This is a genomic window from Nocardioides sp. Root682 (genome assembly GCF_001427795.1).
Lineage (GTDB): Bacteria > Actinomycetota > Actinomycetes > Propionibacteriales > Nocardioidaceae > Nocardioides.
The window spans coordinates 1-56,918 of sequence record NZ_LMHJ01000004.1 but is presented as its reverse complement, the minus strand read 5'-3'; the positions used below and the strand labels follow the sequence as shown (position 1 = coordinate 56,918).

The 56,918-nt window shown below is 70.4% G+C and carries 53 protein-coding genes and 1 pseudogene (1 of these 54 running past the window's edge); 34 read left to right on the top strand and 20 right to left on the bottom strand.

Annotated elements, in window-relative coordinates:
• From ASD84_RS21075 to ASD84_RS21060, 4 genes are all read right to left on the bottom strand, one after another.
• Positions 1 to 15, bottom strand: the start of a protein-coding gene (locus ASD84_RS21075; protein WP_056715169.1) for a lysine N(6)-hydroxylase/L-ornithine N(5)-oxygenase family protein. The gene continues 1,329 nt to the left of window position 1, outside the view; only the first 15 of its 1,344 coding nucleotides appear in the window; its start codon is at positions 13 to 15; its stop codon lies off the left edge, out of view.
• Positions 12 to 1,496: a pyridoxal phosphate-dependent decarboxylase family protein gene (locus ASD84_RS21070; protein WP_082573908.1), complete on the bottom strand. Its 1,485-nt coding sequence runs from the start codon at positions 1,494 to 1,496 to the stop codon at positions 12 to 14. The genes ASD84_RS21075 and ASD84_RS21070 overlap by 4 nt, the downstream gene beginning before the upstream one ends.
• A gap of 112 nt (positions 1,497 to 1,608) precedes the next feature.
• Positions 1,609 to 3,069: an alkaline phosphatase PhoX gene (locus tag ASD84_RS21065; protein WP_056715163.1), complete on the bottom strand. Its 1,461-nt coding sequence runs from the start codon at positions 3,067 to 3,069 to the stop codon at positions 1,609 to 1,611.
• 94 nt (positions 3,070 to 3,163) lie between these two features.
• Positions 3,164 to 4,888: an Ig-like domain-containing protein gene (locus tag ASD84_RS21060; RefSeq protein ID WP_056715160.1), complete on the bottom strand. Its 1,725-nt coding sequence runs from the start codon at positions 4,886 to 4,888 to the stop codon at positions 3,164 to 3,166.
• 204 nt (positions 4,889 to 5,092) lie between these two features.
• Here ASD84_RS21060 and ASD84_RS21055 point away from each other — a divergent pair, with 204 nt between their 5' ends.
• The 4 genes and pseudogenes from ASD84_RS21055 (at position 5,093) to ASD84_RS21040 (ending at position 9,702) form a co-directional block, all read left to right on the top strand.
• The gene (locus ASD84_RS21055; RefSeq protein WP_082573906.1) at positions 5,093 to 5,479 is read left to right on the top strand and encodes a DUF485 domain-containing protein; all 387 of its coding nucleotides are present in this window, start codon (positions 5,093 to 5,095) and stop codon (positions 5,477 to 5,479) included.
• Positions 5,479 to 7,119, top strand: a complete 1,641-nt coding sequence (locus tag ASD84_RS21050) for a cation acetate symporter (protein WP_056715157.1) — start codon at positions 5,479 to 5,481, stop codon at positions 7,117 to 7,119. The genes ASD84_RS21055 and ASD84_RS21050 overlap by 1 nt, the downstream gene beginning before the upstream one ends.
• A 103-nt stretch (positions 7,120 to 7,222) precedes the next feature.
• A pseudogene (acs, locus tag ASD84_RS21045) lies at positions 7,223 to 9,131 on the top strand (acetate--CoA ligase).
• Between the two features lie 109 nt (positions 9,132 to 9,240).
• Positions 9,241 to 9,702 (top strand): pyridoxamine 5'-phosphate oxidase family protein, encoded by a 462-nt coding sequence (locus ASD84_RS21040; RefSeq protein ID WP_235531255.1) that lies wholly within the window; start codon positions 9,241 to 9,243, stop codon positions 9,700 to 9,702.
• Here ASD84_RS21040 and nhaA read toward each other — a convergent pair.
• Entirely contained in the window at positions 9,653 to 11,056 is a 1,404-nt protein-coding gene (nhaA, locus tag ASD84_RS21035) for a Na+/H+ antiporter NhaA (protein ID WP_056715154.1), read from the bottom strand. The genes ASD84_RS21040 and nhaA overlap by 50 nt on opposite strands.
• A gap of 99 nt (positions 11,057 to 11,155) precedes the next feature.
• Between nhaA and ASD84_RS21030 the strand changes: the two genes are divergently transcribed.
• The 6 genes from ASD84_RS21030 to ASD84_RS21005 are packed head-to-tail and all read left to right on the top strand — an operon-like array spanning position 11,156 to position 16,590.
• Positions 11,156 to 11,557: a phage holin family protein gene (locus ASD84_RS21030; protein ID WP_056715151.1), complete on the top strand. Its 402-nt coding sequence runs from the start codon at positions 11,156 to 11,158 to the stop codon at positions 11,555 to 11,557.
• 24 nt (positions 11,558 to 11,581) lie between these two features.
• Positions 11,582 to 12,448, top strand: a complete 867-nt coding sequence (locus ASD84_RS21025; RefSeq protein WP_056715148.1) for a fructosamine kinase family protein — start codon at positions 11,582 to 11,584, stop codon at positions 12,446 to 12,448.
• 12 nt (positions 12,449 to 12,460) lie between these two features.
• On the top strand, positions 12,461 to 13,789 hold the full coding sequence (locus ASD84_RS25600) for a hypothetical protein (protein ID WP_056715145.1): 1,329 nt from the start codon (positions 12,461 to 12,463) through the stop codon (positions 13,787 to 13,789).
• A 48-nt stretch (positions 13,790 to 13,837) separates the two neighbouring features.
• On the top strand, positions 13,838 to 14,548 hold the full coding sequence (locus ASD84_RS21015) for a response regulator transcription factor (protein WP_056715142.1): 711 nt from the start codon (positions 13,838 to 13,840) through the stop codon (positions 14,546 to 14,548).
• Positions 14,549 to 14,573: 25 nt separating this feature from the next.
• A complete protein-coding gene (locus tag ASD84_RS21010) occupies positions 14,574 to 15,992 on the top strand; it encodes a sensor histidine kinase (protein ID WP_235531256.1) in 1,419 nt (472 codons plus the stop codon).
• On the top strand, positions 15,985 to 16,590 hold the full coding sequence (locus ASD84_RS21005; protein ID WP_156392299.1) for a hypothetical protein: 606 nt from the start codon (positions 15,985 to 15,987) through the stop codon (positions 16,588 to 16,590). The genes ASD84_RS21010 and ASD84_RS21005 overlap by 8 nt, the downstream gene beginning before the upstream one ends.
• On the opposite strand, the gene ASD84_RS21000 is transcribed toward ASD84_RS21005, so the two are convergent.
• The 6 genes from ASD84_RS21000 to ASD84_RS25365 all read right to left on the bottom strand — a co-directional run bounded on the left by ASD84_RS21000 (position 16,587) and on the right by ASD84_RS25365 (position 24,081).
• Positions 16,587 to 17,471 (bottom strand): catalase family peroxidase, encoded by an 885-nt coding sequence (locus ASD84_RS21000; protein WP_056715134.1) that lies wholly within the window; start codon positions 17,469 to 17,471, stop codon positions 16,587 to 16,589. The genes ASD84_RS21005 and ASD84_RS21000 overlap by 4 nt on opposite strands.
• 16 nt (positions 17,472 to 17,487) lie before the next feature.
• Positions 17,488 to 18,768, bottom strand: a complete 1,281-nt coding sequence (locus tag ASD84_RS20995) for an anthranilate synthase component I family protein (RefSeq protein WP_056715131.1) — start codon at positions 18,766 to 18,768, stop codon at positions 17,488 to 17,490.
• 27 nt (positions 18,769 to 18,795) lie between these two features.
• Positions 18,796 to 19,371 (bottom strand): anthranilate synthase component II, encoded by a 576-nt coding sequence (locus ASD84_RS20990; RefSeq protein WP_056715128.1) that lies wholly within the window; start codon positions 19,369 to 19,371, stop codon positions 18,796 to 18,798.
• Positions 19,372 to 19,708: 337 nt separating this feature from the next.
• Entirely contained in the window at positions 19,709 to 21,634 is a 1,926-nt protein-coding gene (locus ASD84_RS20985) for an anthranilate synthase family protein (protein WP_056715124.1), read from the bottom strand.
• A 95-nt stretch (positions 21,635 to 21,729) separates the two neighbouring features.
• On the bottom strand, positions 21,730 to 22,221 hold the full coding sequence (locus tag ASD84_RS20980) for a hypothetical protein (protein WP_056715121.1): 492 nt from the start codon (positions 22,219 to 22,221) through the stop codon (positions 21,730 to 21,732).
• Between the two features lie 54 nt (positions 22,222 to 22,275).
• Entirely contained in the window at positions 22,276 to 24,081 is a 1,806-nt protein-coding gene (locus tag ASD84_RS25365; protein ID WP_162251574.1) for a CHAT domain-containing protein, read from the bottom strand.
• A 210-nt stretch (positions 24,082 to 24,291) separates the two neighbouring features.
• Between ASD84_RS25365 and ASD84_RS25360 the strand changes: the two genes are divergently transcribed.
• Both ASD84_RS25360 and ASD84_RS20965 read left to right on the top strand, forming a co-directional pair.
• Positions 24,292 to 24,708, top strand: a complete 417-nt coding sequence (locus tag ASD84_RS25360; RefSeq protein WP_162251573.1) for a hypothetical protein — start codon at positions 24,292 to 24,294, stop codon at positions 24,706 to 24,708.
• A gap of 208 nt (positions 24,709 to 24,916) precedes the next feature.
• Positions 24,917 to 26,341, top strand: coding sequence for a S8 family peptidase (locus ASD84_RS20965; protein WP_162251572.1), 1,425 nt, complete (start codon positions 24,917 to 24,919; stop codon positions 26,339 to 26,341).
• A gap of 152 nt (positions 26,342 to 26,493) precedes the next feature.
• On the opposite strand, the gene ASD84_RS20960 is transcribed toward ASD84_RS20965, so the two are convergent.
• Positions 26,494 to 26,970, bottom strand: coding sequence for a hypothetical protein (locus ASD84_RS20960; RefSeq protein ID WP_056715108.1), 477 nt, complete (start codon positions 26,968 to 26,970; stop codon positions 26,494 to 26,496).
• Entirely contained in the window at positions 26,970 to 27,563 is a 594-nt protein-coding gene (locus ASD84_RS20955; RefSeq protein WP_200954720.1) for an RNA polymerase sigma factor, read from the bottom strand. The genes ASD84_RS20960 and ASD84_RS20955 overlap by 1 nt, the downstream gene beginning before the upstream one ends.
• Before the next feature lie 190 nt (positions 27,564 to 27,753).
• On the opposite strand from ASD84_RS20955, the gene ASD84_RS20950 reads away from it, so the two are divergent.
• From ASD84_RS20950 to ASD84_RS20935, 4 genes are all read left to right on the top strand, one after another.
• Positions 27,754 to 28,083, top strand: coding sequence for a hypothetical protein (locus ASD84_RS20950; RefSeq protein ID WP_056715103.1), 330 nt, complete (start codon positions 27,754 to 27,756; stop codon positions 28,081 to 28,083).
• Positions 28,084 to 28,116: 33 nt separating this feature from the next.
• Positions 28,117 to 28,503: a hypothetical protein gene (locus tag ASD84_RS20945; protein ID WP_056715100.1), complete on the top strand. Its 387-nt coding sequence runs from the start codon at positions 28,117 to 28,119 to the stop codon at positions 28,501 to 28,503.
• Positions 28,503 to 28,781 carry a response regulator transcription factor gene (locus ASD84_RS20940; RefSeq protein WP_056715097.1) on the top strand — a complete coding sequence of 93 codons (279 nt, stop codon included), beginning with the start codon at positions 28,503 to 28,505 and terminating at the stop codon, positions 28,779 to 28,781. The genes ASD84_RS20945 and ASD84_RS20940 overlap by 1 nt, the downstream gene beginning before the upstream one ends.
• A 162-nt stretch (positions 28,782 to 28,943) precedes the next feature.
• The gene (locus tag ASD84_RS20935) at positions 28,944 to 30,185 is read left to right on the top strand and encodes an MFS transporter (RefSeq protein WP_056715094.1); all 1,242 of its coding nucleotides are present in this window, start codon (positions 28,944 to 28,946) and stop codon (positions 30,183 to 30,185) included.
• Here ASD84_RS20935 and ASD84_RS20930 read toward each other — a convergent pair.
• Both ASD84_RS20930 and ASD84_RS20925 read right to left on the bottom strand, forming a co-directional pair.
• A complete protein-coding gene (locus tag ASD84_RS20930) occupies positions 30,182 to 31,264 on the bottom strand; it encodes an SMP-30/gluconolactonase/LRE family protein (RefSeq protein WP_056715090.1) in 1,083 nt (360 codons plus the stop codon). The genes ASD84_RS20935 and ASD84_RS20930 overlap by 4 nt on opposite strands.
• Entirely contained in the window at positions 31,261 to 32,781 is a 1,521-nt protein-coding gene (locus ASD84_RS20925; protein WP_056715087.1) for a flavin monoamine oxidase family protein, read from the bottom strand. Before ASD84_RS20925 ends, ASD84_RS20930 begins: the two co-directional genes overlap by 4 nt.
• Before the next feature lie 76 nt (positions 32,782 to 32,857).
• Here ASD84_RS20925 and ASD84_RS20920 point away from each other — a divergent pair, with 76 nt between their 5' ends.
• The 5 genes from ASD84_RS20920 (at position 32,858) to ASD84_RS20900 (ending at position 36,971) form a co-directional block, all read left to right on the top strand.
• Positions 32,858 to 33,562, top strand: coding sequence for a TetR/AcrR family transcriptional regulator (locus tag ASD84_RS20920; RefSeq protein ID WP_162251571.1), 705 nt, complete (start codon positions 32,858 to 32,860; stop codon positions 33,560 to 33,562).
• The gene (locus tag ASD84_RS20915) at positions 33,559 to 34,239 is read left to right on the top strand and encodes a class II aldolase/adducin family protein (RefSeq protein WP_082574280.1); all 681 of its coding nucleotides are present in this window, start codon (positions 33,559 to 33,561) and stop codon (positions 34,237 to 34,239) included. Before ASD84_RS20920 ends, ASD84_RS20915 begins: the two co-directional genes overlap by 4 nt.
• Entirely contained in the window at positions 34,236 to 35,186 is a 951-nt protein-coding gene (locus tag ASD84_RS20910) for a carbohydrate kinase family protein (protein WP_235531257.1), read from the top strand. The genes ASD84_RS20915 and ASD84_RS20910 overlap by 4 nt, the downstream gene beginning before the upstream one ends.
• Before the next feature lie 154 nt (positions 35,187 to 35,340).
• A complete protein-coding gene (locus ASD84_RS26130) occupies positions 35,341 to 36,777 on the top strand; it encodes a fatty acid desaturase (RefSeq protein WP_056715082.1) in 1,437 nt (478 codons plus the stop codon).
• Positions 36,777 to 36,971: a ferredoxin gene (locus ASD84_RS20900; protein WP_056715079.1), complete on the top strand. Its 195-nt coding sequence runs from the start codon at positions 36,777 to 36,779 to the stop codon at positions 36,969 to 36,971. Before ASD84_RS26130 ends, ASD84_RS20900 begins: the two co-directional genes overlap by 1 nt.
• Before the next feature lie 115 nt (positions 36,972 to 37,086).
• On the opposite strand, the gene ASD84_RS20895 is transcribed toward ASD84_RS20900, so the two are convergent.
• The gene (locus ASD84_RS20895) at positions 37,087 to 38,313 is read right to left on the bottom strand and encodes a PucR family transcriptional regulator (RefSeq protein WP_056715076.1); all 1,227 of its coding nucleotides are present in this window, start codon (positions 38,311 to 38,313) and stop codon (positions 37,087 to 37,089) included.
• Positions 38,314 to 38,426: 113 nt separating this feature from the next.
• On the opposite strand from ASD84_RS20895, the gene ASD84_RS20890 reads away from it, so the two are divergent.
• From ASD84_RS20890 to ASD84_RS20840, 11 genes are all read left to right on the top strand, one after another.
• On the top strand, positions 38,427 to 40,190 hold the full coding sequence (locus ASD84_RS20890; protein ID WP_056716094.1) for an FAD-dependent oxidoreductase: 1,764 nt from the start codon (positions 38,427 to 38,429) through the stop codon (positions 40,188 to 40,190).
• Between the two features lie 86 nt (positions 40,191 to 40,276).
• The gene (locus ASD84_RS20885) at positions 40,277 to 41,035 is read left to right on the top strand and encodes an MlaE family ABC transporter permease (RefSeq protein WP_056716091.1); all 759 of its coding nucleotides are present in this window, start codon (positions 40,277 to 40,279) and stop codon (positions 41,033 to 41,035) included.
• 7 nt (positions 41,036 to 41,042) lie between these two features.
• Positions 41,043 to 41,873, top strand: a complete 831-nt coding sequence (locus ASD84_RS20880; RefSeq protein ID WP_156392310.1) for an ABC transporter permease — start codon at positions 41,043 to 41,045, stop codon at positions 41,871 to 41,873.
• A gap of 7 nt (positions 41,874 to 41,880) precedes the next feature.
• Positions 41,881 to 43,086 (top strand): MCE family protein, encoded by a 1,206-nt coding sequence (locus ASD84_RS20875; RefSeq protein WP_082574284.1) that lies wholly within the window; start codon positions 41,881 to 41,883, stop codon positions 43,084 to 43,086.
• The gene (locus tag ASD84_RS20870) at positions 43,083 to 44,138 is read left to right on the top strand and encodes an MCE family protein (RefSeq protein WP_056715068.1); all 1,056 of its coding nucleotides are present in this window, start codon (positions 43,083 to 43,085) and stop codon (positions 44,136 to 44,138) included. The genes ASD84_RS20875 and ASD84_RS20870 overlap by 4 nt, the downstream gene beginning before the upstream one ends.
• Positions 44,135 to 45,127, top strand: a complete 993-nt coding sequence (locus tag ASD84_RS20865) for an MCE family protein (RefSeq protein ID WP_056715065.1) — start codon at positions 44,135 to 44,137, stop codon at positions 45,125 to 45,127. The genes ASD84_RS20870 and ASD84_RS20865 overlap by 4 nt, the downstream gene beginning before the upstream one ends.
• A complete protein-coding gene (locus ASD84_RS20860) occupies positions 45,124 to 46,257 on the top strand; it encodes an MCE family protein (protein ID WP_056715062.1) in 1,134 nt (377 codons plus the stop codon). The genes ASD84_RS20865 and ASD84_RS20860 overlap by 4 nt, the downstream gene beginning before the upstream one ends.
• A complete protein-coding gene (locus ASD84_RS20855) occupies positions 46,254 to 47,468 on the top strand; it encodes an MCE family protein (protein ID WP_056715058.1) in 1,215 nt (404 codons plus the stop codon). The genes ASD84_RS20860 and ASD84_RS20855 overlap by 4 nt, the downstream gene beginning before the upstream one ends.
• Entirely contained in the window at positions 47,468 to 48,823 is a 1,356-nt protein-coding gene (locus ASD84_RS20850) for an MCE family protein (protein ID WP_056715055.1), read from the top strand. The genes ASD84_RS20855 and ASD84_RS20850 overlap by 1 nt, the downstream gene beginning before the upstream one ends.
• The gene (locus tag ASD84_RS20845) at positions 48,820 to 49,323 is read left to right on the top strand and encodes a hypothetical protein (protein ID WP_056715053.1); all 504 of its coding nucleotides are present in this window, start codon (positions 48,820 to 48,822) and stop codon (positions 49,321 to 49,323) included. The genes ASD84_RS20850 and ASD84_RS20845 overlap by 4 nt, the downstream gene beginning before the upstream one ends.
• Positions 49,320 to 49,793 carry a hypothetical protein gene (locus ASD84_RS20840; protein ID WP_056715051.1) on the top strand — a complete coding sequence of 158 codons (474 nt, stop codon included), beginning with the start codon at positions 49,320 to 49,322 and terminating at the stop codon, positions 49,791 to 49,793. Before ASD84_RS20845 ends, ASD84_RS20840 begins: the two co-directional genes overlap by 4 nt.
• A 3-nt stretch (positions 49,794 to 49,796) precedes the next feature.
• Here ASD84_RS20840 and ASD84_RS20835 read toward each other — a convergent pair whose 3' ends face one another.
• On the bottom strand, positions 49,797 to 50,021 hold the full coding sequence (locus tag ASD84_RS20835) for a hypothetical protein (RefSeq protein WP_056715048.1): 225 nt from the start codon (positions 50,019 to 50,021) through the stop codon (positions 49,797 to 49,799).
• Positions 50,022 to 50,092: 71 nt separating this feature from the next.
• Positions 50,093 to 52,327: a HelD family protein gene (locus tag ASD84_RS20830; RefSeq protein ID WP_056715046.1), complete on the bottom strand. Its 2,235-nt coding sequence runs from the start codon at positions 52,325 to 52,327 to the stop codon at positions 50,093 to 50,095.
• 125 nt (positions 52,328 to 52,452) lie between these two features.
• On the opposite strand from ASD84_RS20830, the gene ASD84_RS20825 reads away from it, so the two are divergent.
• Positions 52,453 to 53,079, top strand: coding sequence for a TetR/AcrR family transcriptional regulator (locus ASD84_RS20825; protein ID WP_156392302.1), 627 nt, complete (start codon positions 52,453 to 52,455; stop codon positions 53,077 to 53,079).
• 25 nt (positions 53,080 to 53,104) lie between these two features.
• Here ASD84_RS20825 and ASD84_RS20820 read toward each other — a convergent pair whose 3' ends face one another.
• Entirely contained in the window at positions 53,105 to 53,986 is an 882-nt protein-coding gene (locus ASD84_RS20820) for a TIGR03619 family F420-dependent LLM class oxidoreductase (RefSeq protein ID WP_056715041.1), read from the bottom strand.
• 46 nt (positions 53,987 to 54,032) lie between these two features.
• Between ASD84_RS20820 and ASD84_RS20815 the strand changes: the two genes are divergently transcribed.
• On the top strand, positions 54,033 to 55,988 hold the full coding sequence (locus tag ASD84_RS20815) for an FAD-dependent oxidoreductase (protein ID WP_200954721.1): 1,956 nt from the start codon (positions 54,033 to 54,035) through the stop codon (positions 55,986 to 55,988).
• A 1-nt stretch (position 55,989) separates the two neighbouring features.
• Here the strand turns inward: ASD84_RS20815 and ASD84_RS20810 are convergent, their stop codons facing one another.
• A complete protein-coding gene (locus tag ASD84_RS20810) occupies positions 55,990 to 56,751 on the bottom strand; it encodes an enoyl-CoA hydratase-related protein (RefSeq protein ID WP_056715038.1) in 762 nt (253 codons plus the stop codon).
• Between the last annotated feature and the right edge of the window lie 167 nt (positions 56,752 to 56,918).

The window sequence follows — 56,918 nt, the reverse complement described above, 5'->3', positions numbered from 1 at the left end:
GTGCGCCTGGTTCATCCCACGACCTCCGCGGCCTGGTCTCGAGACGGTCGCGGAGCGACCTCCTCGACCAACGAAGAGAGCCGCGCTCCCGTCGAACGCACCAGGTCGAGCACGCCGACGATGTCGTCGGCGGTCGCCATCGGGTTGAGCAGGGTGACCTTGAGGTACTGGATGCCGTCGACCCGGGTGGCCGCGACCATGGCAGCACCCGAGTCGTAGAGGGCCTCCCGGATCGCCCGGTTGAGGGCACCGAGGCCGTCCTCGCCCAGCGCCACGTCGCGCGGGACGTAGCGGAACACCAGCGTGCTGAGCTCGGGCGCGGCCGCGAACTGCAGGTCCGGCTCGTCCCGCAGCACGGCGTACACCGCCGCGGTCAGGTCGACCACCGCGTCGACGTACCCACCGAGCAGCTCGGGGCCCATCGTGCGCAGGGTCAGCCACAGCTTGAGGGCGTCGAAGCGGCGCGTGGTCTGCAGGCTCTTGTCGACCTGGTTCGGGTCGGTGGCCTCGCGGGGGTTGAGGTAGTCGGCGTGCACCGTCGCGGGCGACATGGTGTCCCGGTTGCGCACGATGATCGCGCTGGAGGACACCGGTTGGAAGAACGTCTTGTGGTAGTCGACGGTGACCGAGTCGGCGCGGTCGATGCCGTCCAGCATCGAACGGCGCCGGGGCGAGATCAGCAGGCCGCCGCCGTACGCCGCGTCGACGTGCAGCCAGGCGTCGTAGGCCAGGGCAAGGTCGGCGATCGCGGGCAGCGGGTCGATCGCGCCGAAGTCCGTCGTACCGGCGGTCGCGACGATGGCCATCGGCCGCAGCCCGAGGGCCGTGCAGGCAGCGAGCGAACGCTCGAGCGCAGCCGGGTCCATCCGGTGCCGCTCATCGGTCGGCACGCTGACCACGGCCTCGTCGCCGAGGCCCAGCAGCCGCGCCGACTTCTGCACCGAGAAGTGGCTGTCGGCCGACGCAAGGATCCGCAGCCGCTCGGCCGGGACCCGTTCGTGGCGGCCGCGCGCCAGCAGCAGGCCCTGCAGGTTGGACTGGCTGCCACCACTGGTGAACACCCCGTCGGCCTCGGCGCCGAAGCCGATCCGCTCGGCGGTCCACTCGATCAGCCGGCGCTCGATGTAGGTGCCACCGACGCTCTGGTCGAAGGTGTCGAGCGAGCTGTTGACCGAGGCGACGAAGAGCTCGGCCAACAAGGCGGGTACGACGACCGGGCAGTTGAGGTGGGCGGCGTACGTCGGCTCGTGGAACCACACCGCGTCGTCGAGCCAGAGCTGCGACATCTCGGCCAGGACCGCGCCGACGTCAACCAGCGGGCTGGCCAGGTCGACGGCGGCGACGCGGGCCTCGGCGTCCTTGGGCTGCGAGCCGGTGGACGGTCCGGCGACGGTGCGGAGCTGGCCGAGCAGGTGCTCGAGGCCGGCGCCGAGGGTATCGGCGTAGTGGTCTGCGTGGGCCGGGTGGAACAGGTGGTGCAGGGGGAGCTGGGACACGGAGATCTCCTGTGATCCGAGAAGGTAAGCCTTACCTAATCAGATCACAGGAGATCTTGTCACCGCGGGGACGGGTGCAGAAGGTCACACTCGCCCAGGTCGCCCAGGCGGCTCAGCCGAGGTACTGCTCCCACGGTCCGGTGATCGCCAGCGTCAGGCCCGGCGTCTGGATGTTCACGAAGAGCACCTTGCCGTCCTCGGAGAACGTCGGCCCCGTGAACTCCGAGTCGTTGAGCTGGTTGCGGGCGATGGCCTGGGCCGGGCCGTACGGCGTCGCGGACAGCACGTGCGAGGCACCGACGCCGTCCTCGGCGAGCACCAGCGAACCCCACGGGGTGACCGTGACGTTGTCCGGGCCGTCGAACGTGAGGTCGTCGTACTTCGCGGCACCACCGGTCGCGGCGGTCTTCTGGTGCGGGAAGTAGGTCACCAACTGGATGGTCTCCGCACCGAAGTCGTAGAACCAGACCATGCCGTCGTGCGGCACCGCATCGGCGGGCAGGTCGCCGTCGGAGAACGCGAACGAGTTCACGACGTACACGCCCTCGTCGGTGCCCCACACGCCTTCGAATTTCTTGCCGCGGGTGACCTGGCCGTCGGTGAACTGCTTGCGGGTGGAGACGGTCCTCGCGTCCCGGTCCGGTACCGGGATCCAGCGCACCGGGAAGGGCCGGCCGAGCTGGGAGGAGGTCAGGTACGCGACGTCGGAGAGCACCGAACCGTCGGGCATCAGGATCTGCATCGCCTCGAGGACGCCCGCGTCGTCGGCCAGGTCATCGGCGATGCCGGACTTGAGGGTGTAACCGCGCGGTGCGGTCCAGCGGTAGAAGAGGCCGTTCGGGCCCGACGCGTCCTCGGACAGGAAGACGTGGCGACGCGACTTGTCGATCGCGCAGGCCTCGTGGGCGTAGCGACCGAACGCCTTGATCGGCTTCGGGTTCGTGCGGCCGTCGTGGAACACCTCGAACACGTAGCCGTGGTCCTTGGCGTAGCTGCCGCTCTTGCCGTTGCCGCTCCACGACTTCCCGGCGCGGTCCTCGGTCTCCTCGCAGGTCAGCCAGGTGCCCCACGGCGTCGGGCCGCCGGCGCAGTTGGTCGACGTACCGGAGATGGCGACGAACTCACCGAGGTTGCGGCCGTGCCGGTCGGTGCTGATCACGGTGCAGCCGCCCGCGTCGACCGCGCCCGCGTCGTACACGGTGCCCTCGACGTGCGGTACGCCGAGCGGGGAGCCCGCCTTGAGCTCGTGGTTCTGGATCAGCTGGTAGCGACCGCGACCGGTGGAGAAGACCGCGTTGCCGTCGTGCGCGTTGGGCGTCAGGCCACCCTCGTCGAGCCGGGTCACTCCTGCGCGGGTGACGACGGAGTACGAGAAGCCGGCGGGCAGCGCGAGGAGCCCTGCCGGGTCGTCCTCGAGCGGCGGGAACGGGACCGGGCCAGCGCCCGGTCGACCGGGTCGCTGCGGAGCCTTCCGGTTCGGGCTGGCCTGGGCGAGCGAGGGCATCGCGCCGGCGACGGCGAGGCCGGCACCAGCCGCACCGCCGGCCAGCATCGTGCGACGAGAAGCAGTCATGTCGAGGGTCCTTCCGAGGGGTTGGGGCAACCTCCTCAGCGAACAGCCGTCATGCGGCCAGCAACCGACCTGCCGGTGAACGGGGCCCCATTCCTCAGGGACAGTTCGGATCCCCGCTGTTGCGGTTGACGAACGTCAGCAGCACCCCTGCACCGTAGGCAACCGGGGTGTCGACGCCGATGCTCTGCTTCGCGACGTCTCCCTCCGGCTTGGACGGGCTGTAGCAGCCGGCCGTCGACGGATTCAGGCGAATCGCGATGTCCGGAGCGCAGGCGCAGGTCCCGACCAGCTGCGGCATGGCGAAGTGCGTGTCACGGACCGTCCAGGTGAAGGTGCCCGAGTCTCGGAGGCCGTGGCTGTCCTGGATCGTCACGGTGACGGAGTAGGTCCGGGACCGGATGTTCGACTTGCTGGTGGTGACGCTCGCGGCGTTGTGCGAGACGGTGCCGCCCAGGGAGTGGGAGCCCGTCCTGCCGATGCCCGGAGGCGGGTTGGAGACGGACACGATGCTCCAGCTGTCGCCGTCCGGATCGCTGCCGCCGACGGTGTAGGCACCGCTGACTCGTTCGCCCGTGCTCTTCGAGGAGAGCGAGATCCGGGGTGCGCGGTTCGCCGCGGCCTTGGTCGGTCGCGGCGAGGCGGCGGTCGAAGCGGTCGGCTGGTCGAACGGAATCGACGTCTCGGGAGCACCCGGCACCACGGGGACCACGTCCGCCTTCTCGGCTTCGGGGATGTCCGGGATCGGCACGACCTCGCCGGCCCGGGCCAGGTCCGGGACTTCACGCCTGATCAGCGGAAGTGCATCGGTCACGGCCTCCTCGTGCCAGCCGGTGATCCGCGCGAGGTAGTCGGCCGACGGCACCGCATCCTCGGGAAGCGGCGTCGTCCAGCGCACCTGGCGGCTGCCGCCCGCAGGGAGCGCGAGGCGCCAGTAGACGACCGGGTCGGCCTCGAGCACCTTGCGATCGGTCGGCTTGAAGTCGACCAGACCGACGTGGTCGGCCAGCTCCTTCGGCACCACCTCGGTCCACAGGACCGTCATCGCGGACTTCGTCGTGTTGATCAGGACCACGGTGGAGGACACCCGGTCAGCGCTCATCCGGTACGTCCGTTCGCTGCGCACGCCCTTGTCCAGGTCGGTCCCCCCGTTGACGGTGAGCGGCACGAAGTCGGCGGGGGCGGTCGTCGTACCCGACGTGCGGTCGGCGACAGCCGGGTCGTCGTCGCCGCGGCCCCAACCGGACGCGAACGCGATCCCGCCGGCCAGCAGAGCCACCACGGCGCCGACAGCCAGCAAGGTCCTGCCGGCCCGGCGCGGCCGCTGCGCGAGCTCGTCCTCGATCGGAACGGTGGCAGGCCGCTTCACCGTGGTCGCGGCGAGGGGACCTCCATCGGCCACCGCATCCACCGGACGACCGACGACCTGGGCGGCCAGCCCCTCGACGGGCACCATGGCGGCGCGGAGCTCGGTCAGGTCGGCCTCGTCGAGCTTGCCGACGGCGAACGCCAGGACGCCCAACGCCCAGGCTGCGCTCGTGGACTCCGTCGTACCGCGGTCACGGGCCAGCTCCCGGCCCAGGAGGCGGGTCGCCTGGGTGATCTCGGCGCCGTGCTCGACCTGACTGAGCAGCCGCGCGAAGGTCCCCAGGCGGACGGCGTCGACCAGCAGGTTGAGCTCGCCGCGCGTCGCCGCGTCCTCGGCAAGGAAGTCGTCGAGGGCAGCACGGAACGAGTCGGCGTCGTCCAGCACGCCGGGGCCGGCCTGTTCGACCAGCCGGGCAATCTCGTTGTGCACCCCCACGTTCAGGAAGCATTCCATCCAGCGACCCACGGCGGACCCGAACCCGGATTTCCGGACGCTCTTCGGTGCCGTTCGTCGCGCCGTACCGACCGTTCGTCGACAACCCCGCCCCACTCGGCGCGCACCCGGACCGCACCCCTGCCGGTGTGACCGCGATCACTCCTAGCGTCGCAATGTCGGCCGCGACTGCGGCCACCTGCACTGAGCACAGGAGGTTTCGTCGTGACATCTGAAGTCGCCCCGCACGACCCGCACGAGGTGGCCGCGCGCCACGATCCCGTGTACGACGAGCTGCACGCGTCGCCCGAGTTCGCCGAGCTGCGCCGCCGCTACCGGGCCTTCGTCTTCCCGGCCACGATCGCGTTCCTCGCGTGGTACCTGCTCTACGTCGTCCTCTCCAACTGGGGCGGCGACTTCATGAGCCACCAGGTCCTCGGCAACATCAACGTGGCCCTGGTCTTCGGACTGCTCCAGTTCGTGACGACGTTCGGGCTCGCCTGGCTCTACAGCCGCTACTCCAACGCGAAGCTCGACCCGCTCGCCCGGGAGCTCGACGAGCGCTTCATCGCGCTGGCCGGCAAGTCGTCCCACGGAAGGACGCAGAACTGATGGACCACCAGGTACTCACCGCAGGGCTGTTCCTCAGCGTCGTCGCCCTGACCCTCTTCATCACCATCAAGGCCAGTCGTTCCTCCAGCGGAACCGCTGACTTCTACGCCGGCGGCCGGTCGTTCTCCCCCATCCAGAACGGACTCGCCATCGGCGGCGACTACATGTCCGCAGCGTCCTTCCTCGGCATCTCCGGCGCCATCGCGCTGGCCGGGTACGACGGGTTCCTCTACTCGATCGGGTTCCTGGTCGCCTGGCTGGTGGCCCTGCTGCTCGTCGCCGAGATGCTCCGGAACTCCGGCCGCTTCACGATGGCCGACCAGCTGGCCTACCGGATGAAGCAGCGCCCGGTCCGTACGGCGGCCGCGACCTCCACGGTGACCGTGTCGATCTTCTACCTGCTCGCCCAGATGGTCGGTGCCGGCAGCCTCGTCGTCCTGCTCCTGGGCATCGACAAGACCAACACCCTCGCCGTCAGCGCGGTCATCGCGGGCGTCGGCGCGCTGATGATCGTCTACGTCACGGTCGGCGGCATGAAGGGCACCACCTGGGTGCAGATCGTCAAGGCGGTCCTGCTGATGGTCGGCTCCGCCGTGATCGTCGTACTCGTCCTGGCGAAGTTCGACTTCAACCTCTCCGAACTGCTGGGGGCCGCGCAGTCGAACTCCGGCAAGACCGGCTTCCTGGAGCCGGGCCTGAAGTACGGCATCGACGCGACCCACAAGCTCGACTTCCTCAGCCTCGGCATCGCGCTCGTGCTCGGAACAGCCGGACTTCCGCACATCCTGGTCCGCTTCTACACCGTGCCGACCTCGCGGGACGCCCGCAAGTCGGTGCTCTGGGCGATCGGCCTGATCGGCGTCTTCTACCTGTTCACGCTCGTCCTCGGCTTCGGTGCCGCGGCCCTGCTCAAGACCGGTGTCGGCAGCGACGTCGCCACCAGCGACGGCAACCTGGCCTCACCCCTGCTGGCTGAAGCGGTCGGTGGTGGTGCCGGATCCACCGGCGGCGCGATCCTGCTGGCCGTGATCTCGGCGGTCGCCTTCGCGACCATCCTCGCCGTGGTCGCCGGTCTGACCCTGACGTCCTCCACCTCGGTGGCGCACGACATCTACAACTCGGTGATCCGCAAGGGCAAGGCCACCGAGGCCGAGGAGATCCGGGTGACCCGCTTCGCCGCGGCCGGGCTCGGCGTGATCGCGATCCTGCTGGCCATCCCGGCTCGAAACCTCAACATCGCGTTCCTCGTCGGTCTGGCCTTCGCGGTCGCCGCGTCGGCCAACCTGCCGGCGATCGTCTACAACATGTTCTGGCGGCGCTTCAACACCCGCGGCGCCACCTGGAGCATCTACGGCGGCCTGATCTCCTGCATCACGCTGGTGTTCTTCTCGCCGGTGGTGTCGGGCAAGACCGGCATCAACGCTGACGGCGAGGTCATCAGCAAGGCCCTGTTCCCGCTCGGCGTGGACTTCCACTGGTTCCCGCTCGAGAACCCCGGCCTGATCTCCATCCCGCTCGGCTTCTTCTTCGGCTGGCTCGGGACGGTCACGTCGAAGGAGCCCGAGTCGGAGGAGCGGTTCACCGAGCTCGAGGTCCGCGCGCTCACCGGCGCCGGGGCCGAGCAGGCCGTGGTGCACTGACCACCCGCTTGCAACCACGAAGCAACCCCTAGCGGGCACAGTTGGGGGTGCGGCAATGTGAGCCGCACCCCCAACGTGCCCCTGAACGTCGAAAGGCCCGGTAGTGACCGACCACGAAGAGACCCTCGCCAACCTGTCGCGGGAGGAGCGCCGTTTCCAGCCCCCGGCGGAGCTCGCCGCGAACGCGAACGTCAAGGCAGACGCGTACGACGCCGCGAAGGCCGACCGTGAAGGCTTCTGGGCCACCCAGGCCGACCGGCTGGACTGGGCCGTCGTACAACTGCGTGGACCGGCACGTCGAGGCGGGACGGGGCGACAAGGTCGCGATCCACTGGGTCGGCGAGCCTGTCGATGACACGAGGGACATCACCTACGCCCAGCTCAAGGACGAGGTCTCGAAGGCCGCCAACGCCATCGAGGAGCTCGGCATCGAGGCCGGCGACCGGGTCGCGATCTACATGCCGATGATCCCCGAGGCGATCATCGCGATGCTGGCGTGTGCCCGCGTCGGCGCCCCGCACACCGTGGTGTTCGGAGGCTTCTCCGCCGAGGCCCTGGCCTCGCGGATCGAGGACTGTGGCGCCAAGCTCGTCATCACCGCCGACGGCGGCTACCGCCGCGGCGCCCCGGCCGCGTTGAAGCCGGCCGTCGACGAGGCGCTGGTCAAGATCGACAACGTCAACACGGCCATCGTCGAGAACGTGCTGGTCGTGCGTCGTACGGGCCAGGAGGTGGAGTTCAACTCCGCCATCGACAACTGGTGGCACGAGGTCGTCGACGAGGCCTCGACCATCCACGAACCGCAGGCCTTCGACGCCGAGCACCCGCTCTACGTCATGTACACCTCCGGCACCACCGGCAAGCCCAAGGGCATCCTGCACACGACTGGCGGGTACCTGACCGGTGCGTCGTACACGCACAACGCGGTCTTCGACCTCAAGCCCGACGACGTGTACTGGTGCACGGCCGACATCGGCTGGGTCACCGGTCACTCCTACATCGTCTACGGACCCCTCGCCAACGGCGTGACCCAGGTCGTCTACGAAGGCACCCCCGACTCCCCCGAGCGCGGGCGTTGGTGGCAGATCATCCAGGACCACAAGGTCACGCTCTTCTACACCGCGCCCACCGCGATCCGGTCCTTCATGAAGCAGGGCCGTGAGATCCCCGACCGGTTCGACCTGTCCTCGCTGCGGATTCTCGGATCGGTCGGCGAATCGATCAACCCCGAGGCGTACATCTGGTACCGCAACGTCATCGGCGGTGACCGCACCCCCGTGGTCGACACCTGGTGGCAGACCGAGACCGGCGCCGTGATGATCTCCCCGCTGCCCGGTGTCACTGCCGGCAAGCCCGGCTCCGCGATGACCGCGATCCCCGGCATCGAGGCCGACGTGGTCGACGACGACGGCAACTCCGTCCCCAACGGCTCCGGTGGCTACCTCGTCGTCACCTCGCCGTGGCCCTCCATGCTCCGCACCATCTGGGGCGACGACGCCCGGTACGCCGAGACGTACTGGTCGCGCTTCAAGAAGGAAGGCTTCTACTTCGCCGGCGACGGCGCGAAGAAGGACGAGGACGGAGACATCTGGCTCCTCGGCCGCGTCGACGACGTCATGAACGTCTCCGGTCACCGGCTCTCCACCACCGAGATCGAGTCCGCGCTCGTGTCGCACCCCAAGGTCGCCGAATCGGCTGTCGTGGGCGCCAACGACCCCGACACGGGCCAGGCCGTCGTCGCCTACGTCATCCTGCGCGAGGAGGCCGGCGACGGAGGGCCCGACATCATCAAGGAGCTGTCCGACCACGTCCGCAAGGAGATCGGCCCGATCGCCAAGCCGCGGCAGATCATGATCGTCCCCGAGCTCCCCAAGACCCGCTCGGGCAAGATCATGCGCCGCCTGCTCCGCGACGTCGCCGAAGGCCGCACCGTCGGCGACACCCAGACACTGGCGGACTCCTCCATCATGGACCTGATCTCCGCGGGTCAGACCACCTCGACGGACGAGTAGTGCGGCTGGCTGCAGGAATCCCCGGGCGCCCGGGGATTCCTGCGCCGGTCGGGGGTTGCAACGGCCGACCGGCGCAGGAACTGCCTCTGCCACGTGACACTTGGGACCCGTGGGACAGTGGGCCATCGTCGAGACCCCCGCAGGAGGAACCGTGCCCGTCTGGCACCCCGTCGACTGGTTGGCCCTGCCGCCGACGCTGACCGACTTCTGGACCGAGCGCCACCTCTGCACGCTGAGCACGCTCGACCGGCACGGCGCACCGCACGCCGTCGCGGTGGGCGCGACGGTCGACGTCGAGCAGCGGTGCGCGTGGATCATCACCAGCGGCGCATCGCAGAAGGTCGCCAACCTGCGCCGCGACCCGCGCCTGTCGGTGACCCAGGTCGACCGAGCGCGATGGTCGTCGATCTCCGGCACCGCCGAGGTCCTCGCGGACGAGGTCTCGATCGCCCGGGCGTGCGCGATGTACGCCGGCCGCTACCGCGACCCCCGGCCGAACCCCGAGCGGGTGGCGGTGCGGATCACGGTCGAGCGGTTCCTGGGCTCGTCGCAGGTGATTCCGCCTCGCTGACCTCGTCGCCGTCGCGCGACCCGGCGAGCAGCAGGGCGACACCCACCACCGCGGCCACCACCGAGGCGAGCAGGATCCCGACCTTCGCGTCGTCGGTCAGACCGGGCGAGTCGGGGTACGACAGGCCCGCGATGAAGAGCGACACGGTGAAGCCGATGCCGGCGACCGCGCCGACACCGAACAGCTGGCCCCAGCTGGTGTCCTCCGGCATCCGCGCGACACCCAGCCGGATCGCGAGGAAGCAGGCAAGGGCGATGCCGAGCGGCTTGCCGAGCACCAGGCCCGCACCGATGCCGAGCGCGACGGTCGAGGACAGCGCATCACCCAGCGCGCCGTCGCCCAGGGCCACGCCCGCGTTGGCGAGCGCGAACACCGGCAGGACGACGTACGACGACACGGGGTGCAGGCGCGACTGGAGCCGTTCGGCGATGGGGACCGACTCGGCGAGCAGGAACCGCATCCGGTGCAACTCCTCGGCGTCGAGCTCGTTGTCCCGGAGCGCGCCGGTCGCGAACTCCTTCGCGACGTCGGGCTTGAGCAGGGCGACGGCCGGGGTCAGCAGGCCGATCGCCACGCCGGCGAGCGTGGCGTGCACGCCCGACTCGAGGACGGCGAACCAGATGGCGATGCCGAGGACCCAGTAGACCGGGATCGCCCAGACCCGGGCGGCCCGCAGGACGGTCATCACGACGAGCAGGCCGACGGCGATGCCGAGCCAGCCCCACGCGAGGTCGGCGGTGTAGAACACGGCGATCACGATGATCGCTCCGATGTCGTCCACGATGGCCAGCGTCAGCAGGAACAGGCGTGCGGCCGACGGGATCCGGCGGCCGAGCACGCCCAGGACACCGACGGCGAACGCGATGTCGGTCGCCATCGGGATCCCCCAACCGGCTCCGGCCTCGCCGCCACCGGCGATCGCCACGAACAGCAGGGCGGGCACGGCCATGCCGCCCACGGCGGCCACGATCGGCAGCGCCGCGGTGCGCGGGTCACGCAGGTCGCCGTGGACCAGCTCGTACTTGATCTCCAGGCCGACCACGAAGAAGAAGATGGTCATCAGGCCGTCGTTGACCCAGTGCTGGAGGGACTCCTCGATCCGCCAGCTCCCGACGTCGAGCCCGATCGGGGTGTGCCAGAAGTGGTCGTACCCGGCGGCCCAGCCGCTGACCGGGAGGTTGACCCAGAGCAGGGCGATCACCGTCGCGGTGAGCAGCAGGATCGATCCGGCGGACTCGACGTGTAGGAACTCCCGCACCGGGCGGCCGACGTACTTGGCCAACGGCTTCTCGCTGGCCGTCCAGACCGGACCCTGGCGCCACAGGTCGTCGGGTGAGCGGGGGGATTCGGGCACTGAGGCCTCCGGGATCAGGCGGGCAGGGGCGATCGTCTGCCGACCAGACTTCCCGGCTCACCTGACAGGGAGTGTATCGATGTCGGTAAGGTCGGCCGCATGGCCATCGAACCGATCCGGGAAGAGCCCACCATCGGGCGCCTGATCAAGGACGCGCAGACCGACTTCTCCACGCTCATGCGCAAGGAGATCCAGCTCGCCAAGTCGGAGCTCAAGGTCAGCGTGACCGCAGGCGGGATGGGCGCGGTCTACCTCGGCGCTGCCCTGTTCGTCCTGACCCTTGCGATCATCATGCTCTCGATCGCCATCGCGTTCCTGATCCACTGGAACGGCGACGGCCTCGACCTGCACTGGGCTTTCCTGATCGTCTTCGGGTTCTACCTGCTGGTCACCGTCTTCCTGGGGTGGCTCGGCGTCCGGAGCTTCAAGAAGGTCAAGGCGCCCGAGCGCGCGATCGAACAGGGTCGAGAGATCCCGCGCGCGCTCAAGGGACAGGCCTAGACCCCGAGGACCTGGGAGGCCCTGATGGCGCGGCAACCGGTCGTCGCCGGTCGGGCTGAGCAACTGCTCGGCTCCTCCGTGGTGGCCACCGCGCCCGTGGCCGGCGGGGACGTCTCGACCGCCGTCAAGCTGCGCCTCTCCAACGGCAGGACGGCTCTCTTCAAGACCCTCGGTACGGCGCCGCCGCACTTCTACGAGCGCGAGGCCGCCGGGCTGCGGTGGCTGGCCGAGGCCACCCCCGGCGGCGGCGTCCCGACCCCCGAGGTGATGGCGGTCGCCGACGACTGCGTGATCCTGCAGTGGATCGAGACCGGTCGCCCGGGCGCGGAGGCCGCCGGCCGCTTCGGCCGGGCGCTCGCCGCGACCCACGCGGCTGGCCCCGACTTCTTCGGGTTCGACGCCGACGGCTACATCGGTCGGCTGCCGATGCCGAACCGCCCGGCGCCGACATGGGCGGAGTTCTACGCCGAGCGCCGGATCGCGCCGTACCTCAAGGTGCTGCGCGCCAAGGAGATCGTCAGCGCCGAGGAGGGCGCCACCATCGAGGCAGCCGTCGCCCGCGGCCCCGAGATCCTCCCCGTCGAACCCCCGTCCCGCCTGCACGGCGACCTGTGGAACGGCAACGTGCTGTGGACCAACGACGATCGTGCGGTCGTGATCGACCCCGCGGCGTACGGCGGACACCGCGAGATGGACCTGGCCATGCTGGCCCTCTTCGGCCTCCCCCAGCTGCCCCAGGTGATGGCGGCGTACGACGAGGTCGCCCCGCTCGCGGACGGCTGGGAGGACCGGCTCGGCTTCCACCAGCTCTTCCCGCTGCTCGTGCACGCGTGCCTGTTCGGTGGCCAGTACGGCGCCCGCGCAGCCAAGGTCGCGTCCCGCTATCTCTGACAGACTCGCGACGTGGCCCTCTCGGACGACCTGACCGACCTCCTCGCGCGCACGGGCACGGGGATCCTGTCCGACGCCACGAGCTTCGGGGCGGCGCTGGACGACTTCCTCGCCCCCGAGACGGCCAGCCGGGGTGTGCTCAACCTGCTCGTCGACGCCGTACGACAGGGAGCGATCGACCGGCTGCAGCGCGACATCGCCCACGGGGCGGCACCGCACATGGCGGTGGCGGCGGCCGGGGACCAGCTCGCGCGTGACCGCGCGGCCACCGACGTGGCTCCCAGCAGGTGGGCCGTCGCCGTCCTCGGTGTCGCTCTCGGCGTGGTCGGCCGCGACGTGCTGGACGCCCAGACGGCACCCGCCCAGTCCTCGGTTCCCCACCCGGCTCCGGCTCCTCCGGCGCCTTCGATCCCGCCGCCCACGGCACCGCGGCCGTTCGCTGCACCACCCGCCGCGCCACCTGCCGCACCGCCCGCGTGGGGGCCACCGTCACGCCCGGCGCCTCCGCGGCGTCGTACCGGGCTGATCGTCGCCGCGGTCGTGCTCGCCCTGGCGCTGGTGGGCGGCGGTACGACGGCGGCGATCCTGATCGCCCAGGACGACCCGTCCGCCCGACGTACCGACCCGAACACGGACGGTCCCACGACGGACGGGCCGACCACGGACGGGCCCACGACCGACAGCACGACGGACGTTCCCTCGGTGGCCGACGAGTTCGCCATCGCGGAGCTGATGGAGCAGGTCGCGCTCGACTCGTTCCCGGGGGCGGTCGATCCCGTGGTCACCGCACGCTCGTGGAGCGTCGCGTCCACGAACCTGAGCGACGGCTTCCCGCGTGAGCTCGCCATCGGTGAGCGCGGCGACGCGACCAGCTGGTCGGTCCGCACCACCATCGACATCCGCCGCCTGGACATCCGCGCCGAGCACGAACCGAGCGACGGCGGGTCGTACTACGACTGGTCGTGCGACGACTTCCAGTCCGGCGGGGACGTGCTCGCGAAGTGCACCGAGGTCGAGGCCAGCGACGGCCGCACGGCCATCGAGTACTGGTACATCAACAACGCCATCAACAGCGCGTCGCACAACCTCGTCCTCCCGGCCGACCGCGCGACGGGGAAGCTCGAGGTCTTCGTCGGCGAACGGCTCGCCGAACCGCCGGCGGGACTGACGATCGAGGACCTGGAGGAGAAGCTCCAGCTGAGCAGCAGGGCGATGCTCGAGATCGCCGAGGACCCGCGGCTGCGCCTGCCGCTTCCCTCGACGTTGCCACCGCTGCCCAGCTACGCCTTCTGCATCAACGCCGACCCGCGCCCCGCGGAGTGCCCGGACGACATCAGCTGACCGCGCGGCTCTCAGGACGCCTTCAGGCCGATCGGCCATGATGGTGTCGTGTCCCGCCCTGTTCCGCCTGCCCGCGTCCTCGTCGTCGATGACGACCGCGCGGTGCGTGAGTCGCTGAAGCGCTCGCTCGTCTTCAACGGGTACGACGTCCACCTGGCCGGCGACGGAGCCGAAGCCCTGGCGGGGATCGGTGCGCTCGCGCCCGACGTGGTCGTCATGGACGTGATGATGCCGAAGCTCGACGGCCTCGAGACGACGCGTGCGTTGCGCGCGGCCGGCAACGACGTACCCGTCATCGTGTTGACCGCCCGGGACGCCGTGGGCGACCGGGTCGAGGGTCTCGACGCCGGTGCGGACGACTACCTCACCAAGCCGTTCGCGCTCGAGGAGCTGCTGGCCCGGCTGCGCGCACTGCTGCGCCGGGTCGTCCCCGCCGAGGACGGCGCCGAGGAGGAGGTGCTCTCGTTCGCCGACCTCACCATGAACGTCACCACCCGCGAGGTGCTGCGCGGCACCCGCCACATCGAGCTGACCCGTACCGAGTTCACGCTGCTGGAGATGTTCCTGCGGCGGCCGCGACGGGTGCTGGACCGCTCCTTCATCCTCGAGGAGGTCTGGGGCTACGACTTCCCCACCACAGCCAACTCGCTCGAGGTCTACGTCGGCTACCTGCGCCGCAAGACCGAGGCCGGCGAAGAGGCCCGCCTGATCCACACCGTCCGCGGCATCGGGTACGTGCTGCGCGCGACGGAGTCGTGAGCGGTCGTGAACCGGCAGTGAACGAGTGAGCGCCTGGAGCCTGGTCGCCATGCGGCCGGGCAACGACGGCCGCTGGCACTACCGTCGTTCGCTGGCCAGCCGCGTGATCTGGCTGACGACGATCGCGGTCGGCCTGTCCGTCGCGCTGGTGGCGGTCGGTGCGTACTTCACCGCCCGCGTGCAGATGCAGGACGCGCTCGACGACTCGCTCCTGGACCGCGCCAACAAGGCTGCCGCCACCGACACGCTGCTCGAGGTGGGCGCCCGCGGGGTACCTCCCTGGGCGCTGGGTGCGGCCGACGTACGGATCGCCTTCCTCGACTACAAGGGCAACCCGGCGATCCTCGACCGCGGCCCCGCGATCGAGCTCGGCACTCCGGAGATCGAGGTCGCCAAGGGCGAGCACTCCTCCAGCCTGCGCACCCTGTTGATCGCCGGTGAGCGGTACCGCGTGGTGGCGGTGCCGACCCAGCAGGACGGCATCGCACTGATCATCGCCCAGCCGCTGGAGGACCAGGACCGCACCCTGTCCCGGCTGGGCTGGGTGACCATCGCGTTCGGTGCCTTCGGTGTGATCGTCGCCGGGCTGGCCGGTTGGGCGGTGGCGAGCAACGGCCTGAGACCGGTGCGCAAGCTCACCGACTCGGTCGAGCACATCGCGCGCACGGAGGACTTCACCCCACTGTCCGTGGAGGGCGACGACGAGGTCGCCCGGCTCGCGACGGCGTTCAACCACATGCTGGTGGCCCTGGACGCGAGCCGGATCCGGCAACGGCAGCTCGTCGCCGACGCGAGCCACGAGCTGCGCACCCCGCTCACGGCGCTGCGCACCAACGTCGACCTGTTGACCATGACCGCTCGCCAGCCCGACGGCCTGCGCAACCTGCCTGCCGACGCGCGCGAGGAGCTGCTCGACGACGTCCAGGCCCAGATCGAGGAGCTCACCACCCTCATCGGCGACCTGACCTCGCTCGCACGCGACGAGCCGATGCCGATCCAGGTCGAGCCGGTCGACCTGGCCGACGTGGTCGACCACGCCATCCAGCGGGTACGACGACGCGCGCCCAGCCTCGTGTTCGAGGTCTTCACCCGTCCCTGGTGGGTGATCGGCGAAGCCGCCGAGCTCGAACGTGCCGTGACGAACCTGCTCGACAACGCCGCCAAGTGGAGCCCGGAGGCCGGTCAGGTGACGGTGCGCCTGAGCGACGGCGTACTGACCGTCGACGACCAGGGGCCGGGGATCAACGAGGCCGACCGCCCGCGGATCTTCGACCGGTTCTGGCGCTCGCCCGACGCCCGCACACTGCCCGGCTCCGGCCTGGGCCTGGCGATCGTGCGCCAGGTCGCCGAGCGCCACTCCGGCTCCGTGCACGCCACCGCCAATGCAAGTGGGGGGGCGCGGATGGTCCTGCGGCTCCCCGGACGGGAGAAGAACGATGCGTGACACGAAGTGCGGGGGTTTCTCCCGCGAAGTGCGGGGGTTTCTCCCTCGAGGTGCGGCGGTTGCGGTCGCCGTACTGCCCCTGCTGCTCGCCGGCTGTGGCGGCGAGGACGTCGGCGCGAAGCCGGACCTGCCGACCGAGACGCCCGCACTGTGGAACCCGTGCGACGCCCTGGACCCGGCGTTCGTCCTGAAGCACTTCGGCTCCACGGTGACCGAGCACGCCGGGACACCGACCGTGCCGGAGTGCCGCTTCGCGCCCGCAAAGGACTCGGGCGAGGCAGCGCTGACCGCGAACTACCAGCTCTTCGGCGGCAGCCTCGACGACTTCTGGGAGAAGATGGGCCAGGCCGCGGGCGCCGACGTGCGTGAGCCCACCGTCCCCCTCGCCGATGCTGCCCGGATCGTGGTCGACGCGGCGAAGGACCAGCTCTACGTCACCGGGTTCGTGCAGAACGGCACCCTGTTCGAGGTCGTCAACGTCGTCGACCCGTCGCCGTACGACGAGGAGCGGGCCGTGCGCGGTGTCGAGGCCACGCTCGCGGCACTCTCCGCCCACGCCGACGAGTCCGGCGCCGGCTCGCCGAGCCCGGCGAGCTAGAGGCGGCGGTTGACGCTCTCCGAGTAGGCGCCCGGGCGGAACAGCAGGATCGGGTCGTCGGAGAGCCCGATGCCGTCGATGACGCGGGTGGGGTCGAAGACGGTGACCTTGCCGTCGGTCTCCGGGTCGGGCGCGGTCGCGGTGACCTCGATCGTGCCGGCGTCGAAGGTCTCGACCCCTCGCCACACCGACATCGGGTCGTGCGGGTCGTCGCCGTCGGACGCGACATTGACCACGAGGGTGAACCGCACCGGGCCGGACGCGAGACGTGCCTCCATCTCGTCGAAGAGCCGGTCCGGTCCGTCGTACTTCCCCTCGGGGCGGCCGGCCTCCTCGTCGAGCGGACGCAGGACGTAGCGCACCCAGCGTTCGATCCCCGTCGGCGAGGTCCAGAGGTAGGCGTGGATGGGGAAGAACGTCGCCTCGGCGAAGCTGCGCGGCGGGACCAGCGACCCGGCCTTCGCGTTGACGGCGAGCGCGGGCAGCGCGCTGGGGTGGCGCAGCAGGAACCCGGGCAACGCTGACGGCTTCCGCGCCGCCTCGACCATCCGGACGAACGCTTCGGGAGTACGAACCGGGAAGCGCGGCGCGGTCTGCCCCAGCAGGTCGGTCGCGCCGTCGGGATGGCGGAAGGACACCGCCATGCCGCGGACGTCCGGCGCCTTGTCGGGCGACTTCGGGTCGCCCCCGCCGTTGGACCAGCGCACCAGCACGGGCACCGGGTCGCCCTGGAGATGGGCGGCCTTCCCGTGCTCCGCTGCAGCGGGTGTGGCCGTGAAGGTGCCCGTGTAGAAGCGGCCCTTGGCGTGCAGGGAGCGGGCGCCGCCGTGCGCCCCGAAGGCCGCCTGGATCCGGTCGATCGCCTCAGCGGGAGTCACCATGAGGGGACGCTACTACTTACGGCAGGATCGCTTGCAGGAGTCGCTCGGCCTTCCACCGCGTCTCGTCGTACTCGTCGTCGACCTCGCTGGCGACGGTGATCCCGCCGCCCGTACCGAGGACGTAGTCCTCGCCCGCCGTGACCAGGGTGCGGATGATGACACCGAGGTCCGCGCGACCGTCGCCGGAGATCCAGCCGAACGCGCCGCTGTAGGCACCCCGCGGGGTCGCCTCGACCTCCTCGATGATCTCCATCGTGCGCAGCTTCGGGGCACCCGTCATCGAGCCAGCCGGGAAGAGCGCACGCAACGCGCCGACCGTCGTGACGTCGTCACGCAGGTGGCCGCGCACCGTCGACACGAGCTGGTGCACGGAGGAGTACGACTCGACCTCCATCAGCGTCGGCACCTCCACCGTCCCGACGTCACACACCATCGCGAGGTCGTTGCGGAGCAGGTCGACGATCATCAGGTTCTCGGAGCGAAACTTCGGGTCGCTGGCCAGGTGGTCGCGCGCCGCGGCGTCCTCGTCCGGGGTGCTTCCGCGCGCGGTGGTGCCCTTGATCGGCTTGGTCTCCAGGGTGCGGTCAGCCGTGACCAGCGCATACCTCTCGGGCGACGAGCTCAACAGCCACGCCTCCGCCCCTGCGACGTCGTGCTGGAGGTAGCCGGCGTACGGCGCCGGGTTGAGCGTGCGCAGCCGGAGATAGGCGCCCGCGGGGCTGAGCGTGCTCGGCGTCCGGGTGCGATAGGTCAGGTTGACCTCGTACGAGTTGCCGGCGTGGAGGTGCTCCTGGACGGTGGTGAAGGCGGTGGCGTAGACGGTGGGGGCCGTGGTGTCGGAATCCCCGGGCGCCCGGGGATTCCTGCGCCTGTCGGGGGTTGCAACCCCCGACAGGCGCAGGAACTGCCCGTCCGGCACGTGGTCGTACTCCCGGATGTGCGAGGGCCGCAGCCACACCGCGTCGGGCAGGTCCGGGTCGGGCAACGCCGGCATGTCGGGACGCGCCGCGTAGCCGAAGTACCCGAACCACTGGTCGCTCGGCGTGCCCGCCGCCAGCTCCTGCTCGAGTACGACGAACGGGTCATCCCCCACGACCTCGGACCGTCCACCCTGGTGCCGGGTGACCTCGCGGGCAGCCGCCGAGTAGCTCAGGGAGACGTCGTCGTCCTCGAGCCAGCCGATCAGCGACTTGCGCCGCGACCAGTCCCGGGCGCCGCCGCCGTCGAGCCAGACGCAGCGCGCATGGCGGGCCTGGATGCGGGCGAACGCCTCGGCGGGGTCGCCCTGCGTCACCATGCGACAGCCACCAGGGTCACAGCCGGGTCACCACGAACCGCAGCCGAGGAAGTTCGCGATCAGCTGTGCCCCGTGCTCGGTGAGCACGGACTCGGGATGGAACTGCACGCCCATGATCGGCAGCGTCGTGTGTTCGACGGCCATGGTCAACCCGGTCACCTCGTCGACGGCCGTCACCCGCAGCACGTCGGGCAGCTCGAGCGCGGCCAGTGAGTGGTAGCGGATCGCGGTGAACGGGTCCGGCACTGCGACAAACAAGCGCGACCCGTCGTGCTTGACGGTCGCCGCCACGCCATGGCCCGGAGCCACGCGATCCACGCGGCCGCCGTACGACGTCACGATGCCCTGCATGCCGAGACAGACACCGAGCACGGGGCGGGTGCCGGCCAGCAGGACTTCGCGACCGACCGCGAAGTCCCGCTCCACAGCGGGGTTTCCGGGTCCGGGCGACAGCACCACGAACTCGTGGGCCAGCACGTCGACAGCTGACACCTCGTCGTGCTGCACCACCGTCGGCAGCTCCCCCGTGACGCCGGCGATCAGGTGCACCAGGTTCCACGTGTAGGAGTCGTGGTGGTCGACCACGACGACGTCGGGCGTCACAGCGCTGCCGCCAAGTCCTGGCGGCGTACAATTGAAGGAAGGAAGCGGGACGGCACAGGTAGGCACTGAGCCGTCCCGCCCCTGCTTATGGCTTCCGACGGAAGCGGTCGATCACCTGGATGATCGCCCACACCGCTCCGGGCATTGCCAGCAGGGTTGACACGACAACCAGCATCGCGCCCTTCCTCTCCACCGGACCTTCCGGTGAAGCAGCTGGAATTCCGCGGCGCGCACCTCGGCTCGATCACGCGATCGCAAGAACTCACGGACCCGAGCGTGCCCTCCGGAGCTGCGCAGCGCCACCGGTCGCACCGCAACCTGTGGATGACCGCGTGTTTCACAGCAGGACGGCAGACACCAGGTCGTGCACGATGTCGAAGCCGCGCTCGGTGAGGATCGACTCGGCGTGGAACTGGACGCCCCGGTAGTGCGAGCCGGTCAGCGCGTGCACGTCGCCCGACTCCGGGTCGGTGTCAACGCGCACACCCTCGGGCAGCACGGTTTCCGGACCAGGGCGACCGACGAACGTGTTGTAGAACCCGACCTTCGCGGGCTTGCCGTCGAGCAGCACGGCCGCCTGGGTGCCCTGGAACACAATGTCCTTGAACGCCAGCGGGATGCCCAGCTGGTGGCACAGCGTCTGGTGCCCGAGACAGACCGCGAGGAACGGCTTCTCGTTCTCCAGCAACCACTGGACCGCGGCCCGCATCCGCAGCATCTTGGGGTCGTTGTCGTCGCCGGGGTCGCCGGGGCCGGGGCCGACGATCACCAGGTCGTCACCGTCGAGCGCGCCTTCGACGTACGCCTCGTGCCGCACCACCCGGCTGCTGATCCCCATCCGGGTCAGCATGTGGCGCAGCATGTTCACGAAGTCGTCCTCGCCGTCGAGGATGACGGCGGACTTCCCGATCAGGCGCGGGTCGACCGGCGTACCGGCCTGGTCGGCGAGCCAGAAGCTGGAGAGCCGGTTGTTTCGGCTGTTGAGCGCGATCAGCACCTCTTCGTCGGCGACCAGGGTCGCGACGTCCGTGGTGGGGATCGGCGCCGGCGGGACGAGCCCGAAGGCGGACAGGATGCCGCCGGCCTTGGCGTGCGTCTCCGCCACTTCATACGACGGCACGGAGTCCCGCACGAGGGTCGCACCCGCGGTCACCTTCAGCGCTCCGTCGATCGAGACGTCGGCCGTGCGGATCACGATCGGGCTGTCCACGACGGGCTCGCCGTCGCTGTCGCGGCCGAAGAGGGCCAGCGCGGCGCCGTAGTAGCCACGACCCTCGGGCTCGTACTGCTTGATCAGCCGGCAGGCGTTCTCCACGGGCGAACCGGTCACCGTGGCGGCGTACATCGTGTCCCGCAGGACCTCGCGCACGTCGCGCGAGGTGCGCCCGGCGAGGAGGTACTCGGTGTGGATCAGGTGCGTCATCGGCTTGAGGAACGGGCCGAGGACCTGGCCGCCCTCGGTGCAGATGTCGCACATCATCTTGAGCTCTTCGTCGACGACCATGAAGAGCTCGTAGATCTCCTTCTCGTCCTTGAGGAACTCGCGGAGCCGGGCCTCGGTGCTGCGCGTCTCGCCGGCGGGCGGGCGCAGGTGGAAGGTGCCGGAGATGGGGTTCATCCGGACGTCGCCGCCGTGGACGCTGACGTGGCGCTCGGGGCTGGCGCCGACCAGGTAGCGGTCGCCGGTGAAGAAGAGGAAGGTCCAGTAGGCACCGCGCTCGCGCTCGAGCAGTCGGCGATAGACCGTGAGCGCGACCTCGGCGCTCCAGTCGGCGACGACCGCGCGGTAGTTGCGGCCGATGACGAGGTTGGCGCCCTCGCCCTGGCCGATCTCCTCGCCGATGATCGACTCGACGATCTTGGCGTAGTCGTCGTCGTCGATGTCGAAGCCGCCACGGTCGGTGAACTCGACCGGGACCTCGTCGATCGCCGCGATCACGTCGGCGACGGAGAACTCGTGCTCCGCCTGGACGTCGACGACCACCAGCGGGGTGCCGTCGTCGTGCGCCTCGAAGCCGCGCTCGGCGACCTGACGGAAAGGTACGGCGACCAGCCGGTCGCAGATGTGCCCGGCCTCGGGGACGCCGGTCTCGAGCGGGATGTCCATGATCGACTCGGCGGTGCTGCGGGTGCCGCCGAGGACGCCGACGGTGTCGCGATCACCTGCCCGCGTCGAGCGCCGGATGATCGCCCACGCCTCGTGCCCCTGGATGGCCGTGATGGCTTCCCGGGCAGTGAGCGTGGCGTTCGGCTTGTCAGACATGGCCGAAGCCTATGCGGGCCAGGGGTCGGGCCGCCGCCCGGTTTCGCCCTGCGGCCGTTGGGCCACCGCTGGGCTACCGCTGGGCTACCGCTGGGCTACCGCTGGGTGCCCCGCCACCGACCGGCCAGCCCGCTGCCGATGAGCAGCGGCGCCACGAGTCCGAAGAGGAAGGGCGGGTTGGCGAACCAGAAGTACGTCGACGGCAGGTCACGTGAGAAGTCGTAGAAGCTGGCGAGGTCGACCACGAACCAGAGCAGCGGCACCAGGCCCCACAGGAGCCCGGCGAGGACCGGCTCGAGGCCCGAGACGCGCGCCGTGAGCGCCACGACCATCAGCACCGCCCCGCCGGCGAACATGAGCACGAGCCAGCCGATGCCCGCGGAGCCTTCCCCGAAGTTGATCGCCCGTTCGCGGAGGTACTTGCCGCCGCCGTAGTCGAACATCACGATCCCGATCGGCGTCGCGCCCAGGGCGATCACGACGCTGACGAGGTGGCGCAGTGCCATCGACTGGCGGCCGGTCCGTGGCGCGGGAGCGAACGCAGCGGATGGCGGTGGGGGCAGGTACGGCGATCCCGGTTCGGTCATGGAGCCGATCCTGCCCTTCCCCCGAGCGATCCGAAACCAGCGCCGCGCGGTCGGTCAGACGCCGAGGGCGACGAATGCCGCGGCGGTGGCGGCCTCGACCGAGCCGGGTACGGCGGCGCGTCGTACCTCGTGCAGGGCGGTGGCCGGGTCGCGACCGGCGGCGAGGGCGGCGTGCAGGTCGACCATCAGGTCGGCGGTCGCGACGTCGTTGACCTCGGCGACGCTGCTGACCAGGCCGGCCGTACCGAGAGAGAACAGTGCCGCCGCCAGTCCGAGCAGTTCCTCGGCGCCAACGGGGGCGAGCACACCGGACTCGCAGGCGGAGAGGACGACGCGGTACGGCGCCCGCTGGAGCCGCTCGAGGTCGTGGACCGTGAGCGGGCCGTCGGCGAGGTCGAGCGCGGAGAACAGCGGACTGTCCGCGCGGAAGTTTCCGTGGGCAGCCAGGTGCACGAGGTCGGCACCGTCGAGCTGGGCGAGCACTGCCTCGAGCGTTGCGTGGGCACCGTCGAGGAGTACGGCGTCCGGGTGGCGTTTCGCGAGGACGGGCACCTCCGCGCCACCGGTCGCGAGGCCCGGCCCGCAGATGAGGACGGTCCGCGGATCCTTCGGTCTCTTGGCTGCGCGGGCTCGGAGCAACTGCCCTGCCGACGGCACCACGCTGAACGGTCGGTCGTGGAGCGCCGGGAGCAGCGCCCATGGGAGTCCGTGCAGCCGCGCGGTCGGGGCGATCACCACCAGCCCCTCCGGGATCAGCCGTACGGCGTCCCCGAGGATCGCGTCCTGCAGCCGCTGCCCGAGTGCGGTCAGGTCGGCGGGCCGACCTCGCGAGGTCCGGCGCAGCAGCATCGCCGCGGGCCCGAGCAGCTCCGCGATCTCCGTGGTGCCCCCAGCAATCCGGCGACGCACCTTCCCGCCGTGCACGACCAGCACATGCAGCGTGCCGTCGACGTCGACCAGTTCCACGAGGCACCCGTCGCCGACGGACGCCACGACCTCCTCGGCGCTGACCGGTCGCTGCCGCTCGACGGAGTCCGCCGACAGCGTGTGGTGCTCGGCCCGCACCGCCCGCTCGAGCCGCAGCCGCTCCTTCTCCAGGTCCTCGGTCGGGTCCCCGTCCTGGCGGGCCTCCGCGAGTCGACGTCCGTTGTCGCGCAGGGCAGCCAGGGAGGCCGGGATGGTCGCAGCGTCGGACGTCGCGGGTGGCTGGGCGAGCGCCGTGGCGCGGGTGCGTTCACTCCAGCGGAGCAGCGTTCGGGGGTCGGTCGCGGCATGGCGGAGGGCGATCGTGGTCAGCTCGCGGCCGTGGGTGGTGGCGAGGGCGCGGAGCTCGGAGGAACCGATCAGGCGGCGGTGTTCGTCGATCGCATCGAGCCCGGCGGCAGCTGCCCGCAACACCCCTCCCCGATCCGCCGCCTCCTCGCGAGAGAGGGCCTGCGCGTGCCATGCACCCGCACGCACCAGCGCATTGGGGTGGCTCCGGTACGACGCTGCCGCTGCCCAAAGACCCGCAGCCTCCAGAGCTGGGCCGACCTGGCCGGCGAGCGTCAGCGCCAGCGGCGCCTCGATTGCGCGTTCCTCATGGAGCTCCTCGGCCACGACCCGCGCATCGCGCGCGAGTCCCCGCGCATCGCCGATCGCAGACCGGGCACGGACGGCCGTCAGCCGTGCTCGGCGTTGGAACCACTCCCGGCCCTGACGACGGAACATTGCGCCGGCCTTGCGCGCCGCGTCGATCGCTGGCTCCGGTTGCTGGATGGCGATCAGGGCATCTGCGAGAGCAAGGTGGCGCTCGGCGTCAAGCGCGGGCGTGAGCCGGAGGTCGTCCCTGCCGAGCAGCGACACCGCGTCTGCCGCCAATCCCGCCGCAAGATAGCCAACCGCCAAGCTTCCGACGACCTCGAACCGAAGACGGCCTGAAGCATCACTCTCATCAACCGACTGGGTGAGGCGCCGCAGGCCACCAGAGATGTCCCCCCGGGCCATTGCGATCTCACCGAGGTTCGTTAGGGCACTGAGCCGATCCGTGGTGTCTCCCAACCCCTCCAGAATTTCTGCGGCTGCCGTCGCATGGAGGTCAGCCGCGTTGACCCGCCCCAGCACGAGTTCTATGTGGGCAAGCCACAGGTGGGAACGTGCTTCCCAGACGCCGTTGCCCGCCAGCCGGAACTCATCAAGTGCACGCTGCATGACCGGCCTGGCTTCAGCGCATCGACCCAGGGTCGTGAGCACGCCGGCCTGCCTCATCGCTACCTTTGCGGCGGTTTCGCCCGTGGCACCGGACAGGGCTCTTTCGAACTCGACCAAGCCGGTGCTCGGGCGCCCCGCAAAAACCAATGTGGCGCCGAGTGTCGCCCGAACGTCACTTTCCCGGTTCGCGATCCCACACCGGATCGCCGCTCGCACTGCGGCGCGCAGGATCCCGATCGCCGCGCCCGTCTGACCGCTGTCGCGCAGCACTATCCCAAGCGCCTGACCGGCAAATGACCGAAGTAGATCGTCCGGGTCGCCGTCGAGAATCGCGCGCGCCCGTTGTCCCGCCTCAGCCGGGCTGTCGATCGCAAGATCCAGGAGTTCCTGCATGGCTTCCTCGATGCGTCGAGAGCACGGCTCTTTACGGGCGGTTCCGGGCACCACTACGTTAGCGGCGGCGGTGGGGACAGACCGCCGTACCTCCGAACTCCCAGGAGTGTCGATGAATGAGCCGGACCGTCCCCCCTTGTCCCGCAATCCGCTGAGGTCACTGCTCGAGTGGCTGCGACGCCAACGCAGCGGAGGCCGTACCCCCGTCAAACCCGGACGCACTGCGGAGCAGCTCCAGCGCGAGAAGCTGCGGGTCCAGGTCGGTGTCATTCGCCGGGCGTTCCGCGGCGACGTCGCGGGCGCTTCGAGCCGAGGCGGCGAGCGCGCCGCCGACGATGCCGACACCGCCTATCTCTTCCGTCCGGATCACCTTCTGGTCAGGAATGACCGGAGAGAGGATTTCGCGCGCTTCTTCGAACAGCGCCGTGACGATTTCGAAGAACCGATGGAGTGGCCCGAGGACTCAGTGATCGACGGCCTGATGCTGGTCCCCATACCGAAGCGTCGCGACCGCATGGACTCCGTGCTGCGCACTCTTGACGAGATGGACCGGGAATTCGGCGATGGCCAGGTCGCCGCTCCCGACCACATCCTCTACGTGACGAGCCGGCCGAGCATGTGCCCCGCCACCGAACCCGAGGAACCGCCCACCCACGAGCCGTGGCCACCGCAGGCCGCATCCGGTGGCGAGGTCGCGGCGCAGGACAAGGTACGAGTGTCCGTGGTCGACACCGGGCTGTGGAAGGACGCCGTCGGCAGTCCGGTCAGTCCTTGGCTCGAGGCCGACGACGTCTTCGCCGACGCCACTGACCTCGAATCGGTGAGTCAGTCCGCGATTCACGCGTACGCAGGCCACGGAACCTTCGTCGCCGGAGTGATCAGCTGTCTGGCTCCCGAGACACGAGTCGAGGTCGAAGGGGTGCTCACCCACGGGGGAGCGGTCTACGAGTCGGCGATCTGTCGACAGCTTCGCGACGCCCTCGAGGACCCCGAACCCCCCGAAATCATCAGCATCTCGGCCGGAACGCACACACGCAACGGACTCCCCCCGTTGTCGCTTCTCTTGCTGGCCCACAGATACGAACTGGCCGGCCGGAGTGACGTACTGATCGTGGCTGCGGCAGGCAATGACGACACTGACGAGCCCTTCTGGCCGGCCGCCTTCGACTGGGTGGTCGGCGTCGGTTCGGTGGACCCCGACAAGAAGGTGTCCGACTTCTCCAGCTACGGCAAGGGCTGGGTCAACGTCTACGCCCGCGGTCGCGATCTGGTGAACGCGTTCCCCATCGGGACCTACACCTGCCACGAGCCTCCGAACGAGACCAAGGTCCGCCACTTCAAGGGTCTGGCCCAGTGGAGCGGTACCTCGTTCTCGACCCCGGTCGTCACCGGACTGATCGCCGCGGAGATGCGCGCGAACCGCAAGCCGAACCCCATGTCGGCGCGGGACGCGTGGAATGCCGTCCTGAAGACGGCGATCGACAGCCACGACACGCGCATCAACGAGGACATCAAGATCGTCGGTCCGCTGACCTGAGGCGTCTCGATATGCGCCGCCGCTTCGTACCTCGCGGCGTCGCTACTCGACGAGCTTGGCGCCCGGGGTCTCGAGACGGTTGCTGCGCCTTGGATCGAGGAGGTCGCGCAGCGACCGTCACGAGATCAACCTCCTCGACCAACGGGCGGGGGCTACAGGGTGACCCAGGGGGTGGTCAGCGACCACTCACCCCGGGTGACCTCGAACCGCACCGAACCCGGCCCGACGTCGGAGAACCGGAAGAACCCGGCGGCGTCCGCCTCGACGGTCACGTCGTCGGCGTCGGGGCGGCGCAGCACGACCACGGCAGCGCCCGTTGCATCACCAGCCGCACCTTCCGCGATCACCTCGCCGAGGACCTGGTCCCCGTCGATCTCGATCTCCAGGGTCAGGCCGCTGCGACCGAAGGACAACGACCGCGGTCCCTCAGCAGCCGAGCGCACGGCTGCCCCGGCCTCGAGGGCGGAGTCGTGCAGCAGCTCGGCCAGCTCGGTATCGATGGTGCGCCAGGTGAAGGCAGCCTGCGCAGCGGCACGACGGCGGTCGACGACGGAAGGGTCGGTCTCCGTCACGGCTTCGGCCAGCGCGGACATCAGCTCGTCGTCGGTCAGCTCGTCCCAGTTGGTCATCAGCTCATCCCTCCCACGAGATCCGGACCGAGACCGCGCAGGGCGCGGGTACGTCGTAGTTGTTCGAGCGCTCGCGCCCGGGTGGGGCCGATGCTGCCGATCGGGATACCGAGGCGCTCGCTGATCTGCTCGTAGCCGACCGGAGGGTCGGTGAGCAGCAGGAGCAGGAGCTCGCGGCGGGCTGCCGGCAGCTCGGCCATGGCCTCCCGCAGCAGGTGGCAACGCTCGGCGACGAGCAGGTCGTCGTTCGCGATGTCGTCCTCGACCGCGTCCAGGCCGCCTCCGCCGACTGAGTCCTGGGGGTCGACAGGACGGACCCGGCCCCGCGCGGTGAGGAGGCGCAGGCACTCGTTGCGGGTCGTCGTACGGATCCAGCCGGGCAGGGCGTCCGGTTCACGGAGCGCTCCGAGGTGTTCGACGAGGCGCAGCCACACCGTCTGGCTGACGTCGTCGCCGTCGGCCTCGGAGAGCCGGTAGCCACGGACCAGGGCGTTGACGAGGGGCAGGAACCTCTCGACGATCGCGTTCCAGGCATCTTGGTCTCCTTCACGTGCCGCGGGGACGAGCGTCGACAACGGCGTCGTCACATCCACTCCCGACCTCCTCATCCAGCATGTGCAGGAATCCCTGTCGGAAGCATCGTCCCGCACATAGGACCTGCGAACCAGTGCCGGTGATACGTCGAAACGCGGCCAACCGCTCCCGTATCACCGACGGGCCCCCACACCTCTGAAAGGTGCGCGGTGACTCCCCACCGCCCGCTGCCCGGAAGAGGTACGGCGCATGACACTCGAACTCAGCTACATCGCAGCCACGAGCCGACTGGACCGGCTCGATCCCACCGAGCGCTCGCTGCTCCGGGTGATCGCGCTCGGCCAGTCAGGGGCCGACACCGACGCCCTCGTCGCGGCCCGGCTCGGCATCACGCTCCAGGAGGCAACGGCCCTGTCCACGGCCCTCTTCGACGAGCTCGGGCTGCGGCCGACGCCGTATCTCGGCAGGCACACGCTGGCGAAGCTCGCCCTGCGCCACGCAGGTCGCAAAAAGATTTCCGAAGTCGGCGTATCAGCGGGGGGTGGCCGTTCCTCCTCCTTTCGTGAAACCGAGCGGTGACTCCCCACCGCGCTCCCCGGAAGGAAAAACGTCATGACCTGGACCGAGACCCACGAACGCATCCGCATCTTCCACGAGGTCGAGGCTGTCGCCGCGACCGACATGAGCGGCGCCCTCCCGTGGCGCGAGGAGTGGGCGCAGTACTTCAACGGCCCCGCCGGCCTGGTGGCCGCGCTCCGCGCCCGCTGGAACCACATGTGCGAGGCACAGCTCGACATCCGGACGAACGAGGACGAGCTGGACGAGACCAGCGCCCGGCTGCGCCGTTCCGAGGCCGGCATCCTCGAGATCCTCAAGCACGCCGCAGGCGAGGTCACCCCCGCCCGCGTCCTCAACCTGGCGGGACCGCGCCACGCTCCCTCTCCCAGCTCGCGGTCCCGCCGGTTCCACTTCCACGGCGGACCCGTCATCCCCGCCTGATGACCACGACGATGATGGATCTCGGGGCGACGTACGTGGCGGCGACGAGTCGGCTGGACCGACTCAGTCGTCGGGAACGCCAGGTGCTGCACCAGATCGCCATGGGCCAGTCCAACGCCGGCATCGCAGCTCAGCTGTGCCTGTCACGGAAGACCGTCGAGGCACTGTGCTCGCACATCTTCGACAAGCTCGAGCTCGAACCCTCACAACACCTCAACCGCCGTGTGCTCGCGGTCCTCACCCTCCTGCAGGCGCGTTCGCGTCGTACGGCGGACTGAGCGGCCGCAAGCCATCCCGCGTCTTCCGGCCAGTGGGGGTTCGGGCGACGCACCAAAGAAGGGAAACACCGACCGCAGGGGCTCCGGGGCCCCGATGCGGTCGGTGTTTCCCTTCGTTCGTGCACGTCGGTGCACGTCGGTGGTCCGGCCTAGGCTGCGTGGGTGCTCGGACCACCCGCTTCGCCGCTCCGCATCCCCGACTTCCGCTGGCTCGTCAGCGGCGTCACCGTCAGCGGCCTCGGCTCAGCGATGACGCCGGTGGCGCTGGCGTTCGCGGTGCTCGACCTCGGCGGCACCGCCACCCAGCTGGGCCTGGTCGTCGCGGCGTTCTCGGCAGCCGAGGTCGTCACGATCCTGTACGGCGGCGTGCTCGGTGACCGGCTGCCCCGCCAGCTCCTGATGCAGGGATCCGCCGCCGCCACCTGTGTCAGCCAGGCCATCTGCGCAACGGTGCTGATCACCGGGCACGGCTCCATCCTGTTCCTCACGCTGATCGGTGTGCTCAACGGCTGCCTCGGTGCGATCGCGCAGCCGGCATCGAACTCCCTGACCCGCTTCACGGTCCCCGCGGAGCTGCTCGGGCGGGCGGTCGTGGTGCGCAGCCTGGCCAACCAGACGTCGTACGCCGTGGGGTTCGCGGTCGCCGGCATCATCGTCGCCGTCTCCGGACCGGGGTGGGCGATCGCGATCGACGCGTTGTCGTACGGGCTCGCGGCGGTGTTCTTCTCCCGGATCCGGGTCGCCGCGCCGTCCCGGGGCGAACGGGAGCGCCTGTTCAGCGAGCTCGCCGACGGCGCGCGCGAGGTGCTCCGCCACACCTGGCTGTGGCTGCTGATCGGCCAGGCGTTGCTCTACCACCTGTGCTTCGGCGGGGTGCAGGGCGTGCTCGGGCCGATCGTCGTCGGCGACGCCTGGGGCGAGGGGGCGTGGGGGTGGGCGCTGGCCTCGTTGATGGCCGGCTTCGTGATGGGCGGGCTGATCGCGCTGCGCTGGCGGCCACGGTTCCTGCTGCGCTGGGGCGTCCTGCTGCTGAGCCTGACCGCTGCGTTCCCGCTGGCGATGGCGCTCGCCGAGCAGCTGCCCCTGGTCCTGCTCGGTGCGGCCGTGCACGGCGTCGGGCTGCAGCTGTTCAGCGTCAACTGGGACCTCGCGATCCAGGAGAACGTCGCCGACGACATGCTGTCGCGGGTCTACGCGTTCGACATGGTCGGCTCGTTCGTGTGCCGGCCGCTCGGCCTGGCGCTGACCGGGCCCGTGGTGGGCCTGGTCGGTACCGATCGCTGGCTCGTTGTGGTGGGTGGCGTGATCGGCCTCAGTTCCCTGGCCGCGCTGGCCCTGCCGTCGGTGTGGCGGCTGACCCGGCGACCGGCGGCAGAGCTGGCCAGCGCTCCCTCCGCGTCCTAGCGAAGGCGCGACGCCGACGGGACGAACAGCGGCGCACCCCGCTCGCCGACCTCGACGTCGAGGATCGCGTGCTTGGAGGCGTCACCGAAGATGGCCGACTGGTTCGCCACCAGCACGCGGGTGCCGAGGAAGGTCGCGTTCGACGGGCTGTCGAAGGCGATCGGCGAGCCGTTGCTGCCGACCAGCGGCGCCTTGGGGAACTTGCTCCGCACCTTCCCGTCGGGGCCGAGCTTCACGAGCTGGTTGGTGCCGAGCAACGCGACGTAGATGTTGCCGGAACGCGCGATCCCGAAGCCGTCGGGCAGGTCCAGCGGTCCGGACGTCCACAGCGTGCGGAGCACACCCGGCTTGCCGTCGGCGCGGACCGGGACCCGGTAGAGGTGGCCGCGGAGCAGGTCCAGCGGATCCGTCGTGGTCTGCTGCGAGACCAGGAACGACCGCCGCGCGGGCTCGTAGACGATGCCGGTGGTGCCGAACTCCAGGCCGGCCAGCTTCGGCGAGCGGAGCCAGACCCGTGGGGTGCCGCCGGCCGCAGGGATCCGCCAGATCACGTTCTGCCCGTAGTCGGTGAGGAACAGCCCGCCGCCCGGCCCCCACGCGGCGTAGTTCGGGATCGGGTGCCCGGCACCGGCCAGGTCGGGGATGGTCGCCTGCACCACGAACCGACCCGTGCGGACATCGAGGGTGAGCACGCGAGCGCGGGACTTCTCCAGCAGCACCAGTCGGCCGCGCGCGTCCGAGGTCGCGACCTGGACACCCCGCGGCTTGGTGAGGTCCTGACCGGGCACCGTCCAGGAGCGGAGCAGCGTCCCGGACGCGGTGTACTCGAAGACCCGCGAGCGCATCGTGTCGCCCATCGGGTTCGTGTACGTCGACGTGTAGACCCGCCCGTTCGGGTGCACGTGGACGTACGCCGGCGAGCCCGGCTTCTGCACCTTCGCGAAGACCCGGGTGTGCCAGACGGGCCGTTCCGCGGCCTGGGCCGGGACCAGTCCCAGCGACGCGACCAGGGCAGCGAGCACGACCAGCAGGACCGTCGTACCTCCCTGACGACGGGGGCGGCGGAACGCTGCGCTCACAGCTTGTCCAGGGCCTCGGCCGCGGCCCGCTTGCCGGAGCGGACGGCGCCGTCCATGTAGCCGGTCCAGTAGGTCGAGGTCTCGGTGCCGGCCCAGTGGATGCGCCCGAACGGCTGGCGGATGTGGCGGCCGTAGGTGGCCATCACGTTGGGCGGGTACATCGCGACGGGGCCACCGCGGGTCCAGCGCTCGTGGGTCCAGTCGTGCTCGGTGTACTCGATCGGGTGCAGCGCCTTGTCGCCGAACATCGCGGCGAAGCCCTCGAGCACGGCCTTGCGGCGGTCGGCCTTCGCGAGCGTGCCGTACTGCCGCCAGGTCGAGCCGCCGACGAACGCGAGCAGGACGCCGTGGCTGGTGCTGGGCACGCCGTTGTCGAAGGCCGCCCGCACGGCACCGGAGTCGGAGATGCCGAAACCGGTGAGCCCGTCGGCACGCCAGAACGGCTTGTCGTAGACGGCGTCGCACTTCATCAGGCGGCCCATCTGCATCTTCGTCAGCAAGGTACGACGACCGGCGGGCATGCCGGGCAGGAACTCGATGTCGAGCACCTGCTTGGGCGGTGCAGCCACGATCACGCGCCGGCAGGTGACGACGCCGCGGGCGGTGCGGACGCGGACCTTGCCGTCGACGTGGGCGATCCGGCTCACCGGAGCGTTCAGCGCGACCCGATCGCCGAGGCGCTTGGCGAGGGCGAGCGGGACCCGCTGCGAGCCGCCGACGAACCGGCTCTCCTGCGCGCCGTTGATGACGTCGGAGTTGCGCTCGAAGGTGCCGACGTGGGCCTCGTCGCCGGAGCAGGCGATGTAGTGGATGACGTAGAGCAGCGACAGCTGGTCGGGGTCGGCGCCGAAGCCCGGCTGCGTCCAGGCCTTGATGAGCGACTCGATGCCACGACTGTTGATCGTGTGCTGACGGATCCAGTCGCCGAGGGTGATCCGGTCCCACTCGGCCGCGCGCGGGTGCGACCACGGCGCGTCGACGGGCATGTCCGCGGCGAACGAGTTCAGCTGCTGGAGGGCGAGCAGCGCGTCGAGCAGGATCGTGGGGTCGGGCGGGACGGTGCCCGTGAACTCCTGGCGGCCCAGCAGCGGGTTCGAGGAGACGTAGACGTTCTTGCCGGTGACGTACTCCTTGAAGGTCGCGATGCCGAGGCCGTCCGCGAGCGCCTTGATGTGGCGCTGGGTCGGGCCGATGAAGGCGCCGCCGGCCTCGATCGTGCCGCCGGTGGCGAGCTTGTGGTTGAGCACCCGCCCGCCGACCCGGTTGCGGGCCTCGACGACCAGCACCGAGCGGCCGCCACGGGCGACCTTGACGGCCGCGACCAGCCCGGCGATGCCGCCGCCGACGACCACCACGTCGACCTTGCGGGGCAGCGGCCCCTGCAGGGTCGCGGCGTTCACCTCGGCCTCGAGGGCCTCGGTCGCGAGCACCCCGAGGGCGGCTGCGCCGCCGGCGAACAGGCCGCGCCTGCCCAGCGCGAGCGCGCCCGGATCGATCGCCAGTGACGGGGTGTTCATCGTGACCTCCTGGCCCTTCGTCGTACGACGAAGGTGAATGTGTGTCAGGTTCGGCTTCAGAGGCTACACTGCGTCCATGCCGTCGTCCATCGCTTCCGGTCCCGCCGCGCCCGACGCGTCCACTCAGGGGTCAACGACCGAGCGGTCGTCCGGTGCCGCGCCCAGTCGCCGCCGGATGCCCACCCAGGCGCGGTCGCGCGAGCGGGTCGAGCGGATCCTCGACGCGACCGCCGGGCTCGTCCTCGTCGACGGCATCGACGGCCTGACGACCCGCGCGATCGCCGACGCCGCCGAGCTGCCGGTCGCCTCGCTCTACCAGTACTTCTCCGACAAGGAGGCCGTGCTGCTCGCGCTGTGCGAACGCGACATGGCCGAGATGGACGACCAGGTCGCGCGCGACCTGCTCGCCGTGGGCGAGCTGACCGTGGCCTCCCTCGTCGAGACCTCGATGCGCGCGTTCGTCACCGTCTACCACCGCCGACCGGCCTTCATGCAGATCTGGGTGCGGGGCCGCACCAACAACGCCATCTACGACTACGGCCGCCACCACAACAAGCGGATCGCGGAGAACCTGCTCGCCGTTGCCATCGACGCCGACCTCGTCGACGCCCGTTCGTACACGACCGCGGAGCTGAGCGCGATCGCCGAGCTGGCCGTCGAGGTGGGCGATCGGGCGTTCCAGCTGGCCTTCGAGCGCGACCCGCGCGGCGACACCTTCCTGATCGACCAGGCCATCGAGCTGGTGACCGGCTACCTCGCGCGCATCGCGAGCGACCAGTGACCGCTGCCGGTCTGCTGGCAGATCTGGCTGGTCTGCGGGCTGGCGTTGCCGAGGCCTCGCGGCGGCTGGCCGACGCCGGACTGCTCGTCGGCACCGGCGGCAACGTCAGCGCCCGGTCCGGCGACCTGGTCGCGGTCACGGCCACCGGCGTCACGCTCAGCGGCTGCACCGCCGACGACGTGACCGTCGTCGACCTCAGCGGCCGGGTGGTCGAGGGCCGCCTGGCCCCCACGTCCGAGCTCGCCCTCCACCTCGGCGTGTACGCCGACGCGCCGGCCGACCTCGTCGGCGCGGTCGTCCACACCCATGCGCCCTTCGCCACGGCCCTCGCCTGCGTCCTGGACGAGCTGCCCGTGCTCCACTACCAACAGCTCGCCCTCGGCGGCGCGATCCGCGTGGCGTCGTACGCCACCTTCGGGACGCCCGCCCTGGCCGACCACGTCCGTGAAGCCCTGGTCGGGCGGAGCGCCGCGCTGCTCGCGAACCACGGCTCGGTCTGCGTCGGCGGCACGCTCGACAAGGCGGTCGAGAACGCGCTGCTCCTCGAGTGGCTGTGCCAGCTGCACCACCGGGCCAGCGCCCTCGGTGAGCCACGGGTGCTCACCGAGGAGCAGCAGCTGGACGTCATCCGGGTCGCGATCGAGCGCGACTACGGCACCACCCAGGAGAACCGATGACCTCACCCATGACCGGCCCCATGACTGGCCCGATGACTGTGGCCGCGGTCGGCGTCCACGTCCTCGACACCCACGTCCTCGGCATCGAGTCGATCCCGCCGGGCTCCGACGGGCAGCTCGTCGAGACCATCCGGATGTCCCCGGCCGGCACCGCTGGCGGCACGGCGGTTGTCCTGGCCCGCCTCGGCGCCGAGGTCCGGTCGTACGGCGCCGTCGGCACCGATCCTGTCGGCGACACCCTGCTCGCGCTGCTCGCCCGCGAGGGTGTCGAGACGTCCGGGCTCGTACGGAAGCCGGAGGCGCAGACGTCCGCGTCGGTGCTGCCCGTGCGGCCGAACGGCGACCGGCCGGCGTGGCACTGCATCGGAGCCAACGGTTCGTTCACGCTCGAGGACCTGCCGGGCGACGTACTCGACGGGGTGACGCACCTGCACGTCGGCGGGCCGGAGTTCCTCGGTGGTGACGCCGCGGGCGAGCTGCTCGCGCGAGCCCGCGGCCTCGGGATCACCACGTCGGTCGACATCCTGGCGCCCGGCGACCCCGACATGCTGGCGTGGATCGCCGCGGCCCTGCCGCACACCGACTACCTGCTGCCCAACGACGAGCAGGTGCTCGGGTTCACCGGCGCCGCCTCGCTCGAGGAAGGGGCGCGGGCACTGCTGGCCCACGGCGTCGGCTGCGTCGCGGTGACCCAGGGAGCTCGCGGCGCGCTGGTCGCCACCGCCGACGGAGTGGTCGAGGTTCCGGCGTACCCCATCGAGGTCATCGACACCACCGGCTGCGGAGACGCGTTCTCCGCCGGCTTCCTGCGCGGGCTCTCGCTCGGACTGCCCCCTGCGGAGGCGGCAGCGCTCGGGTGCGCGACCGCCGCGCAGGTGGCTCAGGGTGTGGGCACCGACGCGGGGTCGTACGACCTGGCTGCGGTGCGGGCGTTCCAGACCGCCTGACTCGCGGGGGCGCGGGCTGACGGCAGCCCGTTGTGCAACCAGCCAACCGCGCCGGTCAACGTTGTGCGGGCTGTCGGAGATCGGGCACCGTCCCCGGTGACACCTTGGAGGACATGCGGCGACATGGCCGTCGCCCGATTTCCAGGAGGTCCCGATGACGAACGTCGAATCCATCACCGGCTCACCGAAGCGGTGGAAGGACAAGAAGCGCTACCTGTGGATGCTGGGGCTCGTCGTCCCCACGCTCCCGCTCGCGGCGATCGCGCTCCACGACGCGACCGGGCAGACGGTGTGGCTGTGGCTCACGCCGGTCATGTTCTTCGCCGTCATCCCGCTGCTCGACCTGGTCACCGGGTACGACGACACGAACCCGCCGGACGACGTGATCGAGGCGCTCGAGAACGACAGGTACTACCGCTGGGTGACCTACCTGTACCTGCCGGTCCAGTACGTCGGGTTCATCCTGGCGATCTGGTATCTCGCCACCGCAGACCTCTCCGTCATCGCGAAGATCGGGCTCGCGATCTCGATCGGCACCGTCGGCGGCGTGGCCATCAACACCGCCCACGAGCTCGGCCACAAGCGTGAGTCCGTGGAGCGGTGGGCGTCGAAGATCGCGCTCGCGCAGACCTTCTACGGACACTTCTTCATCGAGCACAACCGCGGCCACCACGTCCGCGTCGCCACCCCCGACGACCCCGCCAGCTCGCGGATGGGCGAGAGCGTCTACCGGTTCTGGCCGCGCACGGTCCTCGGCTCGCTGACGAGCTCGTGGCACCTCGAGGCGAAGCGGTACCAGCGCAAGGGCACCCACCCGTTCCACATCGGCAACGACGTGCTCAACGCCTGGCTGATGACCGTCGTCCTGTGGGGCGGCCTGATGCTCTGGCTCGGTCTCGCGTACGACGTGTCGCCGCTCGCCCTGTTGCCGTACCTCGCCCTGCAGGCCGTGATGGGCTTCTCGCTCCTCGAGGTCGTCAACTACATGGAGCACTACGGCATGAAGCGCCAGCTGGTCGGGCCGCCCGAGAAGCAGCGCTTCGAGCGGGTGCAGCCGAGCCACTCCTGGAACTCCAACAACATCGCCACGAACGTGCTGCTCTACCACCTGCAGCGCCACAGCGACCACCACGCCAACCCGACCCGTCGCTACCAGACGTTGCGCGACTTCAAGGACGCTCCGGTGCTGCCCACCGGCTACACCGGGATGATCGTGGTCGCGATGTTCCCGCCGCTGTTCCGCTGGATGATGGACAAGCGCGTCGTCGCCCATTACGACGGCGACATCCGCCACGCGAACCTGATGCCGAGCAAGCGCGAGAAGCTGCTGCGGAAGTACCCCGCGCCCGTCGCGGTGGTGGAGGAGGTCCTCGAGGACACCTCGGCCCACACGTTCAACGAGGAAGTGCTCGCCGCGAAGTGCCCCGGCTGCGGCTACACCTACGAGGTCGAGGTCGGCAACGAGCTCGAGGGCTTCGCCGCCGGTACGGCGTGGAAGGACATCCCGGACGACTGGTGCTGCCCCGACTGCGGAGTCCGCGAGAAGGTCGACTTCACCGCGGTGGACCCGCGCAACCGCGTCGGTGCCTGATGAGGATCCACGCCGACAGGGCCAAGTGCGAGGGCCTCGGGATGTGCGAGTCGATGGCCAACGACTACTTCGAGGTCGATGAGGACGAGGACCTGGTGCAGGTGCTCCACGACTCGCCTCCCGAGTCCGACCGGGCGCACGTCTTTGCCGCCGTACAGGCGTGTCCGGTGCTGGCCCTCACCCTCGAGGGCTGAGCCAGCGAACGCGAGGTGAGCCGGTTGGGGGTTCGAAGTGCGTCGGTTGGGGGTTCGAGGTGCGCACGTCGTACCCCCAATTGGCGCACCTCGCGCCCCCAATTGGCGCACTTCGTCAGCGATGGAAGAGCTCGTGGTGGCGCAGGGCGAGGGAGAGCTCGGGACTGAGCTTGGTGACGGGGTGGCCCAGCATCTCCTCGGCCTGGCCGAGGCGGTAGCGGATGGTGTTGCGGTGGACGACGAGGAGGCGGGAGGCCTCTTCGGCGCTGCCGCCGCAGTCGAGGTACGCCGACAAGGTCTCGCGGATGCGCTGGGTGCCCTCGTCCTCGTCGGTGAGGGGACCGAGCTGGCGGGCGACGAACCGGTCGACGTCGGGCGTGCATCCGAGCAGCACGGGGAGCTCGACGTCGGTGTAGAGGGTCAGCCACGACGGGGTGTCGGCGCCGGCGACGCGGAGGGCGCCCAGGGCCTCGCGGTGGCTGGCGACGAAGCCCGCAATGCCGGGTGTCGACGAACCGACACCGACGGCGATGCTCTCGTGCTGCACCTCGGCGACGGCGGCCGGCAGCAGGGAGAGGTCCGGCGCATCCCGGGTGCCGAGCCACATCCACAGCTGGCGTCCGCCCGGCTTGACCACGAGCGGGTTCGCGGCGCCGACGCGCCGCGCCAGCTCGAGGGCGAGCGGCTCCAGCTGACCGACCCGCTCCGGGTCGGTGACCGACAGCACCAGCGCCGTGTGGTGCACAGAGATCGGGTAGCCGCCCAGGGCGCCCGAGGCCTCGCGGGCGTCGATGAGCTCACCGGCAAGGACCGCGCGCACCGACTCGTAGCGCTGGGCCGCGGCGCCGGCGAGCACGCGGCTGCGGGCTGCCTGGTAGGTGTCGATCGACGCGGTGGTCGACTTGTCGAGCCACACGGCGGCCCGGTCCCAGAAGTAGATGAGCAGCTCGGCGTGGTCGACCTCGCCCGCCGGGGCGCTGTTGATGATGCCGCTGACGTAACCCCAGACCTGCTGCTGGCCCAACCTGTAGAAGCGGATCAACATCTCCAGCGGTAGCTGACGGTCGGCCATGTCGACCGCCAGCCGCTGCGCGGCATCGACCAGGTGGAAGCGCTGCTCGGGCTGCGCGAAGTCAGCCAGGAAGCTCGTCCACTGTTCCCGGACCGTCGACCGGATGGCCTCGTCGAGCCCCTCGATCGCGGCGACCTCAGGTATCTCCGCCAGGATCGCGCCGCTGACCCGATCGGCCCAGGCCGCGATCTGCGCGGGCTGACCCTGCTCGGCGACGTACGCCAACAGCCACGGGGCGAGGTCGGACGACGCTGACTCGCTGGACACCATGGGCGCCACCGTAGTCACCCCGAGGGCCCTTTGTGCAGGGGGACAACGGGCCGTGGGTTCTTTGGGCGACAACCACGAGCGCTGTGACGGCCACCACCTGTCAGATGGACCCCATGCCTGAGCAGAGCTTCCCCACCCCGGACGACCTCGAGTACGACGTCCTCGTCATCGGCTCCGGCTTCGGCGGCTCGGTCACCGCGCTCCGGCTGACGGAGAAGGGCTACCGCGTCTGTGTCGTCGAGGCCGGCCGCCGTTTCGCCGACGACGAGTTCGCGAAGACCTCGTGGGACGTGCGCCGCTTCCTGTACGCGCCCCGGCTCGGCTGCTTCGGCATCCAGCGGATCCGGTTGCTGCGCGACGTCGTCGTGCTCGCCGGTGCCGGCGTCGGCGGCGGGTCGCTGGTCTACGCGAACACCCTCTACGAACCGGCCTCCGACGCGTTCTACAACGACCCGCAGTGGCGCCACATCACCGACTGGAAGGCCGAGCTGGCGCCGTACTACGACCAGGCGAAGCGGATGCTCGGCGTGGTCGAGAACCCGACCTTCACCCCGTCGGACGAGGTGATGAAGGCGGTCGCGGACGAGATGGGCGTCGGGCACACCTTCCGGCCGACCCCGATCGGCGTCTGCTTCGGCGTCGACGGCGCGAAGCAGCCGGGCCAGCCCGTCCCGGACCCGTACTTCGGTGGCGCCGGCCCGGAGCGCAACGGCTGCCTCGAGTGCGGCGAGTGCATGACCGGCTGCCGCCACAACGCCAAGAACACCCTGCTGAAGAACTACCTGTACCTCGCCGAGAAGGCCGGCGCCGAGATCCGCGAGCGCACCACCGTCGCCGCGATCGTCCCCCGCCCCGAGGGTGGGTACGACGTCCGGACGCACCGCTCCGGGAAGTCGGCCCGCCGCTCGCAGGTCATCACCGCCGGCCAGGTCGTGATGGCAGCCGGCACCTGGGGCACCCAGGAGCTCCTGCACGGCATGCAGCGCTCCGGTGACCTGCCGCGCCTCTCGAAGCGCCTGGGCTACCTGACCCGCACCAACTCCGAGGCCCTGTGTGCGTCGAGCACCAAGATGCGCAACAAGGACCAGTACGACTTCCACCACGGCGTCGCGATCACGTCGTCGATCCACCCCGACCCGGTCACCCACATCGAGCCGGTCCGCTACGGCAAGGGCTCGGGCCTGATGGGGATGCTGCTCACGCTGATGACCGACGGCGGTGGCCGCACGCCCCGGTGGCTGCGCTGGCTCGGACAGGCGCTGCGCCACCCCGGCCTGCTGGTCTCCACCATCGCCGGCCTCGGCTCCTGGCCCGAGCGCACGATCATCGCGCTGGTCATGCAGACCAACGACAACTCGATCACCGTCCTCCCGAAGAAGGGCCGGGCCGGTCGTCGTACCCGACTGACGTCGAAGCAGGGCCACGGCGAGCCGAACCCGACGTGGGTCCCGGTGGGCAACGAGGTCGTCCGCAACATCAGCAAGCGGATCGACGGCGGCTCGTACAGCAGCACGGGCGAGATCTTCAACATCCCGATGACCGCTCACTTCCTGGGTGGCTGCCCGATCGGCGACTCGACCGAGACCGGGGTGATCGACGCCTACCACCGCGTCCACGGCCACCCCGGCCTGCACGTCGTCGACGGGGCCGCGATCTCCGCCAACCTCGGCGTGAACCCGAGCCTCACGATCACCGCCCAGGCCGAGCGCGCCATGGCCGTGTGGCCCAACAAGGGCGAGGCCGACCAGCGGCCGGTCCCCGGAGCCGGCTACCAGCGGCTCTCCCCGATCGCGCCGGTGCGGCCGGCCGTGCCGCCGACCGCACCGGCTGCACTGCGTCTCCCCTTGTACGTCGTCGGCCAGGAGACCAGCGCATGACACTGGCCCCGACCAGGGAACGCCAGGGCCCCGACGGGATGTCGCCCGAAGCCCGCCAGATCGCCCGCGAAGCGGTGCGTTCCTCGATGCCGTTCAAGACGCTCGGCACGTTCGGGGCGTTCTACAGCTTCGTCGGCACCGTCTTCAAGCAGATGTTCACGCGCAAGTTCCACTTCCGCGAGTTCATCTCGCAGGCGTGGTTCATCACCAACGTGTCGTTCTGGCCGGCGCTGCTCGTCTCGATCCCGTTCTGTGTCGTGATCATCTTCCAGGTCAACCAGCTGCTCATCCAGATCGGAGCCGTCGACCTCGCCGGCGCCGGTGCGGCGGTGGCGGTGGTTCGCGAGATCGGGCCGATCGTGTCGGTGCTCGTCGTCGCCGGAGCCGGTGCGACCGCAATCTGCGCCGACCTCGGCTCCCGCAAGATCCGCGAGGAGATCGACGCGATGGTCACCCTCGGCATCGACCCGATCGAACGACTCGTCGTCCCCCGCGTGATCGCCTCGACCCTGGTCGGTGTCGCCCTGAACGGGATGGTCACCGTGGTCGGCCTGGTCGGCGGCTACTTCTTCTCCGTCGTCCTGCAGGGCGCAACGCCCGGCCTGTACCTCTCCGACCTGACCCTCTTGGTCGGCCTGCCCGACTTCCTCGCCTCGGAGGCGAAGGCCGCGGTCTTCGGGATGCTCGCCGGCCTGACGGCCTGCTACCTGGGGCTCAACGCCAAGGGCGGCCCCAAGGGTGTCGGCGAAGCCGTCAACCAGACGGTGGTCTTCGCGTTCATGTTGCTCTTCGCCGCGAACAGCGTGATCTCCGCGCTGTTCCTCCAGATCAAGCTCGGAGCCTGACATGGCCATGACCCGGACGGACGTCTCCCGCCACCTCGCCCGGCCGACCGGTGCGCTGCGCAACCTGGGCGACCAGCTGTCGTTCCACGGCAACGCCTACTCCCACATGCCGCGGGCGCTCAAGCACTACCCGAGGGAGGTCGTCCGTCTCCTCGCCGAGGTGGCGCTCGGTTCCGGTGCGCTCGCGCTGATCGGCGGCACGGTGCTGGTCATCGGCTTCCTCACCGCCGCCTCCGGGATCGAGGTCGGGCTGCAGGCCTACACCTCCTTCGACAACATCGGCGTCTCCACGCTGTCCGGGTTCTTCTCGGCGTACTTCAACACCCGCGAGGTCGCACCGATCATCGCCGGCATCGCCCTGACCGCCACGGTGGGCGCGGGATTCACCGCGCAGATCGGTGCGATGCGCGTCTCGGAGGAGATCGACGCCCTCGAGGTGATGGCCGTCCCGCCGGTCCCCTACCTCGTCACGACCCGGATCATCGCGGGACTGATCGCCGTCGTACCGCTGTTCGCGATCGCGCTGATGATGTGCTGGCTCGCGACCTACCTCGTGGTGACGGTCGGGTACGACCAGCCGCCGGGCACCTACCAGCACTACTTCGACACGTTCCTGGTCCCCAGCGACATCTTCCTGGCGATGGTGAAGGTCATCCTGATGGCACTCGTCATCGTCTCGATCTGCTGCTACCACGGCTTCCGCGCCTCCGGCGGTCCTGCCGGCGTGGGTGCCGCGGTCGGCAAGGCGGTGCGGTCCGCGCTGATCTGCACCATGTTCATCGACCTGATCTTCGCGATCGCTGTCTGGGGTGGGCCCTCGGTCCACATCGCGGGGTGAACCGGCCATGACCACTTCATCTGGGACTCACTCCCACCGGATCGACCGCCAGGTCGTGTTCGGCTTCCTGTTCATCGCCCTGATCGGACTGGTGATCGCGGGCACGATCGCGCAGTACCGCGGGGCCTTCGAGGACAACGTGCTCGTCTCGGTCGAGGCCGACCGCGCCGGCCTCACCCTGGCCTCCGGCGCGCCGATCAAGCTCCGGGGCGTCGAGATCGGCCGGGTCGCCGAGATCCGCACCGACGGCGCAAATGTCACCATCGACCTCGAGATCGACTCCGACAAGGTCGACCAGGTGCCGGCCGACGTGACGGCGCAGATCGTCCCGCCGACGGCGTTCGGCGCGAAGTACGTCCAGCTCACCCCGCCCTCTCCCGACAGCTCGGGCGACGGGGCCGAGACGATCCGGGCCGGCGCCGTCATCCCGGCCGACCGGGTGACCGTCGAGGTCGACGAGGCCTTCGAGAACCTCACCGCCGTCTTGGCCGTCGCCCGCCCCGCCGACGTGAACTCCGCCCTGACCGCCGTCGCCGGAGCCGTCGACGAGCGCGGCGAGCTGATCGGTGACCTGATCACCCAGACCGACACCTACCTGCGGTCCTTCAACCCCTCCCTGCGGACCCTGAGCGCCGACCTCCGGGCTGCCGACGACGTCGCCGACGTCTACGACCTCGCCCGGCCCGACCTGATCAGCGCACTCAGCCAGACCGGCACCATCTCGAACACCCTGGTCCGCCAGCAGGCCTCGCTGCGTGCTCTCGAACGGAGCCTGACCGGCTTCAGCGACCAGGCCGACGTCCTCCTGCGCAGCTCCGAGAGGGGCCTGGTCACCTCGTTGCGCCTGCTCCAGCCGGTCAGCGACGTCCTCGAGCGCTACTCCCCCGAGCTGCCGTGCACGGTGCTCGGCCTGGCCAACGCCAACAAGCTCGCGGAGGCCGCCGTCGGTGGCACCCATCCCGGCGTCACCACCATCACCCGCCTCATCCCCGGCCGTGATCCGTACACCTACGGCGAGAACCTGCCGCTGCAGGGCGATGTCCGCGGACCCGTCTGCTACGGCCTGCCGTACATCGACGCGGACGAGGCCGAGAAGCAGCCGCCGTCGCTGAGGACCGGTGCCAATCCGTACGTCGGCCCGCAGCCGACGCCGGACGAAGCGGCCCTCGACACCCTGCTCGGCCTGCTCAAGGGAGGGGCGCAGCTGCCATGACGCGCGCACATCGACTCAGTCCGGAGAAGCGGCGCCAGCGCGCCGACCTGATCAAGTTCAGCGCCTTCCTCGCGATGGCCGCCGCCTTCACGGTGTGGGTTGCGGCCGTGACCGGGGAGTACCGACCCGGCGACCGCTACGACTACCGGGCGGTGTTCGAGGACGTGTCCGGCCTCGCCGTCGGCGACGAGGTCCGGATCGCCGGCGTCGACGTCGGCAAGGTCCGCGACATCGACGTCCAGCCCGACAACACGGTCATCGTCAGCTTCGACGTCACCGAGGACCAGGCCTTGAGCACGGCGACGCGGGCGACCATCCAGTACCGCAACCTGATCGGCGACCGGGTCGTCCAGCTGACCCAGGACCCGAAGGCCAAGGGTGAGGAGCTGGCCAAGGGGGGCACGATCCCGGCGACGCAGACGGCGTCCGCGCTCGACCTCGATACGTTGCTCAACGGCTTCAAGCCGCTCTTCGCCGGGCTCAGTCCCACGCAGGTCAACGAGCTCTCCGGCCAGCTGGTCCAGGTGCTCCAGGGCCAGCAGTCCGCCGTGGCGACCCTGGTCCAGCACGTCGGGTCCTTCACGACCACGATCGGCAACCGCGAGGAGCTGATCGGGCAGGTGATCCGCAACCTCAACGACGTGCTCGGCACGGTCGACGAACGCAAGGACACCGTCGGGCTGCTGCTCGACCGGCTCGACACGCTCCTGACAGGGCTGGACAAACAGGACACCCAGGTCCTCGACGCCGCCGCGCGGATCGACCGGTTCGCGACCGAGACCTCGACACTGCTCAGCCGGGCCCGCGGCGACGTCCGCGCCGACCTGCAGGGCCTGGCGACCGCGGCCCGCGGCATCAACAGCGAGTCCGACACCCTCGAGCAGGTGCTGCAGAACCTGCCCGGCCACTACCGGACGCTGCAGAACTCCGCGTCCTACGGCAACTTCTTCAACTTCTTCCTCTGCGGGGTCCGCGTGCAGACCGGTCTCGTCGACGCTGCCCCGATCACGACGCCGTGGATCTACTCCGACGCCCCGAGGTGCAAGAAATGAGCAGGGTCACCAGTCCCGACCGTCTGGCCGCGCGCGGCCTGATCGGCACCCTCGTCCTGGTGCTGGTGGTGCTCGCTGCGCTGAACATCAACCGGTTGCCGCTGATCGGCAACAACGAGGTGCTGCACGTGCAGTTCGCCGAAGCCGGCGGCCTCAAGGGCGGCGACTCCGTGATGATCTCCGGCGCTGCTGTGGGCAAGGTCCGCGACGTACGTCTCGACGGCGAGCACGTCGTCGCCGACGTCGTGATCACCGACAGCGGCGTCACCCTCGGCGACCTCACCGAGGCGCGGATCATCACGGTCACCCTGCTCGGGCGAGCCGCCATCGAGCTGGACCCGCGCGGCAGCGGGAGCCTCGGCGCCGACGACTCCATCCCGCTCGAGCGGACCTCGTCGCCGTACAACCTCACCAGCACGCTGAACGAGCTCACCGAGACCACCGCGGAGATCGACAAGCCGCAGCTCGCAGCCGCGCTCGACCAGGCCTCGAAGACGCTGAGCGCCACCAGCCCCGACCTCGGGCCTGCGCTCGAAGGCATCACCGCCCTCTCGTCGGCGATCTCCGACAACGACGACGAGCTGCGCTCGCTGGTCGACCGCGCCGACCGCGTCACCGGCGTGCTCGCCGACCGTGACGAGCAGATCGCCTCGCTGCTGGGCTCCGGCAACTCGTTGCTCACCGAGCTCGACGAGCGGCAGGAGGTCGTGGTCAGCCTGCTGTCGAGCGCGCGTGAGCTCGCCACCCAGCTGCGCCGGATGCTCAAGGACACCGACGACGTCCTCGGCCCTGCGCTGAAGGAGCTCGACGGCGTCGTCGACGTGCTCAACAAGAACAAGGACAACCTGCAGGCCAGCATCACCGGGCTGCGCGGCTACGCCACCGCCTTCGGCGAGGCGCTCGCGAGCGGACCCTGGTTCGACGCGTACATCCAGAACCTCACGGCGCCCTCGACGCTGGCCCCGATCCTCTCCGGAGTGACCCCATGACCAACCGTCTGACCTCCCTGTGGAACTCGTTGCGCAGCGGGCGCGGGCTGATGACGGCCCTGGTCGTCCTCGCCCTCCTCGGCGCCGTCCTGCTGTGGACCCGGGACAACGGCAGCACCACGGTGCAGGCCCGGTTCGCGAGTGCCGAGGGCCTCAACGTCGGCGACGACGTCAAGGTGCTCGGGGTGCGGGTCGGCGAGATCGCCAAGATCACGAACGACGACGAAGGCGTCCTCGTGACCCTGGAGGTCGACGCCGGCCAGCCGATCCCGGCCGATGCCCACGCAGCGATCGTGTCCCCCAGCCTGGTCAGCGGGCGCTTCGTGCAGTTCGACCCGGTCTACTCCGGCGGCGACCGTCTCGAGGACGGCGACGTCATCGGCCTCGACCGCACCGCCGTGCCGATCACCTTCGACGACGTGAAGCAGCAGCTCACCGACCTCGCGACCACGCTCGGCCCCGATGAGGGCAAGAAGTCCGGACCGCTGGCCGTGGCCATCACCTCGCTCGAGAACGCCCTGCAGGACGGCAACTCCACCCAGCTGCGCACCTCGATCGCCGAGCTCCGGGGCGCCGCGACCGCCCTGTCCGACGGCCGGTCCGACCTGTTCAGCACCGTCAAGAACCTGAACACGTTCACCCGCAACCTGGCCCTCAACGACGCTGCGGTGCGGGGATTCACCACCGAGCTCGACGACGTCAGCGGCGTGCTCGCGAGCAACAAGACGAACCTCAGCGGGGCGATCAAGGACCTCGCCACCGTGCTGGCCGCGACCGAGAAGTACTTCGAGAAGCACGGCGGACGGGTGACCGACTCCGTCGCTTCGCTGAACACGTTGGCGGCGACGCTGGCTGATCGGTCCAACGAGCTCGCCGGTGTGCTGCACGTGGCACCCCACTCGCTGATCGGCCTGCACAACACGATCCAGGACGGGGCCATCACCGGACGGGCGACGGCCACCAACTTCGACAGCGTCTCCCAGCTCCTGTGCGGTGCGCTGCTCGGCGCCGGCGGCACCAGTGAGGACTGCATCAAGGCGCTCGACCCGCTGCTGGGCCTGGTCGGCCTGCTGCCGGGCGGCGACACCGGTGGCCTGCCGCTTGTCGGCGGAACGGGAGGGACCGAATGAGCACCCCGAACCTGCGCCGGCTGCGCCGGATCGCTCCGGCCGTCATCGTGGCCGCCCTGATCAGCTCCGGCTGCGCGATCCAGCCCAACGACAACACCCTGCCCGGCCAGGTGGCCGTGGGCGACGACGGCTACAGCGTCGAGGTCCACTTCGACCAGATCGAGAACCTGGTGCCGAACTCGACGGTCCTCAAGGACAACGTCGTCATCGGCACGGTCGCGAAGATCGAGGTCCAGGACTGGGAAGCCGTCGTCGAGATGCGACTGCTCGAGGACGTACCGTTGCCCGCGAACGTGGTGTTCGCCGTCGGACAGAAGACCCTCCTCGGCGCGCAGTACGTCGACGTGTCGGTCCCGGAGGCCGCAACGAGCGCGCGGCTGGGCGACGGCGACGTCATCGGCGCCGATCAGACCGGCACCTACCCCGCCACCGAACAGGTCCTGGGCGCGGTCGCGCTGCTGCTCAACAACGGGGGCCTGTCGCAGATCAGCACGATCACCGGTGAGCTCTCGACCGCACTGCACGACCGGGTGCCGGACACGAAGGGCCTGATCCGCCGGGCGAACGACCTGCTTGCCGTCCTCGACGCCAACCGGGGCGAGATCGTCTCGGCCCTGGAATCGCTGGACTCCCTCAGCGCGGGGCTGCGCGGCGACCGGTCCGCCATCGCCACCGCGATCGACCGCATCTCCCCTGGGCTCCAGGCTCTCGAGGAGGAGCGCGCCCGGCTGGTCAAGGCAGTCACGACCACCGGCCGCACCGGTGACCGCGCCGTGCGCGTCGTACAGGCCAGCGAGACCGCTCTGCTCGCCAACCTCGACTCGCTCGGACCGATCCTGGCCAACCTCGGCGAGGCCAGCGAGACCCTCCCCGAGGCGCTCAAGCTCGGGCTCACCATCCCGTTCCCGGTGATGACCACCAGCAACGCGGTCAAGGGCGACTACGCCAACCTGTTCGCCACCCTCGACCTGCGCACGGGCAGCCTCGTCGACAGCTGGCTCGGCGGCGTGCCGCCCGCCCTCCAGGCCGGCGACCCCGTCCAGGACCCGCTGACGCCGCCCGCCGCCGACGCGACCGACGGGCAGGCCGAGGCTCCGACCGATCCCGCCGGCGACCAGGCCGGTGTCCCGGCTCCGGCCCCTGCCCCTGCCCCCGCCCCCGCCCCGCAACCGAAGCCCGGCTGCCTGCTCCACTTGCTAGGACTCTGCTGATGCTCCTGACACCCCTGATCAAGCGCCAGCTGCGGATCTTCGCGGTCCTCGCGTCGATCGCGCTGGGCCTGGCGTTCTTCAACTACGCCAAGGTGCCCGCGATGGTGGGCATCGGCGTGTACGACGTCACGGTCGACTTCGCCGACGCCAGCGGGCTCTACCCGAAGGCCACCGTGACCTACCGCGGCGTGCGGGTCGGCCTGGTCTCCGACCTGGTGGTGCGCGACAACGGCGCCATCGCCACGCTCCGCATCGACAACGACGCCGACATCCCCGCCGGATCGAAGGCCGAGCTGCACAGCACGTCCGCCATCGGTGAGCAGTACGTCGACCTGGTCCCACCCGCCGACAACCCCTCCACGACCAAGGGCAAGGGCAAGGGATCGTTCCTTGCCGGTGGCGACGCCATCCCTCGTGACCGGGCGGTCGAGATGCCTCAGATCACGCCGGTGCTGGACTCGGTGAACCGGCTCCTCGAGTCGGTGCCGAAGCAGGAGACCCAGCGCGTCCTCGACCAGATCGACGACGGCCTCGGCGGCTCCGGCCCCGAGCTCAACGAGCTCGTCTCCTCGGCCGGATCGCTGCTGGGCGAGGCGCAGTCCCAGATCGATGCCACGACGTCGCTGATCGCCGTCCTCGAGCCGGTCCTCGACACCCAGCAGGACCTCGGCCCCTCGACCCGGGCCTACGCCGAGTCCCTCGATGACGTGACCGCGGCGCTCGCGAAGAACGACAGCGCCGACCTCCGCGCGCTGCTGGAGTCGGCACCCGGCGGCCTCGGCGCCGCCACCTCCACGGTCAAGGACCTCCAGCCGACGCTGCCGATGCTGCTCGCCAACCTGACCACCAACGCACAGGTCCTCAACACCTACCTGCCCGAGATCCGCCAGACGCTGGTGGTCTACCCGGCGACCATCGCCCGCGTTCAGTCCGCGGTGAATCCCCGGGCCGAGCAGGGCGACGTACAGCTCGACCTGCGCGCAGCGCTCAACAACCCGCCGTCCTGCCTGAAGGGCTACCTGCCGCCCAAGCAACGGCGTAGCCCGCGGGTGACCGACACCCGCGAGGTCGACGTGCTGGCGCACTGCGACATCGCTCCCGACAACCCGACCGCGGTCCGCGGGGCTCGCAACCTGCCCTGTCCCCAGGGCGACGGTCGCGGACCCCTTCCGGCCGCGTGCGGCCTGACCTTCCGCGGCGGCATCTGGCCGGACTCGAGCGGCAGCGTGGCCTACGACCTGGCCGTCGGCCGGGGCGAGGACGCCTCCGCGCCCGGACTGACCGACGGCGACACAACTGAAGGAGACGACTTGTGGAAGATCCTCGTCCTCGCACCCCTGGCGACCCGCCGATGAAGCGCCTGACCGCACTCCTGACCTGGCGCTCAGCTGCCGTGAGCCTGGTGGTGGTCGCGCTGCTCGCGTTCTCAGCCGAGCGCGCGCTCGCGTGGCAGTCCGAGCGCTCCCGTGTCACCGACGAGAAGGCCGCGTCGGCGGCCGCGACCACCGAGGTGGAGGGCCTGATCGACATCAGCGGCTCGACGTCGGAGGCCGACATGGCGGTCCTGCTCGACGGCGCCACCGCCGGCTTCCGCAGCGAGCTCGAAGCGCAGGCCGACCGGCTGCAGAAGGCCCTCGCCGACAACGCCGTCACCGCGACCGGTGAAGCCGTGTCCACTGGAGTCGTGAAGCTCGCCGATGACCGGGCGACCGTGATCGTTGCCGCCGTCGGAACGGTGCAGAACAAGTCGACCACACCCCAGGGGAAGGCAGAGCCCCGCAACTACCGACTCCAGGTGGACCTGCAGAAGACCGACGACACCTGGCTCGTCTCGGGACTGGAGTTCGTCGCATGAGCACCCGCACACGCCTGATCACGGTGATCGCACTGGCCCTCGCGATTTCTGCAGCGGTGTTCACCGACCTGCAGGCACACCGCGCCGCGGCCACCGCCGACGCGCGCGACCACGCCCTGTCCGCGGCGAAGACCCGGGTTCCCGAGCTGCTGAGCTACGAGAACGCCACCCTCGACGACGATCTCGCGCAGGCCATCGCCCAGACCACGGGCGCCTTCAGCGACGACTACCGCACGATCCTCACCGATGTCGTCACCCCGACCGCCACCGAGCGCGAGATCAGCACCAAGGCCGCGGTCAGCGCCGCCGGGGTCGTGTCGGGCGACCGGGACGAGGTCGTCGTACTCCTGTTCCTGACGCAGACCACCACCGCCGCCAAGGGTGGGACGTCCGTGTCGGGCAGCCGCGTCGAGGTCACCATGGAGCGCGACGGCGACGCGTGGAAGATCGCCGGCCTGAAGCCGCTCTGAGGCTCAGCGCAGCAACGACAGCAGGGTCAGCAGGACCGGGGTCAGGAACGCGGCCAGCAGCACCCAGGCGACGACCCTGTGCGAGAGCTTGGTGCTGTCGAGCGCCCCGGCGAACTCCAGGAGCGCGCCGTCGGGCACGTTCGCGTTCAGGCCCATCCGCTTCGCGTCGGCCGGGATGTGCTCGTCCGGCGACCACGGCTGCGGCTCGTCGTCGTCCCCGGGGTGCATGGCTCGATGCTACGTCGGATCGTCAGCCCGGTGGTTGAGGTGCGAGCGAAGCGAGCCTCGAAACCCCGGGGTCAGCTGATCGTGGTGAGCAGCTGCGTCGCGCGGGTCAGCACGACGTAGAGCGTCGCGCGACCGGTGGCCGACTCGTCCTCGATCTCCTGCGGGCGTACGACGACGATGGCGTCGAACTCGAGGCCCTTGGTGTCCAGGCCCGTGAGCACGACGACGCGGTCCTCGCCGGACGGAGCGATCGACGAGTCGACGGAGGCGCGGGCGCCGGCAGCGTCGTCGGCCAGCTCGGGCCACGACGCAAGCCAGGCGTTGACCTCGGAGCGCCGGGCGACCGGGACCACGATGCCGACGGTGCCGGACACGGCGGACGCCACGTCCAGGACGGCCGCGCGGGTGGCGGCCTCCAGGTCGCTGGTGTCCGCGCCGGGGGCGAGGACGATCTCCTTCGGCTCCTCGCCGGTCCGTCGTACGGCGTCGGGGAGATCGGCGTCCAGACCGACCCGCTGCGCGTAGGCCGCGGCGTGGGCGTAGATCTCGGACGAGTTGCGGTAGTTCGTCGACAGGTGGAACTCGTGGATGACCTTGCGCTCGAGCGCAGCGGCGCGCGCCTGGGCCGCCTCGGCGGGTGCCGGCCACGACGACTGCGCCGGGTCGCCGACGATCGTCCAGGACGCGGTGCGACCGCGTCGGCCGACCATCCGCCACTGCATCGGGGTGAGGTCCTGCGCCTCGTCGATGAGGACGTGGGCGTAGAGGTCGTCGTCGATGCTGCTGGTCGGTGGCGCCCAGGGGCGGCCGGACGGGGCGTACTCCCGCTCGGACGCGGTCATCAGCTCCTGGATGTTCACGCCGCCCTCGATGAGGTGCATCGGGTCGTCGCGTGCGTCGTCGGCCTTCTGCGGGAGGTCGCCCAGGGCGTAGCGGAGCTCGTCGAGGAGCGGGACGTCCTCGATGGAGATCTGGTGGCTGATCGCCCGGCTCGGGTCGAGGTCGCTCCACGACTTCGCGAGCAGCCGCTGCTCCTCGGCGTTGAGCAGGCCCTCGGAGACCCGGGACACGAACTCGGGATCGCGCAGCCAGCAGAGCACCGTCGGCGCGTCCAGCGGCGGCCACCAGTCGATGGCGAAGTCCAGGAAGTCCTGGTCGGACAGCATGTCCTCGTTGAACTTCTCGCGGCCGTACTCACGACCGCGCTCGCCGCGGACCTGACGCCACAGGGCGTCGAGGAGGGCGTGCGAGACGCGCGGCAACTGCTTGTTGCGCAGGCCCTGCGACATGAGCTGACGGCGGACCTGGCCCAGCCGGCCGCGGTCGAGCACCAGCCGGTCGTCGCGGAAGAAGACGCGGAACTCGTGCGGGGCGCCGGGCGCCTGCTGGCGCGAGACCCGGCGCATCACCTCGGCCATCCGGGCCGAGCCCTTGATGTCGGCGACCGCCGGCTCGTCGTGCCGGGTGGCGCGGACGTCGTTGACGACCTCACCGAGGCTGCGCAGGGCGACCGCGGTCTCGCCGAGGGACGGCAGCACCCGCTCGATGTAGCGCATGAAGACACCCGAGGGCCCGACCACGAGGACGCCACCGCGCTCGTAGCGCTGGCGCTCGTTGTAGAGGAGGAACGCGGCCCGGTGCAGCGCCACCACGGTCTTGCCGGTCCCGGGGCCACCCGAGATCGACACCACGCCGCGTGAGGGTGCCCGGATCGCCTTGTCCTGCTCGGCCTGGATGGTCGCGACGATGGAGTGCATCGAGCGGTCACGGGCCCGCGAGAGCTGCGCCATCAGCGCGCCCTCGCCGACGATCGGCAGCTCGCGGCCCGCGGCCTCGGCGGTCGCGAGTGCCTCGGCGTCGAGCAGCTCGTCCTCGACACCGATCACCTTGCGCGACGCGCTGCGCAGCACGCGGCGGCGGATCACGCTGTGCGGCTCGGCCGCGGTCGCCTGGTAGAACACCGCGGCGGCCGGGGCCCGCCAGTCGATGAGCAACGAGTCGCGGGCGTCGTCGCGCAGTCCGATGCGTCCGACGTACCGCGGCTGGGCGTCGACGGAGGCCTCCATGTCGAGGCGCCCGAAGACCAGGCCCTCGTGGGCCGCGTCGAGCTGGGCGATCCGCTTCGCGGCCTGGAAGACCATCGCGTCACGCTCGACCAGGCCACCTTCGTGGCCGACCCGACCGCGCGAATGGCCTTCCTTGGCGAGCTCCTGGGCGGCCTTGCCGGCCTCCTCGAGCTGCCGATAGACCCGGTCGACGAAGGCCTGTTCAGACGCGACCTCGCGCTCCACCAGTTCGTCTGCCACCGACGTGACCCCTACCGTCCGCATTCCGTCCGACACAACCGTTCCCAAGGAACGGCAAGCCCATAACCCTACAGGGCCAGGTGGTGCTTGAATGGCGGGAGGCTCGCACACCTGAGGGGGGTCCGATGAGTACGACGCCAATGGCACCGCCGCGCAAACTGAACCGACGCGGCGTGGCCGCGAGGGAGAAGCTGCTCTCGACCGCGCTCGAAATGCTCGGCACGGGCAAACCGGAAGCGGTCTCGATCAACCTGGTGGCTCGCGAAGCCGGTCTCAGCTGGGGCTCGGTGCAGAACCTGTTCGGCGACTCCGACGGCTTCTGGTCCGCTGTCGTCGAGCGGATCACCGAGAACAAGGACGCCTTGTGGCCGCCGCCGGTGAGCGACACGATCGCAGGCCGGATCGCCGAGGTGTCGGAGCTGTACCGCCGCGTCCTGGTCTCGCCGTACGCCGTGGCGATCGACACCATCAGGCTGGGCCTGCCGCGGCCGCGCCCGGTCCTCTCGCTGACCCACCCGCTGACGGCGGCAGCGCTCACGCGACTGGAGGCCGACTGGGCACAGTCGTTCCTCGACTTCTTCGAGGACGTGCGTGACCAGGCCGCCGACCAGCAGCGGTTCATGGAGGTCGCCTGGGCGCTCCCCATCTCCCTGCACGGACTGGCCGCCCACGAGACCAACGGCGCATCGGCCGACGCCGACGCCGTCTACCGCACGATGGTCGCGTCGATGACGGCGTACCTCGAGGGCTGAGTCGTCCCGCGCGTCGCCGCCCTGCTCAAGCGAGCAGGGCGCGGACCGGCGCGATGACCTCGTCCCCGAACCGGGCGACGCCGGCGAGCTTGTCCTGCAGCGGGGCGTCCGGTCCGCAGTAGTACATCCACGGCATCGTCATGGTCATCGTCACGCCGCCGTGGAAGGCGCGGACGAAGTCCTCCGGCCGCAGTGCGTCGGTCAGTGCCGGGACGACGTCGTACGGCGTCTCGGGGTCGCGACCGGCCTCGACCCGCAGTGCCCGCAGCCGGGCGGCGATCGCGATCGCCTCATCGACGCTCGCCATGTCTCCCACCCAGCCGTCGTGGCGGGCGGCGCGACGCATCGCGACGTCCGACAGACCACCCACCCACACCGGGATCGGCCCGGGCGGTTCGGGCCGCATCACCAGTCGCTCGCAGGAGTAGAACTCGCCGGCGAACTCGGTCCAGCCGGGCGCCCACAGCTCACGCATGAGGTCGAGCGCCTCGTCGGTACGACGCCCACGAGTGGAGAAGTCCTGCTCGAGCAGGTCGAACTCCTCGCGGCACCAGCCGACCCCGACGCCCAGCGTGACCCGGCCGCCGGACAGTGCCGCCGCCGTACCGACCGCCTTGGCGACCACGAACGGGTTGCGCATCGCGGCGACGTAGATGGAGGTGAAGAACTGCAGGCGCGTCGTCACCTGTGAGAGGGCGCCGACGGTGACCCACGGGTCGGGCCAGTCGACGTCGGTCTGCCAGCGGCGTTCGCCGTCGGGCGTGTAGGGGTACGGCGTCGCGACGGTCTCCAGGTCGACGACGTGGTCCGCGACGCTGAACGCGCGGAAGCCGGCCTCCTCGGCGGCCCGCGCCAGCGGAACCAGCTGGTCGATCGGCTGATAGGCGGTCACCATCGCGAAGTCCACCCGCTCACCCTAGGCGAGGAGGTAGAACACGTTCTAGTGTTCCGGAGTGACCACTCCAGTGATCAGGTTCCCGCACCTCCTCGCTCCCGGACGGATCGGCTCGATGGAGCTGCGGAACCGGATCGTGATGTCGCCGATGGAGACGATGTACGGGACCGCCGAGGGCCACCCCTCCGACCGGACGGTGGCGCACTTCGCTCGGCGGGCCGAAGGTGACGTCGGGCTGATCACCGTCGGCGCCACCGGGATCGACCCGCAACACCCCGAGACGCCCGGCGGCCTGCAGATCGGCACCGCTGACTCGGTCGCGGCGCACCGACGACTGGTCGAGGCGGTGCACGCCCACGGCGCCCGGATCCAGCCGCAGGTCGTGCACGCCGGGCCGGACGGGCTCGGCCCCGAGATGTTCGGGGTGACCTCGCTCGGGCCCTCGGTGATCGGCTCGTACCTGACCGGACGACCCTCCACGGAGGCGACCAAGGACCAGATCGCGACGGTCCTCGACCAGTACCGCGCGGCGGTGGTGCGCGTGCGCGAGGCCGGGTACGACGGCCTCGAGCTGCACGCCGCACACGGCTACATGTTCCTGGGCTCCTTCCTCGCACCGCAGCGCAACCGACGAGGCGACCGCTACCGGGGCAGCTCGACGGAGGGCCGGATCCGGGTGGTGCTCGAGGCACTCGCAGCGATCCGTGGCGAGGTCGGCGCGGACTTCCCGATCACGTTGCGGATCTCCGGGTACGAACGCGTCGCCGGCGGACGACCGATCCACGACACGGCCACCATGGCTCCCCTCCTGGTGCAGGCCGGCGTCGACGCGTTCCACGTGAGCGGCGGGGTGATCGACCGCCTGGTGACGGGGATGGTCAACGGCAGCGATGCGGGCGACGGGCTCAACGTCGGCGCGGCCGCGACCGTCCGGGAAGTCGTCGACGTGCCGGTCATCGCGGTCGGCCGGTTGCACGACCCGGTCCTCGCCGAGCAGCTCCTCGCCGACGGCCGGGCCGACTTCGTCGCGATGGGTCGCCCGCTGCTCGCCGATCCGGACCTGCCACGCAAGCTCGCGGGCTGGGGCGGCGGACCGGACCGGGTACGGCACTGCATCTCCTGCGAGAACTGCATCGACACCCTGGAGGAGAAGCTCGCCACCGAGTGCGCCGTGAACCCGTTCACCGGCCACGACCTGGACCGGGTGCTGCCGGTGGTCGCCGACGTGGTGCGACGACGGATCGTGGTGGTCGGCGGCGGGCCGGCCGGGATGGAGAGCGCACGCCTCGCCGCGGACGTCGGGCACCAGGTCACCCTGCTCGAATCGAGTCCCCAGCTGGGTGGGGCACTCGTCGACGCGGCCGCGGTGCACACCGAGAACCGGTCCTACCTGGACTGGATCCGCGCGGAGGTCGCGGGCTCCACCGTCGAGGTCCGGCTCGGCGCTGCGACTGACCCTGCGACCGTCGGGGCACTCGCACCCGACGTCGTCGTGGTCGCGACGGGCGGCCGGGTCGACGTACCCGCGCTGGACGGGGACGACCTCCCGCACGTACGGCGTGGTCTCGACATCACGGAGGTGCCCGACGGACGGCGCGTGGTCGTGGTCGGCGCGCGGATGGCGGCTGTCGAGTGGTGCGAGTCCCTGGCCCGCGCCGGGAAGCTGGTCGCGTTGCTGTGCCCCGGTGACGAGATCGCGCCCGAGTTCGGCCCGAAACGTCGTACCGAACACATGGACCGGCTCGACCGGCTGGGCGTGACCGTGCACGTGGGCTGCTCCGTGCAGGAGATCACCGCCACCGGGGTGCGATACACGCCGGCGAACGGCACGACGCGGGACCTCGCAGCCGACGCCGTCGTCCTGGCCGGGGAGGTCGTCGCCGACCGGTCCGTCCGGGACACCCTGGTCGCTGCGCTGCCGGGCGTCGACGTCCACCTGGTCGGGGACGCGGACGGGCTCGGGCTGATCCGCGGTGCGACCGCCGATGCCGCGACGCTGGTGGCGGGCCTGTAGCTCAGCCCTTCTTGCGGGTCAGGAAGGCCGTCATCGCCTCGCGGGCTTCGTCGGAGCCGAACAGGCGCGCGCTGAGCTCGACCAACTCCTCGCCGTTGGCGTCGATGTGTGCCAACAGGTCGGCACCCAGCAGCTGCTTGGTCTCACGGAGGCCCTGGGCAGCACCCGTGGCGATCTGACCGGCGATCTCGGCGACCTTCGCGGCGAGATCGGCGGCAGGTACGGCCAGCGTGACCAGCCCGAAGTCGACGGCCTGGACGCCGGTGAAGACCTCGCCGCCGAGGGCCGTGAGCGCAGCGCCCCGCGACGTCATCCGCGGCAGCACGGTCAGCGAGATGACCGCAGGGGTGAGGCCGAGCTTCACCTCGGTCAGCGCGAAGGTGGCGTCCTCGGCCACGATCGCCACGTCCGCGGCAGCCACGATGCCGATCCCCCCGGCCCGCGCTGCACCCTCGACGACCACGACGACCGGCTTCGAGAGCGCGACGATCTGGCGCTGCAGCGCGACGATCGCGCGGGCACCCTCCTGCATCGGCGCGGTGGATGCCGCTGCGAGATCAGCACCCGAGCAGAACACCCGACCCGACGACTTCAGTACGACGACGCGTACGTCGTCGGCGGCGTCGACCGTGCTCAGGTGGCCGGTCAGCTCGGTGATCAGCTGCTTCGAGAGCGCGTTGCGGTTGTGCGGCGAGTCGAGGGTGATCGTGGCGACGGCGTCGGCGACGTCGAGGTGGACCAGTTCGGCGGGTGCGTCAGTCATGCGGTCATCGTGCCGCACGGGGGTGGTCGGACGTGCGTCGTACCTGACGATCGTGTCCTGAATTCGCGGGGAAAGTCAGGTGGTCTAAGCAACGTTCATGCTGCTGCCGGGTTGGTCAGCAGTTGGTCCAGCGCTTGGGCTGGGGTCTGCATGTTCAGGGTAGGGCG

Coding starts and splice junctions, on each gene's coding strand:
- ASD84_RS20965 (WP_162251572.1), top strand. CDS start 24,917: ATGAATGAGCCGGACCGTCCCCCCTTGTCCCGCAATCCGCTGAGGTCA.
- ASD84_RS20845 (WP_056715053.1), top strand. CDS start 48,820: ATGAAGCGCCTGACCGCACTCCTGACCTGGCGCTCAGCTGCCGTGAGC.
- ASD84_RS20910 (WP_235531257.1), top strand. CDS start 34,236: ATGACCTCACCCATGACCGGCCCCATGACTGGCCCGATGACTGTGGCC.
- ASD84_RS20945 (WP_056715100.1), top strand. CDS start 28,117: ATGACCTGGACCGAGACCCACGAACGCATCCGCATCTTCCACGAGGTC.
- ASD84_RS20875 (WP_082574284.1), top strand. CDS start 41,881: ATGACCACTTCATCTGGGACTCACTCCCACCGGATCGACCGCCAGGTC.
- ASD84_RS26130 (WP_056715082.1), top strand. CDS start 35,341: ATGACGAACGTCGAATCCATCACCGGCTCACCGAAGCGGTGGAAGGAC.
- ASD84_RS20870 (WP_056715068.1), top strand. CDS start 43,083: ATGACGCGCGCACATCGACTCAGTCCGGAGAAGCGGCGCCAGCGCGCC.
- ASD84_RS21050 (WP_056715157.1), top strand. CDS start 5,479: ATGGACCACCAGGTACTCACCGCAGGGCTGTTCCTCAGCGTCGTCGCC.
- ASD84_RS25360 (WP_162251573.1), top strand. CDS start 24,292: ATGGAGGTCAGCCGCGTTGACCCGCCCCAGCACGAGTTCTATGTGGGC.
- ASD84_RS20980 (WP_056715121.1), bottom strand. CDS start 22,221: ATGACCGAACCGGGATCGCCGTACCTGCCCCCACCGCCATCCGCTGCG.
- ASD84_RS20810 (WP_056715038.1), bottom strand. CDS start 56,751: ATGACTGACGCACCCGCCGAACTGGTCCACCTCGACGTCGCCGACGCC.
- ASD84_RS20860 (WP_056715062.1), top strand. CDS start 45,124: ATGACCAACCGTCTGACCTCCCTGTGGAACTCGTTGCGCAGCGGGCGC.
- ASD84_RS20880 (WP_156392310.1), top strand. CDS start 41,043: ATGACCCGGACGGACGTCTCCCGCCACCTCGCCCGGCCGACCGGTGCG.
- ASD84_RS21005 (WP_156392299.1), top strand. CDS start 15,985: ATGCGTGACACGAAGTGCGGGGGTTTCTCCCGCGAAGTGCGGGGGTTT.
- ASD84_RS21030 (WP_056715151.1), top strand. CDS start 11,156: ATGGCCATCGAACCGATCCGGGAAGAGCCCACCATCGGGCGCCTGATC.
- ASD84_RS20895 (WP_056715076.1), bottom strand. CDS start 38,313: ATGGTGTCCAGCGAGTCAGCGTCGTCCGACCTCGCCCCGTGGCTGTTG.
- ASD84_RS20855 (WP_056715058.1), top strand. CDS start 46,254: ATGAGCACCCCGAACCTGCGCCGGCTGCGCCGGATCGCTCCGGCCGTC.
- ASD84_RS20825 (WP_156392302.1), top strand. CDS start 52,453: ATGAGTACGACGCCAATGGCACCGCCGCGCAAACTGAACCGACGCGGC.
- ASD84_RS21060 (WP_056715160.1), bottom strand. CDS start 4,888: ATGGAATGCTTCCTGAACGTGGGGGTGCACAACGAGATTGCCCGGCTG.
- ASD84_RS20885 (WP_056716091.1), top strand. CDS start 40,277: ATGCCGTTCAAGACGCTCGGCACGTTCGGGGCGTTCTACAGCTTCGTC.
- ASD84_RS20900 (WP_056715079.1), top strand. CDS start 36,777: ATGAGGATCCACGCCGACAGGGCCAAGTGCGAGGGCCTCGGGATGTGC.
- ASD84_RS20995 (WP_056715131.1), bottom strand. CDS start 18,768: ATGGTGACGCAGGGCGACCCCGCCGAGGCGTTCGCCCGCATCCAGGCC.
- ASD84_RS21065 (WP_056715163.1), bottom strand. CDS start 3,069: ATGACTGCTTCTCGTCGCACGATGCTGGCCGGCGGTGCGGCTGGTGCC.
- ASD84_RS20850 (WP_056715055.1), top strand. CDS start 47,468: ATGCTCCTGACACCCCTGATCAAGCGCCAGCTGCGGATCTTCGCGGTC.
- ASD84_RS20960 (WP_056715108.1), bottom strand. CDS start 26,970: ATGACCAACTGGGACGAGCTGACCGACGACGAGCTGATGTCCGCGCTG.
- ASD84_RS20865 (WP_056715065.1), top strand. CDS start 44,135: ATGAGCAGGGTCACCAGTCCCGACCGTCTGGCCGCGCGCGGCCTGATC.
- ASD84_RS21025 (WP_056715148.1), top strand. CDS start 11,582: ATGGCGCGGCAACCGGTCGTCGCCGGTCGGGCTGAGCAACTGCTCGGC.
- ASD84_RS20940 (WP_056715097.1), top strand. CDS start 28,503: ATGACCACGACGATGATGGATCTCGGGGCGACGTACGTGGCGGCGACG.
- ASD84_RS21000 (WP_056715134.1), bottom strand. CDS start 17,471: ATGGTGACTCCCGCTGAGGCGATCGACCGGATCCAGGCGGCCTTCGGG.
- ASD84_RS20840 (WP_056715051.1), top strand. CDS start 49,320: ATGAGCACCCGCACACGCCTGATCACGGTGATCGCACTGGCCCTCGCG.
- ASD84_RS20985 (WP_056715124.1), bottom strand. CDS start 21,634: ATGTCTGACAAGCCGAACGCCACGCTCACTGCCCGGGAAGCCATCACG.
- ASD84_RS20835 (WP_056715048.1), bottom strand. CDS start 50,021: ATGCACCCCGGGGACGACGACGAGCCGCAGCCGTGGTCGCCGGACGAG.
- ASD84_RS20890 (WP_056716094.1), top strand. CDS start 38,427: ATGCCTGAGCAGAGCTTCCCCACCCCGGACGACCTCGAGTACGACGTC.
- ASD84_RS20920 (WP_162251571.1), top strand. CDS start 32,858: ATGCCGTCGTCCATCGCTTCCGGTCCCGCCGCGCCCGACGCGTCCACT.
- ASD84_RS20925 (WP_056715087.1), bottom strand. CDS start 32,781: ATGAACACCCCGTCACTGGCGATCGATCCGGGCGCGCTCGCGCTGGGC.
- ASD84_RS20950 (WP_056715103.1), top strand. CDS start 27,754: ATGACACTCGAACTCAGCTACATCGCAGCCACGAGCCGACTGGACCGG.